General features: G+C 50.4%; 52 protein-coding genes and 1 pseudogene (1 of these 53 cut by a window edge). 26 read left to right on the top strand and 27 right to left on the bottom strand.

Features of this window, described 5'->3' with window-relative positions:
- The 6 genes from sucC to ACTHTK_RS03550 form a co-directional block, all read left to right on the top strand.
- On the top strand, positions 1–390 hold the 3' end of the coding sequence (gene sucC, locus ACTHTK_RS03575; protein ID WP_049330956.1) for an ADP-forming succinate--CoA ligase subunit beta. It extends 777 nt beyond the left edge of the window; the window shows 390 of its 1,167 coding nt (coding positions 778–1,167); the start codon falls outside the window, past its left edge; it ends in the stop codon at positions 388–390.
- 10 nt (positions 391–400) lie between these two features.
- Positions 401–1,291, top strand: a complete 891-nt coding sequence (gene sucD, locus ACTHTK_RS03570; RefSeq protein WP_070734676.1) for a succinate--CoA ligase subunit alpha — start codon at positions 401–403, stop codon at positions 1,289–1,291.
- Positions 1,292–1,484: 193 nt separating this feature from the next.
- A complete protein-coding gene (locus ACTHTK_RS03565) occupies positions 1,485–1,919 on the top strand; it encodes a DUF883 family protein (protein ID WP_440378368.1) in 435 nt (144 codons plus the stop codon).
- Positions 1,920–2,028: 109 nt separating this feature from the next.
- Positions 2,029–2,436 carry a phage holin family protein gene (locus tag ACTHTK_RS03560; protein ID WP_440378367.1) on the top strand — a complete coding sequence of 136 codons (408 nt, stop codon included), beginning with the start codon at positions 2,029–2,031 and terminating at the stop codon, positions 2,434–2,436.
- Positions 2,417–2,683: a hypothetical protein gene (locus ACTHTK_RS03555; protein WP_440378366.1), complete on the top strand. Its 267-nt coding sequence runs from the start codon at positions 2,417–2,419 to the stop codon at positions 2,681–2,683. Before ACTHTK_RS03560 ends, ACTHTK_RS03555 begins: the two co-directional genes overlap by 20 nt.
- A gap of 225 nt (positions 2,684–2,908) precedes the next feature.
- On the top strand, positions 2,909–3,721 hold the full coding sequence (locus ACTHTK_RS03550; RefSeq protein WP_440378365.1) for a phosphatidylserine decarboxylase: 813 nt from the start codon (positions 2,909–2,911) through the stop codon (positions 3,719–3,721).
- An 84-nt stretch (positions 3,722–3,805) separates the two neighbouring features.
- On the opposite strand, the gene znuD is transcribed toward ACTHTK_RS03550, so the two are convergent.
- The 3 genes from znuD to ACTHTK_RS03535 form a co-directional block, all read right to left on the bottom strand.
- A complete protein-coding gene (gene znuD / locus ACTHTK_RS03545; RefSeq protein ID WP_440378364.1) occupies positions 3,806–6,094 on the bottom strand; it encodes a TonB-dependent zinc receptor ZnuD in 2,289 nt (762 codons plus the stop codon).
- 218 nt (positions 6,095–6,312) lie between these two features.
- A complete protein-coding gene (locus tag ACTHTK_RS03540; RefSeq protein ID WP_107723621.1) occupies positions 6,313–6,795 on the bottom strand; it encodes a cupin domain-containing protein in 483 nt (160 codons plus the stop codon).
- Positions 6,796–6,895: 100 nt separating this feature from the next.
- Positions 6,896–8,305 carry a leucyl aminopeptidase gene (locus ACTHTK_RS03535; protein WP_440378363.1) on the bottom strand — a complete coding sequence of 470 codons (1,410 nt, stop codon included), beginning with the start codon at positions 8,303–8,305 and terminating at the stop codon, positions 6,896–6,898.
- A gap of 157 nt (positions 8,306–8,462) precedes the next feature.
- Between ACTHTK_RS03535 and lptF the strand changes: the two genes are divergently transcribed.
- The 4 genes from lptF (at position 8,463) to hflX (ending at position 13,190) form a co-directional block, all read left to right on the top strand.
- Complete coding sequence (lptF, locus tag ACTHTK_RS03530; RefSeq protein WP_003686055.1) at positions 8,463–9,578, top strand: LPS export ABC transporter permease LptF; 1,116 nt, start codon at positions 8,463–8,465, stop codon at positions 9,576–9,578.
- Positions 9,575–10,645 carry an LPS export ABC transporter permease LptG gene (gene lptG, locus ACTHTK_RS03525; protein ID WP_070645464.1) on the top strand — a complete coding sequence of 357 codons (1,071 nt, stop codon included), beginning with the start codon at positions 9,575–9,577 and terminating at the stop codon, positions 10,643–10,645. The genes lptF and lptG overlap by 4 nt, the downstream gene beginning before the upstream one ends.
- A gap of 119 nt (positions 10,646–10,764) precedes the next feature.
- Positions 10,765–11,985, top strand: coding sequence for a glycosyltransferase (locus ACTHTK_RS03520; RefSeq protein WP_308881545.1), 1,221 nt, complete (start codon positions 10,765–10,767; stop codon positions 11,983–11,985).
- A gap of 44 nt (positions 11,986–12,029) precedes the next feature.
- On the top strand, positions 12,030–13,190 hold the full coding sequence (hflX, locus tag ACTHTK_RS03515; protein ID WP_308881544.1) for a GTPase HflX: 1,161 nt from the start codon (positions 12,030–12,032) through the stop codon (positions 13,188–13,190).
- Positions 13,191–13,258: 68 nt separating this feature from the next.
- Here hflX and ACTHTK_RS03510 read toward each other — a convergent pair whose 3' ends face one another.
- A complete protein-coding gene (locus tag ACTHTK_RS03510; protein ID WP_003678791.1) occupies positions 13,259–13,384 on the bottom strand; it encodes a hypothetical protein in 126 nt (41 codons plus the stop codon).
- 361 nt (positions 13,385–13,745) lie between these two features.
- On the opposite strand from ACTHTK_RS03510, the gene ACTHTK_RS03505 reads away from it, so the two are divergent.
- Both ACTHTK_RS03505 and ACTHTK_RS03500 read left to right on the top strand, forming a co-directional pair.
- Positions 13,746–16,232 (top strand): heavy metal translocating P-type ATPase, encoded by a 2,487-nt coding sequence (locus ACTHTK_RS03505; RefSeq protein WP_440378384.1) that lies wholly within the window; start codon positions 13,746–13,748, stop codon positions 16,230–16,232.
- A gap of 37 nt (positions 16,233–16,269) precedes the next feature.
- Positions 16,270–16,710: a DNA polymerase III subunit chi gene (locus ACTHTK_RS03500; RefSeq protein WP_440378362.1), complete on the top strand. Its 441-nt coding sequence runs from the start codon at positions 16,270–16,272 to the stop codon at positions 16,708–16,710.
- A gap of 87 nt (positions 16,711–16,797) precedes the next feature.
- Here ACTHTK_RS03500 and ACTHTK_RS03495 read toward each other — a convergent pair whose 3' ends face one another.
- From ACTHTK_RS03495 to rph, 3 genes are all read right to left on the bottom strand, one after another.
- On the bottom strand, positions 16,798–17,448 hold the full coding sequence (locus ACTHTK_RS03495; protein ID WP_440378361.1) for a hypothetical protein: 651 nt from the start codon (positions 17,446–17,448) through the stop codon (positions 16,798–16,800).
- 335 nt (positions 17,449–17,783) lie between these two features.
- Positions 17,784–19,004 carry an aspartate kinase gene (locus ACTHTK_RS03490; RefSeq protein WP_440378360.1) on the bottom strand — a complete coding sequence of 407 codons (1,221 nt, stop codon included), beginning with the start codon at positions 19,002–19,004 and terminating at the stop codon, positions 17,784–17,786.
- Between the two features lie 171 nt (positions 19,005–19,175).
- Entirely contained in the window at positions 19,176–19,904 is a 729-nt protein-coding gene (rph, locus tag ACTHTK_RS03485) for a ribonuclease PH (protein ID WP_440378359.1), read from the bottom strand.
- A gap of 137 nt (positions 19,905–20,041) precedes the next feature.
- Between rph and ACTHTK_RS03480 the strand changes: the two genes are divergently transcribed.
- Together ACTHTK_RS03480 and ACTHTK_RS03475 are read left to right on the top strand one after the other, a co-directional pair.
- Positions 20,042–20,929 (top strand): YicC/YloC family endoribonuclease, encoded by an 888-nt coding sequence (locus tag ACTHTK_RS03480; protein ID WP_440378358.1) that lies wholly within the window; start codon positions 20,042–20,044, stop codon positions 20,927–20,929.
- Between the two features lie 204 nt (positions 20,930–21,133).
- Entirely contained in the window at positions 21,134–22,090 is a 957-nt protein-coding gene (locus ACTHTK_RS03475; protein WP_440378357.1) for a bile acid:sodium symporter family protein, read from the top strand.
- 68 nt (positions 22,091–22,158) lie between these two features.
- Here ACTHTK_RS03475 and ACTHTK_RS03470 read toward each other — a convergent pair whose 3' ends face one another.
- Complete coding sequence (locus ACTHTK_RS03470) at positions 22,159–22,704, bottom strand: TIGR00645 family protein (RefSeq protein WP_440378356.1); 546 nt, start codon at positions 22,702–22,704, stop codon at positions 22,159–22,161.
- Between the two features lie 195 nt (positions 22,705–22,899).
- On the opposite strand from ACTHTK_RS03470, the gene ACTHTK_RS03465 reads away from it, so the two are divergent.
- Positions 22,900–23,670 carry a sulfite exporter TauE/SafE family protein gene (locus tag ACTHTK_RS03465; RefSeq protein WP_107723677.1) on the top strand — a complete coding sequence of 257 codons (771 nt, stop codon included), beginning with the start codon at positions 22,900–22,902 and terminating at the stop codon, positions 23,668–23,670.
- Positions 23,671–23,719: 49 nt separating this feature from the next.
- On the opposite strand, the gene ACTHTK_RS03460 is transcribed toward ACTHTK_RS03465, so the two are convergent.
- The 4 genes from ACTHTK_RS03460 to ACTHTK_RS03445 form a co-directional block, all read right to left on the bottom strand.
- Complete coding sequence (locus ACTHTK_RS03460) at positions 23,720–25,315, bottom strand: peptide chain release factor 3 (RefSeq protein ID WP_440378355.1); 1,596 nt, start codon at positions 25,313–25,315, stop codon at positions 23,720–23,722.
- A 213-nt stretch (positions 25,316–25,528) separates the two neighbouring features.
- Positions 25,529–26,671 carry an NADH-dependent flavin oxidoreductase gene (locus ACTHTK_RS03455; protein WP_440378354.1) on the bottom strand — a complete coding sequence of 381 codons (1,143 nt, stop codon included), beginning with the start codon at positions 26,669–26,671 and terminating at the stop codon, positions 25,529–25,531.
- A gap of 118 nt (positions 26,672–26,789) precedes the next feature.
- On the bottom strand, positions 26,790–27,854 hold the full coding sequence (locus tag ACTHTK_RS03450; protein ID WP_440378353.1) for a 2,3-butanediol dehydrogenase: 1,065 nt from the start codon (positions 27,852–27,854) through the stop codon (positions 26,790–26,792).
- A gap of 232 nt (positions 27,855–28,086) precedes the next feature.
- The gene (locus tag ACTHTK_RS03445; protein ID WP_107723611.1) at positions 28,087–29,145 is read right to left on the bottom strand and encodes a histone deacetylase family protein; all 1,059 of its coding nucleotides are present in this window, start codon (positions 29,143–29,145) and stop codon (positions 28,087–28,089) included.
- Between the two features lie 177 nt (positions 29,146–29,322).
- Here ACTHTK_RS03445 and yajC point away from each other — a divergent pair, with 177 nt between their 5' ends.
- From yajC to ACTHTK_RS03425, 4 genes are all read left to right on the top strand, one after another.
- A complete protein-coding gene (gene yajC / locus ACTHTK_RS03440; protein ID WP_003675720.1) occupies positions 29,323–29,589 on the top strand; it encodes a preprotein translocase subunit YajC in 267 nt (88 codons plus the stop codon).
- Between the two features lie 75 nt (positions 29,590–29,664).
- Positions 29,665–31,518 carry a protein translocase subunit SecD gene (gene secD / locus ACTHTK_RS03435; protein ID WP_107723610.1) on the top strand — a complete coding sequence of 618 codons (1,854 nt, stop codon included), beginning with the start codon at positions 29,665–29,667 and terminating at the stop codon, positions 31,516–31,518.
- 3 nt (positions 31,519–31,521) lie between these two features.
- Positions 31,522–32,457 (top strand): protein translocase subunit SecF, encoded by a 936-nt coding sequence (secF, locus tag ACTHTK_RS03430; protein ID WP_003686183.1) that lies wholly within the window; start codon positions 31,522–31,524, stop codon positions 32,455–32,457.
- Between the two features lie 324 nt (positions 32,458–32,781).
- Positions 32,782–33,663, top strand: coding sequence for a carbohydrate kinase family protein (locus ACTHTK_RS03425; RefSeq protein ID WP_107723609.1), 882 nt, complete (start codon positions 32,782–32,784; stop codon positions 33,661–33,663).
- 78 nt (positions 33,664–33,741) lie between these two features.
- Here the strand turns inward: ACTHTK_RS03425 and ACTHTK_RS03420 are convergent, their stop codons facing one another.
- The 5 genes from ACTHTK_RS03420 to rimP all read right to left on the bottom strand — a co-directional run bounded on the left by ACTHTK_RS03420 (position 33,742) and on the right by rimP (position 42,370).
- Positions 33,742–34,299, bottom strand: coding sequence for a nitroreductase family protein (locus tag ACTHTK_RS03420; protein ID WP_107723608.1), 558 nt, complete (start codon positions 34,297–34,299; stop codon positions 33,742–33,744).
- A 110-nt stretch (positions 34,300–34,409) separates the two neighbouring features.
- Positions 34,410–37,148, bottom strand: a complete 2,739-nt coding sequence (locus tag ACTHTK_RS03415) for a calcium-binding protein (protein ID WP_107723607.1) — start codon at positions 37,146–37,148, stop codon at positions 34,410–34,412.
- Positions 37,149–37,499: 351 nt separating this feature from the next.
- A complete protein-coding gene (gene infB / locus ACTHTK_RS03410; RefSeq protein ID WP_107723606.1) occupies positions 37,500–40,394 on the bottom strand; it encodes a translation initiation factor IF-2 in 2,895 nt (964 codons plus the stop codon).
- Between the two features lie 11 nt (positions 40,395–40,405).
- A complete protein-coding gene (gene nusA / locus ACTHTK_RS03405; protein WP_107723605.1) occupies positions 40,406–41,911 on the bottom strand; it encodes a transcription termination factor NusA in 1,506 nt (501 codons plus the stop codon).
- 27 nt (positions 41,912–41,938) lie between these two features.
- Positions 41,939–42,370: a ribosome maturation factor RimP gene (rimP, locus tag ACTHTK_RS03400; RefSeq protein ID WP_199903854.1), complete on the bottom strand. Its 432-nt coding sequence runs from the start codon at positions 42,368–42,370 to the stop codon at positions 41,939–41,941.
- Between the two features lie 343 nt (positions 42,371–42,713).
- Here rimP and serC point away from each other — a divergent pair, with 343 nt between their 5' ends.
- Positions 42,714–43,820 (top strand): phosphoserine transaminase, encoded by a 1,107-nt coding sequence (serC, locus tag ACTHTK_RS03395; protein WP_440378352.1) that lies wholly within the window; start codon positions 42,714–42,716, stop codon positions 43,818–43,820.
- Between the two features lie 63 nt (positions 43,821–43,883).
- Here the strand turns inward: serC and ACTHTK_RS03390 are convergent, their stop codons facing one another.
- From ACTHTK_RS03390 to rnhA, 4 genes and pseudogenes are all read right to left on the bottom strand, one after another.
- Entirely contained in the window at positions 43,884–45,077 is a 1,194-nt protein-coding gene (locus tag ACTHTK_RS03390; RefSeq protein ID WP_440378351.1) for an LD-carboxypeptidase, read from the bottom strand.
- Between the two features lie 73 nt (positions 45,078–45,150).
- Positions 45,151–45,549, bottom strand: coding sequence for an HIT family protein (locus ACTHTK_RS03385; RefSeq protein ID WP_070843395.1), 399 nt, complete (start codon positions 45,547–45,549; stop codon positions 45,151–45,153).
- Between the two features lie 229 nt (positions 45,550–45,778).
- A pseudogene (locus ACTHTK_RS03380) lies at positions 45,779–45,889 on the bottom strand (IS5/IS1182 family transposase); the annotation flags it as partial.
- Between the two features lie 87 nt (positions 45,890–45,976).
- Complete coding sequence (gene rnhA, locus ACTHTK_RS03375) at positions 45,977–46,414, bottom strand: ribonuclease HI (RefSeq protein WP_036473212.1); 438 nt, start codon at positions 46,412–46,414, stop codon at positions 45,977–45,979.
- 120 nt (positions 46,415–46,534) lie between these two features.
- Here rnhA and ACTHTK_RS03370 point away from each other — a divergent pair, with 120 nt between their 5' ends.
- Both ACTHTK_RS03370 and tehB read left to right on the top strand, forming a co-directional pair.
- A complete protein-coding gene (locus ACTHTK_RS03370; RefSeq protein WP_440378350.1) occupies positions 46,535–46,924 on the top strand; it encodes a PH domain-containing protein in 390 nt (129 codons plus the stop codon).
- Between the two features lie 12 nt (positions 46,925–46,936).
- Complete coding sequence (tehB, locus tag ACTHTK_RS03365) at positions 46,937–47,806, top strand: SAM-dependent methyltransferase TehB (RefSeq protein WP_070504464.1); 870 nt, start codon at positions 46,937–46,939, stop codon at positions 47,804–47,806.
- A 56-nt stretch (positions 47,807–47,862) separates the two neighbouring features.
- Here tehB and ACTHTK_RS03360 read toward each other — a convergent pair whose 3' ends face one another.
- Together ACTHTK_RS03360 and ACTHTK_RS03355 are read right to left on the bottom strand one after the other, a co-directional pair.
- Entirely contained in the window at positions 47,863–48,363 is a 501-nt protein-coding gene (locus tag ACTHTK_RS03360; RefSeq protein ID WP_107723600.1) for a GNAT family N-acetyltransferase, read from the bottom strand.
- A 13-nt stretch (positions 48,364–48,376) separates the two neighbouring features.
- On the bottom strand, positions 48,377–48,913 hold the full coding sequence (locus ACTHTK_RS03355; RefSeq protein ID WP_440378349.1) for an isochorismatase family protein: 537 nt from the start codon (positions 48,911–48,913) through the stop codon (positions 48,377–48,379).
- 153 nt (positions 48,914–49,066) lie between these two features.
- On the opposite strand from ACTHTK_RS03355, the gene argS reads away from it, so the two are divergent.
- Positions 49,067–50,785, top strand: a complete 1,719-nt coding sequence (gene argS, locus ACTHTK_RS03350; RefSeq protein WP_107723598.1) for an arginine--tRNA ligase — start codon at positions 49,067–49,069, stop codon at positions 50,783–50,785.
- Between the two features lie 157 nt (positions 50,786–50,942).
- Here argS and ACTHTK_RS03345 read toward each other — a convergent pair whose 3' ends face one another.
- Together ACTHTK_RS03345 and ACTHTK_RS03340 are read right to left on the bottom strand one after the other, a co-directional pair.
- Entirely contained in the window at positions 50,943–51,299 is a 357-nt protein-coding gene (locus ACTHTK_RS03345; protein ID WP_003686136.1) for an STAS/SEC14 domain-containing protein, read from the bottom strand.
- 18 nt (positions 51,300–51,317) lie between these two features.
- The gene (locus tag ACTHTK_RS03340; RefSeq protein ID WP_440378348.1) at positions 51,318–52,208 is read right to left on the bottom strand and encodes a DMT family transporter; all 891 of its coding nucleotides are present in this window, start codon (positions 52,206–52,208) and stop codon (positions 51,318–51,320) included.
- 174 nt (positions 52,209–52,382) lie between these two features.
- Between ACTHTK_RS03340 and ACTHTK_RS03335 the strand changes: the two genes are divergently transcribed.
- A complete protein-coding gene (locus ACTHTK_RS03335) occupies positions 52,383–52,730 on the top strand; it encodes a hypothetical protein (protein WP_003686176.1) in 348 nt (115 codons plus the stop codon).
- A gap of 73 nt (positions 52,731–52,803) precedes the next feature.
- On the opposite strand, the gene ACTHTK_RS03330 is transcribed toward ACTHTK_RS03335, so the two are convergent.
- Positions 52,804–53,556, bottom strand: a complete 753-nt coding sequence (locus tag ACTHTK_RS03330; RefSeq protein ID WP_293203815.1) for a CPBP family glutamic-type intramembrane protease — start codon at positions 53,554–53,556, stop codon at positions 52,804–52,806.
- A gap of 204 nt (positions 53,557–53,760) precedes the next feature.
- Here ACTHTK_RS03330 and ACTHTK_RS03325 point away from each other — a divergent pair, with 204 nt between their 5' ends.
- Positions 53,761–54,159, top strand: coding sequence for a DUF350 domain-containing protein (locus ACTHTK_RS03325; RefSeq protein WP_440378347.1), 399 nt, complete (start codon positions 53,761–53,763; stop codon positions 54,157–54,159).
- A gap of 190 nt (positions 54,160–54,349) precedes the next feature.
- Here ACTHTK_RS03325 and ACTHTK_RS03320 read toward each other — a convergent pair whose 3' ends face one another.
- Entirely contained in the window at positions 54,350–55,180 is an 831-nt protein-coding gene (locus tag ACTHTK_RS03320) for an outer membrane beta-barrel protein (RefSeq protein ID WP_440378346.1), read from the bottom strand.
- Between the two features lie 432 nt (positions 55,181–55,612).
- Between ACTHTK_RS03320 and ACTHTK_RS03315 the strand changes: the two genes are divergently transcribed.
- Positions 55,613–56,626: an SPFH domain-containing protein gene (locus tag ACTHTK_RS03315; protein ID WP_440378345.1), complete on the top strand. Its 1,014-nt coding sequence runs from the start codon at positions 55,613–55,615 to the stop codon at positions 56,624–56,626.
- Positions 56,627–56,670 lie beyond the last annotated feature (44 nt).

The raw sequence follows: 56,670 nt of genomic DNA, 5'->3' as shown, positions 1-56,670 counted from the left end.
ATCGGCTGTATGGTTAACGGTGCCGGTTTGGCGATGGCCACTATGGACATCATCAAACTCAAAGGCGGTCAACCTGCCAACTTCTTGGACGTTGGTGGCGGCGCAACCAAAGACCGCGTGGTTGAAGCGTTCAAACTGATTTTGGAAGACAAATCCGTTAAAGGCGTATTGATCAACATCTTCGGCGGTATCGTACGTTGCGACATGATTGCGGAAGCCATCGTGGCAGCCGTTAAAGAAATCAACGTCAACGTTCCTGTCGTTGTTCGTTTGGAAGGTAACAACGCCGAACTCGGCGCGAAAATCCTGAACGAATCAGGTCTGAAACTGACTTCTGCAGACGGCCTGAATGACGCAGCCGAAAAAATTGTTGCAGCCGTAAACGCCTAAGGAGAAAAGAATGAGCGTATTGATTAATAAAGACACCAAAGTATTGGTTCAAGGTTTCACCGGTAAAAACGGTACTTTCCACTCCGAACAAGCTCTGGCTTACGGCACTAAAGTTGTCGGCGGCGTTACCCCAGGTAAAGGCGGCCAAACCCATCTGGACCTGCCTGTATTCAACACCATGAAAGAAGCCGTTAAAGAAACCGGCGCAGACGCATCTGTAATTTACGTTCCAGCTCCGTTTGTATTGGACTCTATCGTTGAAGCAGTTGATTCAGGCGTAGGCTTGGTCGTTGTGATTACCGAAGGCGTGCCTACTCTGGACATGCTCAAAGCCAAACGCTACTTGGAAACCAACGGCAACGGTACCCGCTTGGTCGGCCCTAACTGCCCTGGTGTGATTACTCCGGGTGAGTGCAAAATCGGCATTATGCCGGGCCATATCCACCAACCTGGCCGCATCGGTATTATTTCCCGTTCCGGTACATTGACTTACGAAGCCGTGGCACAAACCACCAAACTGGGCTTGGGTCAATCAACCTGTATCGGTATCGGCGGCGACCCGATTCCTGGTATGAACCAAATCGACGCACTGAAACTCTTCCAAGAAGACCCAGATACCGACGCCATCATCATGATCGGTGAAATCGGTGGTACTGCGGAAGAAGAAGCAGCCGAATACATCCAATCCAACGTAACCAAACCTGTTGTAGGTTACATTGCTGGTGTTACCGCTCCTAAAGGCAAACGTATGGGCCACGCCGGTGCGATTATTTCCGGCGGTAAAGGTACTGCCGAAGAAAAATTCGCCGCTTTCGAAAAAGCCGGTATCGCTTACACCCGCAGCCCTGCCGAGTTGGGCACTACCATGCTGGAAGTGTTGAAAGCAAAAGGTTTGGCATAAGACTTAAGTCTTTAAGCTGAATGGAAAAGGCCGTCTGAAGTTTTCAGACGGCCTTTTTTTAAATTTCATTGGCTTGTTTTCATAATAAGCACTTAATTTTATTTAAATTAACGTTTATTTTGGAATAAATGGTTATAATTTATTAACAGATAAACAGTCTGTAACCATATCAACCTATATCAAGGAGAGAAGCATGAAAAAACACGATTTTGAAGCACGTCGCGAGGCTTTGCTGAAAGACATCCGAGAAGTAATGGATGATGTGGAAGAGTTGTACCGCAATGGTATTGAAGCCGGTTCGGAAGAGGGCAGCAAAGCCCGAGCCAAATTGGAAGAAAAATTGGCCGTGGCCAAAGAGCGTTTGAGTCGTTTTGAAGAAGAGGCCGGCGAGCGTTTGCGCCATCATGCCGAACGTGCGCGTGAGAAATACGAGCAGTTTGAAGAAGCAGCTCAGGAGCGTTTGAAAGAAGGCAAAGAGCGTTTTGCCGAATTTGAAGCCGATGCGGGCGAGCGTTTGAAACGCGGTGCCAAACATGCTGATGAAGTGGTGCATGAAAAACCATACTATGCGATGGGTTTTGCCGCATTGGCCGGTTTGGTTGTCGGTGTGTTGTTGAACCGTCGTTAATGTGAATATGTTAAGGCCGTCTGAACAGGCGTGCACATGAAATCATGGATTTCATTGCGCCGTGCAGACGGCCTTAGCCTTATTTTTCCTGGGGGAAAGGATAGTTAAGATGGGAATTCGCCAGCGTTTTGAACATGGCAAGGCTTTGTTGAGTCAGGGCGCGGATTTGCTGCTGTTGCGTTTGCAGGTATTGAGCTTGGATTTGACGCGTCAGGCGGAGAATGTGTTTCGTTTGGCGATTTGGCTGGTGTTGTCCGGCGCGCTGTTGGTGGTGGGCTTGGTCGGTTTGCTGTTTGGCTTGAACCGTGTGTTGTCAGATGTGGCTGCTTTGTGGGTATTTTTCGGCATTTTCTTTGTAAGCCTGTTGATTATTGCCGTATTGTTCCGCAAAGTATCAGCGGACTATCGGGAGCAGGGCAGCCGTGTGGCTGAAACCTTGCAGGATATTCGATCGGATATTGCGTATTTGCGCGGTGAGATAGACAAGGATGCGGACGATGAAGCAACAGGAGTATGAAGAAGCGCGCGAGCTGCTGCTTTTGGAAGCCAAGCTGGTGCGGCTGCGGATTGAAGCGGAAAATTTGAAACTGCGTAAAGCGGAAGAAGGTAATGCTCGGCAGACTAATCGCTTGGTAATGTTGGCCGATGTGGCGTATCAGTTGAGCCAAACGCGTTTGCTGTCTCAACGCGCTATGTTTTCTACATCGCGCCGTCGGCATTGGATTTGGCTGGTATTGGCGGTCATACTGGGCTTGTCGAGATAATCGGGAGCGTAGGGGTAGTCTAAACATTGTCTGTGGCGAGGTGTTGGGTTGTGTGAGCCGCTTGTTTAGGACGCTGCGTCATTGTATTGCCGAGATTTAAACTTTATCTATGTTGAGTATTTTTTACAAAAGACACCGGCCGTCTGAACATTTCAGACGGCCTCAATGTTTGGAGTTTCAGATATAATGGCGGCAATTTTGAAATTATTAAATGAAGGATAAGTGATGAACCGTTTGTATCCCCACCCGATTATCGCCCGTGAGGGCTGGCCGATTATCGGCGGCGGTTTGGCTTTGAGCCTGCTGGTATCGATGTGCTGCGGCTGGTGGTCTTTGCCGTTTTGGGTGTTTACCGTATTTGCCCTGCAGTTTTTCCGCGACCCTGCGCGTGAGATTCCGCAAAACCCTGAAGCGGTGTTGAGCCCGGTTGACGGCCGTATCGTGGTGGTCGAGCGCGCACGCGATCCGTATCGTGATGTCGATGCTTTGAAAATCAGTATTTTTATGAACGTGTTCAACGTGCATTCGCAAAAATCGCCTGCCGATTGTACGGTAACGAAAGTGGTTTATAACAAAGGCAAATTCGTGAATGCGGATTTGGACAAAGCCAGCACGGAAAACGAACGTAACGCGGTGTTGGCGACTACGGCTTCAGGTCGTGAAATTACTTTTGTTCAAGTGGCCGGTTTGGTGGCGCGCCGTATTTTGTGCTACACCCAAGCCGGTGCAAAACTGTCCCGTGGCGAACGCTATGGCTTTATCCGCTTTGGTTCGCGCGTGGATATGTATCTGCCTGTCGATGCGCAGGCGCAAGTGGCGATTGGCGATAAAGTCACCGGCGTCAGCACTGTATTGGCGCGTTTGCCGCTGACTGCGCCGCAAACTGAATCTGAGCCTAAAGCCGCAGCTCCTCAAGTTGCGCCAGCTCTACAAGCAGCCCCGGCTGAAACAGTAGCAAGCCAATCTACCGAACAGCAGCAAATCGAAGCGGCGGCGGCTAAGATTCAAGCGGCTGCGCAAGATGTGTTGAAAGATTAATAGTCAGTTTTAAATGATTGGTTAAAACAAGAAAAAGGTTTTCAGACGGCCGTCTGAAAACCTTTTTTGTTTGCCTGTCCGATTTTAAAACTTCACGTTCACGCCGCCGGTAAAGCTGCGCCCCATTTGCGGCGTATCAGAGAGGAAGCTGCTGTGGGCGTAAACGGATTGGTTGAGCAGGTTGTCGGCTTTGACGTACCAATTCCACTCGCCATAGCGCGTATTGCGGCGGTAGTTTGCACCAAGGTTGAGCATATGGTGTCCGGGCGTACGCGTTTCGTAGCGGGCGAGTTTGTTTTGGGCGAACACGCGGTAGTAGTCCAAATTGGCATCGATACGGTCGGTCAACGAGGCTTTCAGGTGGAAGCCGAGGCGCGCAGCCGGAACACGGGGCGCGTTTTGGTCGTCCTGTGCGATGAAAGGACGGTTGCCGTAGGCATCTTCCCTGCCGGGTAGGGATGGCAGGTTTTTCAGACGGCCTCGTACATAGTCGCCGGAAAGTCCGATGCGGTAGCGCGGCGTGGGCTTGAAGTAAATTTCGCCTTCCGCGCCGTAGAAGTCGGCGCCGGATTGGTTATAGCGTACGAGCTTCATTTCGCTGTTGTCTTCGATGGATTTGGGGCCGCGCCCGTCGTTTAAGGTTTGGGCATAGATGTAGTTGCCGAAGCGGTTGCGGTAGAGTGCCAGATTGTACTGCCAGCGGTCGCCTTCGTAGCCCAGCGCGAGTTCGATGTTGTTGGAACGCTCTTTGTTGAGGTGTTTGTTGCCGACTTCAAAGGTATTGGTGGCAACGTGTTTGCCGTGTGCGTACAGCTCTTGCGTTGACGGCAGGCGTTCCTGATGGGAGGCGGTCAGGCTGAGTTTGTGGTGTGGCGTGAAATACCAGTTGCCCGAAAGTGCGAACGAGCGGGCGGTTTGGCGGTGCGCGCCGAGGTCGGGCAGGGGCTGGTTGTAGTAGTTTTCCCGATCAATCAGGGCTTTGTCGTACTGGATGGAGGCTTTTTGTTTTTCCACGCGTACGCCGCCTTCAAGCGAGAAGTTGTCCCAGTTTGCCTGTTCTACACCGAAAAAGCTGTAATGGCGGACATTGTTGTCAATCAACATCGGTTGTTGGACGGTTTCGGGAATGGCGGAGAGCGCGCTGGATTTTTGTCCCAAATATTGCACGCCCCAGCTGCCTTTCAGACGGCCTATGGGTTGGTGGCGCAACTCGATACGGGCGTTGTGTGTTTTGTTGTTGAAGAAGTTTTCTACTGCATCGCCTGCTTTTTCGTCGTGGTGGTAGTCGTTGCGGTTCAGGTGTACGCGCAGGGCTTCAAAACCGGGGAATGGCTGCTTCCATTCGGCGCGGATTTCGTAGCGTTTGTTGCGCAGGTCTATCCACGGTTTGCCGTTGTGGGCATGGGCGTGTGCATTATCGTCGTCGTGGAAGCCGCAGCTCAAACCCGGATTATCGTAATCGACGTCTTCTTCGGTCAGCAGGTGTGGATAAAGCTGCAAATAGCGTTTGTTAATCAAGCTTTTTTGCCAGATGATGTCGGCGTGGCAGTCGTCGTAGAGGTGGCTGTGGGCAGGCAGGCCGTAGCGGTCGCGACGGTCGCTGTACGCCACGCCGAGGAAACCTTTCTCACCCACCCAAGACAGGCCGATGCTGCCGGTTTTTGAATCGGCATGGCTGTCGGGCAGTCGTTTCAGACGGCCTTCTTCTTTTTGATAGCGCGGTACGGCGTAATCGCCCGATCTGCGGTACAAGCCTTCGGTATGCAGCACGAAGTGGTTGCCCAAACCGATATTGATGCCTGCGGACGTCAGTTTTTCCAAATTGCCGCTGCTCAAACGCAATCCGGCTTCGCCCGATACGCCGTTTTCAGGCATTTTTTCGGGGATTTTTCCGTCGGCAACATCGACCAACCCCGCCACATTGCCCGAGCTGTATAAGAGCGTAACCGGGCCGCGCAGGATTTCGACCTGTTGCGACAAGGCGCTGTCCACCATCAGGGCATGGTCTGGCGAGAAGTCCGCCATGTCGCCCGTTTCGCCGTGATGGTTCAACACTTTAATCCGTCTGCCTGTTTGACCGCGAATAACGGGAGCGGATGCGCCGCCGCCGTATTGCGAGGCATGAATGCCCGGTACGCCGTCCAAAGCATCGCCCAAGTTGACGGCTTTTTGGCGCAAGGTATCGCCGCTGATGATTTTGTCGGAGGCGGTTGAAGTGTGCAGCAGCCCCGAAGTCGCGCGCGGACGGCTTTTGCCGACGACGGTAACCTCGTCCAAGTCCACCGACTGATCGGTTTCATGCGCTTGGGAAAGGATGGGGGTGCTGATTAAAAGAATAGATAAAACAATGGGTTTGAGTGTGGTTTGTGTCATTTTAGTTTCTCATCATATTTCGAAAGGCTGTTATTATATAACATTTCATTGTTTATATGATAAGATTTTTGAGAAAAAAGGCCGTCTGAAAACGAAGCGTGGTTTTCAGACGGCCTTTAGCTTGTATGTAGGTTTAAATGAAAACGGAACAATCTCTCTGCTGCCTGGTTTGGGTAAGGCAGAAAGTCATGGCAGATGGTTTGCTTTCATTGAAAGTATTACTTGGTTTCGGCGGCTTTAGCGCCAGCGGTCTCGGCAATCAGATCAAGGAATACCAACGGCTTTTTGCCGATATTTTTCAAAGCATGGGACTGGCCGGGGCGGGCGATGGTAATGTCGCCGGCGCCGACTTCGGTTTGTTTGCCTTCGCTATCGGTAAACAGGCCTTTGCCGGATACGATGATGTAAACGTCTTCATTGCCGGTATGTTTGTGTTGCCCAATGGAGGCGCCCGGCGGTAATGTGAGCCAGCCGATTTCTTTGAATGCGTCTTGGTCGGCGGTTTGATGGCGCGTGAAGGCAAAGCTGCCGAGCAAGGGGCCTTGGCCTCCGGCTGCGTTTTCGCGGTTCCATTCAGCTAAGTCGGCTTTTTTGTACACTTGGATGCTGCGGTCGGTGGGAGTGGTTTGTTCGGCAGCTTGAGCGCTTATGGATGTGCCGAGCAGAAGGGCGACAGATAATGCGGCAAATAGTGGTTTCATGGTGGTTCTCCGTTTGTCAGGTTGAGTCAGATAATGCGGATTCCGTTTTCAGACGGCCTGCAGGGTTGAAACGATTAACCCCGCAGGCTTCCCCCAAGATTTATTTCACATTGCGCAGATAGTTCAGCAATAAAGGAACAGGACGGCCGGTCGCGCCTTTTTCACCGCCGGATTTCCATGCTGTACCTGCGATGTCGAGGTGTGCCCATGGATAGTCTTCGGTAAAGTAAGACAGGAATGTTGCGGCGGTAATCGTGCCTGCACCCGGCGTGCCGATGTTTGGAATGTCGGCAAAGTTGGATTTGAGTTGGTCTTTGTAGGTCTCAAAGAGCGGCAGTTGCCATGCTTTGTCGTCCACGTTGCGGGAAGCGGCCAGCAGGCTGTCGACCAAATCTTGATTGTTGCCCATCACGCCGCTGACGTCATGACCCAGGGCGATGATGCACGCACCGGTCAGGGTGGCGACGTCGATAACGGCTTTGGGTTTGAATTGTTCGGCGTAAGTGAGCGCGTCACACAAAATCAGACGGCCTTCGGCATCGGTGTTCAACACTTCGATGGTCAAGCCTTTCATGCTTTTTACGACGTCGCCCGGTTTGTTGGCTGCGCCGGAAGGCATGTTTTCACAAGTGGCGACGATGGCAATCAGGTTGATCGGCAGTTGCAGTTTGACGGCGGCGCAGAAGGTACTGATGACGGTTGCCGCGCCGCACATATCGAACTTCATTTCGTCCATGTTCAGACCGGGTTTGAGGGAGATGCCGCCGGTGTCGAAGGTAATGCCTTTGCCGACCAATACCACAGGTGCGGCTTCTTTGTCGGCTGCACCGAAATAGCTCAGTTCAACCAAATATGGGTCTTCGACGCTGCCTTTTGCGACAGACCAGAACGAACCCATGTTTTCTTTGATGTAGTCTTTTTCAATAATTTTGGCGTGTGCGCCCAGTTTTTCGGCTTCGGCTTTGGCGGTACGCGCGAGGAATTCAGGCGTGCATTCGTTCGGTGCGGCATTGCCCAAATCGCGGCAGAGGCTTTGTCCGTAAACTTGCGCTTCGGCAACGCGCAGGGCTTCTTTGACGGCGGCTTCGTGCGCGCTGTGGAACACGGCTTCTGCAAATTTAGCCGGTTTGGCTTCTTTTTTGTAGCGGTCGAAACGGTAGGCGGTATTGCCGAACGCAATCGCAAACGCTTCGGCAACGGCTGCCGCTTGCGCTTCTTCAAAGGCATAAACGTCCACATTGACCGTTTCTTGATTTTGCGCCCATTTGGCGGCTTCGGCTGCAGCTTTGTTCAATGCGGTGCGGTCGGTTTTTTCGAGGCGGGTGACGGCAATGGCTTGCAAACCGTTGTCCGTCGGGATTTTGGTGTTGGCGAAATTTTGACCTTCTTCAAGGGAGGCGAAGAGGGCGAGGGCAGTCGGGTTGCTCAGTTGCGATGCTTCGGCGCAGACAAATAATTGCGCACCTGTCTGTTGAGCCTGCAAAGTTTCGGCTTTTGTGCTAAATTTCACGTTTATTCTCCTGATTGGAACGGTTGTCGGTTGTTCAGACGGCTTGTGACCAACCGTCCGAACAGATGAAAATCATTGTACTCCATTTGTGTCATGCCGTCTGAAGCCTTATTAATAAATATAGGTTTCCCATAAACCGTATACCACGCTCAATCTTATGATTTACCAAAGAAACTTTATTAAAGAACTTTCCTTTACCGCCGTCGGCATCTTTGTCGTCCTCTTGGCGGTATTGGTGTCCACGCAGGCCATCAACCTGCTTGGCCGCGCAGCCGACGGGCGTGTCGCCATCGATGCCGTGTTGGCCTTAGTCGGCTTCTGGGTAATCGGCATGACACCGCTTTTGCTGGTGTTGACCGCATTTATCAGTACGTTGACCGTATTGACCCGCTACTGGCGCGACAGCGAGATGTCGGTTTGGCTTTCCTGCGGATTGGCATTGAAACAATGGATACGCCCGGTCATGCAGTTTGCCGTGCCGTTTGCCATCCTGATTGCCGTCATGCAGCTTTGGGTGATGCCGTGGGCAGAGTTGCGTAGCCGCGAATATGCCGAAATTTTGAAGCAGAAGCAGGAGTTGTCTTTGGTGGAAGCCGGCGAGTTCAATAACTTGGGCAAGCGCAACGGCAGGGTTTATTTTGTCGAGACCTTCGATACCGAATCCGGCATCATGAAAAACCTCTTCCTGCGCGAGCAGGATAAAAACGGCAACGACAACATCGTTTTTGCCAAAGAGGGCAATTTTTCGCTGACCGACAACAAACGCACGCTTGAATTGCGCGACGGCTACCGTTACAGCGGTACGCCCGGCAAAGCCGATTACAACCGCGTTTCTTTTCAACATCTCAGCCTGATTATCAGCACTACGCCCAAACTTATCGACCCTGTTTCACATCGCCGTACCATTCCGACCGCCCAACTGATTGGCAGCAGCAATCCCCAACATCAAGCGGAATTGATGTGGCGTATTTCCTTGACCGTCAGCGTTTTGTTGTTGTGTCTGCTTGCCGTGCCGCTTTCTTATTTCAATCCGCGCAGCGGCCATACCTACAATATCTTGATTGCCATCGGTTTGTTTTTGGTTTACCAAAACGGGCTGACCTTCCTGCGCAATGCTGTGGAAGACGGCAAAATCCATTTTTGGCTCGGACTGCTGCCTATGCACATCATCATGTTTGTGATTGCCGTCGTCCTGCTACGCGTGCGCAGTATGCCCAGCCAACCCTTCTGGCAGGCGGTTGCCAAAAGTCTGACATTGAAAGGCGGAAAATGAACCTGATTTCACGTTACATCATCCGTCAAATGGCGGTTATGGCGGTTTACGCCCTCCTTGCCTTCCTCGCTTTGTACAGCTTTTTTGAAATCATCAACGAAGTCGGCGATCTTGGAAAAGGCAGCTATAACGGCGCAAAATTGGGGCAGTATGTTTTAATGCAGATGCCTGCGCGCGCATATGAACTGATGCCGCTTGCCGTTTTGATCGGCGGCCTGATTTCCCTCAGCCAACTGGCTTCCGGCAGCGAGCTGACCGTTATCAAAGCCAGCGGCATGAGCACCAAAAAGCTGCTGTTGATTCTGTCGCAGTTTGGTTTGATTTTCGCCATTGCCACCGTTGCACTTGGCGAATGGGTTGCGCCCACGCTGAGCCAAAAAGCCGAAAACATCAAAGCCGCGGCCATCAACGGCAAAATCAGTACCGGCAATACCGGCCTTTGGCTGAAAGAAAAAAACAGCATCATCAACGTGCGCGAAATGTTGCCCGACCATACGCTTTTGGGCATCAAAATTTGGCAGCGCAACGATAAAAACGAACTGACCCAAGCGGCGGAAGCAGAATCAGCCGTTTTGAATCCAGACGGCAGCTGGCAGCTGAAAAATATCCGCCGCAGCATATTGGGCGAAGATAAAGTCGAAGTTTCTACTGCCACTGAAGAAAACTGGCCGATTTCCGTCAAACGCAACCTGATGGATGTATTGCTCGTCAAGCCCGACCAAATGTCTGTCGGCGAATTGACCACCTACATCGACCATCTGGAAAAAAACAACCAAAATACCCAAGTCTATGCCATCGCATGGTGGCGCAAGCTGGTATATCCCGTTGCCGCATGGGTGATGGCGCTTGTTGCCTTCGCCTTTACCCCGCAAACCACACGCCACGGCAATATGGGCTTGAAACTTTTCGGCGGTATCTGTCTCGGTTTGCTGTTCCACTTTGCCGGACGGCTCTTCGGCTTTACCAGCCAGTTGTACGGCGTGCCGCCGTTTTTGGCAGGCGCATTGCCGACGGTTTTGTTTGCACTGTTGGCGGTGTATCTGATACGCCGTCAGGAAAAAAGATAAGGCAAAATAAACTTCAGGCCGTCTGAAAGGCAATCTTCAGACGGCCTGAGTATTTTGTGTGCAAAAAACAAAATGCTAAAGTAAAATAATACCTTTCCAAACCAATGCGGCTATTGAAAATGTCCCAAACCATCTGCTTGAATATGATTGTCAAAAACGAAGCGGCAATCATCGAAGAAACACTGGCCAACATCACTGACCACATCAAACTTGACTACTACGTCATCAGCGACACCGGCTCGACCGATGATACCGTCGGCGTGATCCGCCGCTTTTTCGATGCAAAGGGCATCGCAGGCGAGATTCATCATGATGGTTGGCAAAATTTTGCATACAACCGCAATCAGGCGTTGAAACACGCAAAAGGCAAAACCGATTACGTGTTGATTTTTGATGCAGACGACCGCTTTGAAGGCAAATTGGAATTACCCGAACTGACCGTCGACCGTTACCGCCTCCGCATGAGAAATGCCATGGGCAGCGTGGTTTATTACCGTCCGCTGTTGTTGCGCAATGACGGTACATTCTACTGGCGCGGCGTGTTGCACGAATTTATCGAAACCGATAAACAAGATACCAGCGAAGCCACGCTTCATGGTGACTATACGGTTCTCAGTGGCCGTTTCGGCGCACGCAGCAATATGGCGAACAAATACCTGCTTGACGCGGTTTCTTTGGAAAAAGCGTTTTACAGCCCTGAAGATGAAGACCTGAAACCGCGTTACGCCTTTTATGCGGCGCGTTCTTATTGGGACTCTGATATGCCCGAGCGTGCGAGCGAATGGTTTAAAAAACGCATCGAGTTGGGCGGTTGGATCGAGGAAGTGTCGGTTTCTTACCAACAGCTGGGCGAGTGCTACAAATTAATGGGCAAACGCGATGAAGCCTTGGCGACTTGGTTGGCAGGCTACGATTACAACCCGCGCCGTGCCGAATGTCTCTACCTTGCGCAAACCATGTTGCGCCAGGAAGGGAAATACCGCATTTCCCATGCGATCGGTCTGATGGCGAAACGTATCCCGTTCCCAAAAGACGATATTCTTTTTGTCCAAAGCAATGTTTATCAGTTGGACATCGACTATGAATTGTCGGTTACCGCTTATGCGGCCGGCGATTTGCGTCAAGGCTATGAGTCTTGCCGACACTTGCTCTTGCTGAATGTACGCGAGGAATTGACCACGGTGACCATGCAAAATATGTGGCTCTACCGCGAACACGCGCAAACCGAAACGCGCGAAGTATTGGAGCAGCTGGTGGCCGTCATGCAGCCTTATGCCGTACAAGGCGGACGTTTGGCAGAAGTGACCGAATATTTTGCCGATATTTTGAAAAACCGTTAATCAGGACTTTGCCCCGGCCATAAGGCCGTCTGAAAGGAAATTTTTTGAGCAAGCGCAATCTGTTTTCCGTCGATAAATCTTTGGAAAAGCCCGAACGCGTCCTCTTGGTCGGCGTGATGTTGACGGCGGACTATTCCGGCGCAAACGAAACGCGCGAGCGCGGCTTTCAGACGGCTTTGACCGAAGCGGCAGAATTGGTGAGCGCGGCCGGCGGCGATTTGGTTTCTATCGAAACTTCACGCCGCGATAAACCGCATCCGGCTTTATTTGTTGGTACGGGTAAGGCGGAAGAATTGGCGGCAGTGGTCAAACAGTATGATGTCGGGCTGGTTGTGTTCAACCACGAACTCACGCCGACACAAGAGCGTAATCTGGAAAAAGAGCTTCAATGCCGCGTCCTCGACAGAGTGGGTTTGATTTTGGCGATTTTTGCCAAACGCGCCCAATCGCAGGAAGGTAAGTTGCAGGTGGAGCTGGCTCAGCTGAACCATTTGAGCGGACGGCTGGTGCGCGGTTATGGACATTTACAAAGCCAAAAGGGCGGTATCGGCTTGAAAGGGCCGGGCGAAACCCAGTTGGAAACCGACCGTCGTTTAATCGGACAAAAAATCACAGCATTGAAAAAACAGCTTGCCGATGTCCGCAAACAACGCGCCACACGCCGCAAATCGCGCATGAGCGGCCGTCTGAAAACCTTTGCCATTGTCGGCTATACCAATGCCGGAAAATCCAGCCTGTTCAACCGCTTGACCAAAGCGGACGTATTGGCGAAAGACCAGTTGTTCGCCACTTTGGATACCACTGCGCGTCGGCTTTTCCTGTCGCATGAGGCGAGCGTGATTTTGACCGATACCGTCGGCTTCGTCCGCGATTTGCCGCACAAGCTGGTGTCGGCGTTTTCCGCTACCTTGGAAGAGACAGCGATGGCGGATGTGCTGCTGCACGTTGTTGATGCGTCCAATCCCGATTTTGAACGGCAGATGGATGATGTCAACGAAGTCTTGGAAGAAATCGGCGCGCATGAAATTCCGCAATTGGTGGTGTACAACAAAATCGATTTGCTGCCGTCGGGTATGCGTGAAGCAGGCATTTTGCGCGACAACTCCGGGCAGGCCGTCGGCGTGAATGTTTCCGTTGCCGAAAGTTTGGGCTTGGACGGTTTGCGCGAAGCGATGATTGAATTGGCCGTACAGCCAAGTGCTTGATAGTATGGAATGAAACAAGGCCGTCTGAATATTCAGACGGCCTTACCGTAAAATTCTAAATCTGAGGATTATGCCGACAGAGGGCTTTTCTTTTTAAACACGCTTTCGTAAAGCATCCAAGCGGCGAGGCTCAGGTATACGGTGCTGGACAAAATGCCGATAACGGCGAAGATAGGCATAAGGCGATCAATCATGGTGAGGTTTCCCAATAAGTTAGTTTTATAAGTAAATGTGTGTTTTTTTATTTCCGTCTTCGCGGAATGCCTAAAGTATGCTGCTTAAGTGGGCTGAGGTCAACAAAGAATGTATCGGAATTTTTAAAAAAGTTCCATTTTTACATTAAAATAATTGGAAGTTTTTAAAGATAAACGGTATTTATATGTTACCGTTCATCGGTTGATGAACGGTCAATACTTTGTTTCCCATATTTTTTACAAAGTCCGACAGTCTGTTAATTCAAAATTGAATGAAAAGAGGCGGAAAAACGCTTTTTGCTAAAATGTAACACCCTGGGACGGTTGTTTCAGGCCGTCTGAAAAATAAATCGAACACATGATGACATCTTCCACACATCCCCAAAAAAACTGCTTCCATTGCGGACTTGAAGTCCCGGATCATCTGCATTTGACGGTTCGTTTTGAAGACGAAGAACACGAAACCTGTTGCGCCGGTTGCCAAGCGGTGGCGCAGAGTATTATTGATGCCGGTTTGGGCAATTATTACAAACAGCGTACTGCAGATGCGGAAAAATCTGAATTGCCGCCACTGGAAGTGTTGTCGCAATTAAAGCTGTACGATTTGCCCGAAGTGCAGGCTGATTTTGTCGAGGTCGGCGCAGGGGATGAGCGCGAGGCGGTGTTGATGCTGGGCGGCATTACCTGCGCCGCGTGTGTGTGGCTGATTGAGCAACAGTTGTTGCGCATGAAGGGCGTGGTGCGCGTGGATTTGAATTACAGTACCCACCGCTGCCGCGTGGTGTGGGACAGCGCCCATATCGAATTGTCGGATATTTTGCTGAAAATCCGCCAAACCGGTTATACCGCCGCGCCTTATGATGCGCAAAAAATCGAAGTGCAGGCGCAGAAAGAGCGCAAACAGTTTATCGTCAGATTGGCCGTAGCCGGCTTGGGTATGATGCAGACGATGATGTTTGCCCTGCCGACTTATTTTTACGGCGGCGACATCGAGCCGCTTTATTTGGAAATCCTGCATTGGGGCGGCTTTTTGATGGTGTTGCCCGTTGTGTTTTATAGCGCGTTGCCGTTTTACCGCGGCGCATGGCGTGACTGGAAAAACCGCCGTGTCGGCATGGATACGCCGATTGCCATTGCCATTGTGATGACCTTTATCGCCGGTATTTACAGCTTGGTCACCAACGCAGGGCAGGGCATGTATTTTGAATCCATTGCCATGCTGCTGTTTTTCCTGTTGGGCGGGCGTTTTATGGAGCAGATTGCCCGACGAAAAGCAGGCGATGCGGCGGAGCGGTTGGTCAAACTGGTTCCGGCATTCTGCCACCGTTTGCCGTCTTATCCTGAAAGCGATGCCATCGAGGAAGCTGCAGTCGTCCGCCTCAATATCGGCGATACGATTGTTGTGAAGCCTGGCGAAGTCATTCCGGTGGACGGTACGGTTTTATCCGGCGAGAGTGAAGTGAACGAAGCCATGTTGACCGGCGAAAGTCTGCCCATCGTGAAAAGGCCGTCTGAAAAAGTAACCGCCGGCACGCTCAACACCAGCAGCCCTTTAATCATCCGCACCGACCATACCGGCGGCAACACGCGCCTGTCCCATATCGTCAAACTGCTCGACCGTGCGCTGGCGCAAAAACCGCGTGCCGCCGAGTTGGCCGAAAAATACGCGTCCAGTTTCGTGTTTGGTGAACTCTTGCTTGCGGTTCCTGTTTTTATCGGCTGGGCTTGGTATGCCGATGCGCACACTGCCTTGTGGATTACCGTTGCCCTGCTGGTCATTACCTGCCCGTGCGCCTTGTCGCTCGCGACTCCGACTGCACTGGCCGCTTCGACCGGTGCGCTTGCCAAAGACGGCATTCTCATCAGCGGCAAACAAAGCCTGGAAACGCTTGCCCAAATTGACGATGTCGTGTTCGACAAAACCGGTACGCTGACCAAAGGGCAGCTTTCCGTCAGCCGTATGTTGTCCGCAGGCCGTCTGAACGAAGCTCAAGCCCTTGCTATCGCCCAAGCATTGGAGCAGCAATCCGAACACCCCATCGCCCGTGCCATTTTGAACCATACGCTTTCAGACGGCCCTGTATCCGCGCTTGATGTGAAAGTACAGCAACGGGTCAACCGTATCGGACACGGTGTCAGCGCACAAATCGAATTGGATGGCGAAACCCAAGTTTGGGCTTTGGGCAAAGCGGCGTTTGTTTCGGAAATCGCCGGTAATCTGCCTGAAACATTTGCCCATATCGACCACACAGGCAGCATTATTTTCTTGGGCAATCAAAGCGGTTTTCAGACGGCCTTTTTGCTGGAAGACCAAATCAAAGACAGCGCCGCTGAAATGTTGCAAAACCTGAAACAACACGGCATCCGTCTGCACCTTTTAAGCGGTGACCGTCAAGCTGCCGTAGTCCAAGTTGCGCAAGAGCTGGGTTTGGATGCCTATCGTGCCGAAGCCACGCCGGAAGACAAGCTGGCTTATGTAGAAAATCTGCAAAAACAAGGACGTAAAGTCATGATGATCGGCGACGGGATCAATGATGCCCCCGTCCTTGCCCAAGCCGATGTGTCGGCTGCCGTGGCCACGAGTGCTGATGTGGCGCGAGATGGTGCGGATGTGGTTTTACTCAATGATGATTTGAACGTTTTGCCCGTGATGATGGAACAGGCACACCGTACCCATCAAATCATCCGCCAAAACCTGACTTGGGCGAGCGCATACAATCTGGTTGCCGTTCCGCTGGCCGTGTTTGGTTACGTTACCCCGTGGATCGCCGCGCTCGGCATGAGTTTCAGCTCGCTGCTGGTGTTGGGCAATGCCTTGAGATTGTTGAAAACCAAAAAGGCCGTCTGAAAACAGTAAATCCATTGCCTAAACGAAAGAATACGCCATGCCTAAAGCCACTTTTTATACACACGTTGCCCAGCCGGCCGCCTTTGCCTGCCGCTTGATTGCACGCGCCATATGCGATGGCGGGCAGATTTTGGTGTGGTCGGATTCTGCTGCGGCAGTACAGCAACTCGACGTTGATTTGTGGCAGCAGATTCCCGAAAGCTTTATTCCGCATGAAGTCTGGTTGCCTATCGACCCCATGCCGTCTGAAACGCCGGTATTGCTTGCGTTTGGAAACGCATTGCCGAATATTCCGCAGGATCGCACGGTTTTAAACCTGTCTGCCGATTTTTGGAGCCAAGCCCCGGCCATTCCAAACCGTATCCTTGAAATTGTCGGCAACAGCTTAGAAGATTTGGCCGAAGCCCGAGACCGTTTCCGAGCGTATCGTCAGAGTGGATTCGAGATTGAGCATTTTTCGAGAGAAGGGAAGGATTGAGTGTTGGAGATATTCAAGGCCGTCTGAATATAAACAAAGGGACATTTTGATGATGTCCCTTTCTGCTATTTATTGGAAACAATATGCTTATTGGGAATATTTCTTGCCTAAGGCTGTGGCAGCCTTTTCTACTTCTTGATTGGCTGCACGCAGGGTTTCTTGCAATTTTTGAGATTTGTCTTGGAAATCTTTGGCAAATTTGAGCGAATCTTTATCTTTGCCATCGATAGTCAACTCAGAAGAATACTTACCTGCATAAATCATCAGGTTGTTGGCAGCACTGCTGACTTGCAGTGTACGATCCATAACTGCTTTGATTTCAGGATCTTTGATATCGAGAGCAGCTGCGCTCTGATGGAATTGTTCCAGTGCGGCCGTCAGTTTGTTCATCTGCTCCAAAGCTTCTTTTTCTTTACCTTGGCTGGCCAGTTGTTGCAATTCTTGTCCCATTTTGCCGATGTTTTGTGCTTCTTCACCAGTGGTGAAATGAATGAATTTTTGTAATTCGGCAAGACCGTCTGGAGATTTTTTATCGGAAATGACGATAGGTTCGGCCAGTTTAGGATCTGCTTCCGGGAATTCGCTCAGGGCTTTTTCGTATTTGTTGGCAGAGCTAGATTCGCTTTGGGCAACTTGTTCTGCCGGTTTGTCGCTGCTGCCTTTATTACCGGAGTCGCCGCAGGCTGCCAGCAGGGAAGCGGTCAAGATTAGCATACCGAATTTGTTTAATACGTTCATATTAGGATTCCTTCTTAAGTTAGGGGAAAATTGGGGGGAATTTGTTTTTATTGATGAGCGTAGATAATTGTTTGTACTTTTGTTCTATTTTATTACAGATTTGTTTATTTTTCTCAAATTAGGTTAAGTGGTATGTTTTTGGAATTAAACGGCGAAGATGGATGGTTGTAAAATATTGAACATATAATGAAATTAACAAGGGTAATAATAAGGAAAGCTATGCTGTTTTGAGTTAAAGCAGATTTTTTTATTAAGATGTTTTTAATTAATGCGAAAGGAATAAAAAAGGCCGTCTGAAACAATAAAGTTTCAGACGGCCTTTTAACAGGCTGGAATTAGTTGCCTAAGTCGAATGCTTTATGCAGAACGCGGGTAGCCAGTTCCATGTATTTTTCGTCAATCAGGACGGATACTTTAATTTCGGAAGTTGAAATCATTTGAATGTTGATGCCTTCTTCTGCGAGGGTGCGGAAAATTTTGGCAGCCACGCCGACGTGTGAACGCATGCCCAAGCCGACTGCGGAGACTTTGCATACGGTGTCATCGCCGTCGATGTAGGCTGCGCCGATGCTGTCTTGACGTTGTTGCAGGATTTCGATGGTTTGTTTGTAGTCGCTGCGCGGTACGGTGAAGGAGAAGTCGGTTGTGCCTTCGCTACCGACATTTTGGATGATCATGTCGACTTCGATGTTGGCATCGGCAACTGCGCCGAGGATTTGGTAGGCAACGCCGGGTTTGTCAGGTACGCCGCGTACGTTGATGCGTGCTTGGTTTTTGTCGAATGCGATACCGGTTACGGCTGCTCTTTCCATGTTGTCGTCCTCTTCAAAGGTAATCAGGGTGCCGTTGCCGCCATCTTGCAGGCTGCTGAGTACGCGCAGGCGCACTTTGTATTTTCCGGCGAATTCTACGGAGCGGATTTGTAAAACTTTTGAGCCGAGGCTGGCCAATTCGATCATTTCTTCGAATGTGATCGTGTCCATGCGGCGTGCTTCGGGTACGACGCGCGGGTCTGTGGTGTAAACTCCGTCTACGTCGGTGTAAATTTGGCATTCGTCGGCTTTGAGGGCGGCGGCAAGTGCAACGGCGGAGGTGTCGGAGCCGCCGCGGCCGAGGGTTGAGATATTGCCTTCGCTGCTGATGCCTTGGAAACCGGCTACGATAACGACTTTGCCCTCGGCGAGATCGGCACGCATTTTTTCGTCATCGATGCTTTCGATGCGGGCTTTGGTGTGGGAAGTGTCGGTTTTGAGGGCAACCTGCCAGCCGGTGTAGCTTTTGGCGTCAACGCCGATGTCTTTCAGGGCCATGGCCAGCAGGCCGATGGTTACTTGTTCGCCGGTGGCAAGGACGACGTCCAGCTCGCGCGGATCGGGATGTTCTTGCATTTCGTGCGCCAGGGCGACCAGTCGGTTGGTTTCGCCGCTCATGGCGGATACGACGACTACGATGTCGTGTCCTTCGGCGCGGGCTTTGGCGACACGTTTGGCTACGTTTTTGATGCGTTCGGGCGAGCCTACTGATGTGCCGCCGTATTTATGTACGATTAACGCCATGTTTCGTGCTTTCTTGTGGGGTTTGTCGGGCAGCTTGGTTTGCTGGAAAAAGGGTTATTATTACTATTTTTTACATGAAATTCAAGGATGGGACGCGCTTTTTTGAGTAAATGCGCATAAATGGACGGGGTTAAAAAAGGCCGTCTGAAATCTTTCAGACGGCCTTGCTGCTTATCGGGACAAAAGGGCGGCTTTTTGGTGTTGGACCAATTCGGCAATGCCTTTATGCGCGAGGGCAATGAGTTTGCCCAATTCTTCGATGCTGAACGGTGCGCCTTCGGCCGTACCTTGGATTTCGATGATTTTGCCGGATGCGGTCATGATAATGTTGACGTCGCTGTCGCAGCCTGAGTCTTCGGGATAGTCTAAGTCCAAAAGCGGTACACCACCCACCACGCCGGCGGAAACGGCAGCAACGGCTTCACGGATCGGGCTTTCGCTGATAAGGCCGTCTGAAAGCAGTTTGTCCACGGCGATTTGCAGGGCAACGTAGGCACCGGTAATGGAGGCGGTACGCGTGCCTCCGTCGGCTTGGATGACGTCGCAGTCAATCAGGATTTGGCGTTCGCCGAGTTTTTCCATATCGACGACGGCACGCAGCGAGCGGCCGATCAGACGTTGGATTTCTTGTGTGCGGCCGGACTGTTTGCCCGCGGCGGCCTCACGGCGCATACGGGAAGCAGTGGAAGCCGGCAACATGCCGTATTCGGCCGTCACCCAGCCTTGCTCTTTGCCGCGCAGGAACGGTGGGACATTTTCGTCGATGGAGGCAGTGCAAATCACTTTTGTGTTGCCGCACTCGATGAGGCAGGAACCGTCGGCGTGGGGAAGAAAGTTTGGGGTAATTTTGATGTTGCGCAGGCTGTCGGCGGCGCGGCCGGTGCGTGTGTAGTCGCTCATGATGGTCCTTTGGGGGAATAAAAAACAGGTTACCTTGAATTATAGAGGAATTTGGCACCAAAGGCCGTCTGAAAATCGGCGGTCGGGTGTGTTATAGTATCCGTACTTTCACTCGTATTTGGAAACGGAGTAAAACCATGGCTACAAGACGAACTATTCAAATCCACAGCATGACCGGCTTTGCCAATGCCGCAGGCGAATGCGGCGGCAAACGGATTAATTTGGAAATCCGCGCGGTCAACCATCGTTATTTGGATGTCCAATTCCGTATGCCGGAAGAGTTGCGCTATTTGGAAGGCGCATTGCGCGAACAGATTGCCGCGGCTGTGACGCGCGGTAAATTGGAGTGTCGTGTTCAGCTGCAAGATGCGTCTTCTGGCGGGCAGACTTTGGAAGTTAATCAGGATTTGGTTGCCCAACTGGCGCATTTGAACAAAACTTGGCGCAAGGAACACAATTTCGGCAAGCTGAGCGTGGCCGACGTTTTGCGTTTCCCCGGCGTTTTGGCAGGTCAGAGCGAAGACTCCGAGGCCTTGGCGAAAGGTGTCAAAGATTTATTGACCAGCGCTTTGAAAGAGTTCACAGCTGCCCGCAAACGTGAAGGCAAAAAACTGGGCGAGCACCTGCTGCAACGTCTGGACGGCATGGAAGAGATTGTGGACGCTTTGAACGAATTGTTCCCAAGCCTTTTGCAGGCGCATATGGACAAAGTCAAAACCCGTTTGGCAGAAGCCGTTGGCAATATCGATAATGACCGCTTGCAACAGGAATTTGCTTTGTTCATCCAAAAATCCGATGTGGATGAGGAATTCAGCCGTTTGCGCACCCATATCGCCGAAGTGCGCCGCATCGTTACCGAAGGCAAGGGCAGCGTAGGCAAACGTTTGGATTTCCTGATGCAGGAGCTCAACCGCGAAGCCAACACTTTGGGCAGCAAGGCCATCGCCGCCGAATGCACGCAAGCGTCGGTTGAACTGAAAGTCTTAATCGAACAAATGCGCGAACAGGTTCAAAATATCGAATAAATCGATAACGAACGGATAAAACAAGGCCGTCTGAAAGTTTTCAGACGGCCTTTGTGTCGATACGGGGCGGAATAGGTTTAGTTTGTTTTTAAACATTATTGGAGGCAGGTTTCCTGTTTCGTGACCGTCATTGCGCACAAGAGTTAACATGTGTTAAATTATGGCAATTATTGTCATGATAAGAACATACAAAGGAGTAAAAACATGAACTTTCTGACCGCAGTCAGTCGGCAAATGACCCGCTTCACCGCCCTGATTATCGTCCTTGCCTCCATCATCGCCTTTATTGAACCTGCTACGTTTTCATGGGTAAAAGGTGATACGCAAGTCGTCGTACTCGGCATCATTATGCTCGGTATGGGCATGACTTTAGGCAAAGAAGATTATCAAATTCTGGCGCAACGTCCGCTCGATATTTTTATCGGCGCCATCGCCCAATACACGATTATGCCCCTGCTCGCCATCGGCATTGCCAGAGCCTTTGACCTTTCGCCCGGATTGACACTGGGTTTGGTTTTGGTCGGTACTTGTCCGGGCGGTGTTTCTTCCAATATCATGAGTTTTTTGGCTAAAGGCGATGTTGCCTTTTCGGTCGGCATGACCACGGTCTCCACCGTCCTCGCGCCTGTGATGACGCCGTTGTGGATGACTTATTTGGTCGGACAAACCGTCGAAATGGACGGCTGGGGTATGTTCAAATTTATGCTGCTCGTTACCCTGTTGCCTGTCGTTATCGGTTCTGTCGCCAATATCTTGCTGCATAAAAAACATTGGTTTGAAGACGTGCGCGCGATTATGCCTGCCGTTGCCGTTGTCGCGTTTGCCTGCATCGTTGGCGGCGTTGCTGCCGTTCACGGCCACCGTTTCGCCGAATCCGCCTTCGTGATGGTACTTGCCATCGCTGCCCACAACATCGGTGGCTACATCCTCGGCTATTACAGCGGCGCACTGACCGGCATGAACACCGCCAAAAAACGCACCCTTGCCATCGAAGTCGGCGTACAAAATGCCGGACTTGCCACCGGTTTGAGTGCTAAATTTTTCCCTGGTAATGCCGAGTCTGCCGTTGCCGTTGCCGCTGCCGTTGCCTGCGTTTGGCACTCTGTGTCAGGAACGGTTTTGGGTAACTTGTTTGCCTGGTGGGACAAGCGTAAGCAATAAGCTGTAAACATTGCCAGATAATAAAAGGCCGTCTGAAACACTTCAGACAGCCTTTTGATTGTCTTTTATCAATGCGCTTTATGCGTCGTGCTATACACGATTTTGTCCGTTAAAGCCATGGCAAGCGCGGAAATCAGGAAACAGATGTGGGTAATACATTGCCACATGATTTGTTTTTCCGACAGGTTGGCGGCGTTGAGGAAGGTTTGCAGCAGATGGATGGAGGAAATGCTGATGATGGACATCGACAGCTTAACCTTTAAAACCGAAGCATTGACATGACTGAGCCATTCGGGCTGGTCGGGATGTTCGTCAACATGGAGGCGGGAAACGAAGGTCTCGTAGCCGCCGACAATGACCATGGTCAACAGGTTGGCAATCATCACGACATCAATCAGGTTCAATACAGCGATCATGATGGTGTTTTCATCCATGATGCTGAAATTGGATACCAAGTGCCACAAGGATTTGAGGAACTTACAGGCATAAATGACTTGGGCGATAATCAAGCCTATATAAATCGGCAGTTGCAGCCAGCGGCTGGCGAAAATGAAATGCGCGAAGATGCCCATTCTGTCGTGGGCTGTGCGTTTGGTCAGGGTGGAATGTTCCATAGAATGTGTTGTGTGCAGGAAAGATAAGGGGCGGCATTTTAATGGAAAAATTTTTAAGCTGCAATTTGAGCGGCTGAATTGAAAAAGAAAGGCCGTCTGAAAACAGAATATGGTTTCTTGTTTTCAGACGGCCTTGTAGGTTGTCGGAATAGGCAAATACGCGCAAAATCGCTTTGCTTTTTAGAGATGGACATTATGCTTGCAGATTCGTTTTTTTATTATCTGGTATTGGTTGGCTTTGCCGCCGGGCTGATGGATGCGGCGGTTGGCGGAGGCGGACTGTTGCAGATTCCCGGATTGTTCAACCTATTGCCAAATGCTACGCCTGTGGCCTCGGTGATGGGTGTCAATAAATTTGCTTCCTGCTGCGGCACGTTGACCGCGACGGGGCAATATCTGCGCCGAATCCCCGTACCGTGGAAAATGCTGCTGCCTGCCGCGGCGTTGGCATTTGCCGCTTCATATTTGGGCGCGAAAACGGTGGTGTATTTCCCTGTGCAATACATGAAACCGGCAATGTTGGTCATCATGATTGCCATGTGTCTGTACACTTTTTTGAAAAAAGACTTGGGGCAGACGGTGCGCACTGAAAAGCTGACACGCCGCGAAACTTTATGGGGCTTATTTTTCGGCGCGTTAATCGGGTTTTACGACGGCGTGTTCGGGCCGGGAACGGGCAGCCTGCTGGCTTTTGTGTTCGTCCGCTTTTACGGCTACGATTTTCTGGCGGCGAACGCCTCGGCAAAGGTCATCAATTCGACCACCAATCTTGCCGCGTTGAAGTTTTTTATTCCGCAAGGCCATGTTGTGTGGGCATGGGCGATACCGTTGGCAGCGGCGAACTTGTGCGGCGGCGTGGTCGGCGCGCGCTTGGCAATGCGCGGCGGAACCAAACTGCTGCGTTACGGATTTATGTTGCTGCTGTGTCTAACCATTGGAAAGTTTGCTTGGGATTTATTGGGTTGATATCGAATGAAAAAAAGGCCGTCTGGAAGTTTCAGACGGCCTTTTTGTTTTACAGTTTAACCGAATGCTCGCGCGTTTCGTGGAACATGATGTCCGGCCAGCGTTCTTGCGTCAGATTCAGGTTGACGCGGTTAGGCGCGAGGTAGGCGAGGTTGCCGCCAGCGTCTATCGACAGATTGCCTGCATTGGCTTTTTCAAATTCTGCCAGCTTTTTCTTGTCTTCGCACGATACCCAGCGCGCCGACCAGATGGATGCGCTGTCGAACACGGCTTCCACGCCGTATTCGTTAGCGAGCCGCGAGGTAACGACTTCAAACTGCAACACGCCGACCGCGCCCAAAATCAAATCTGCGCCGCTCATCGGTTTGAACACCTGTACCGCGCCTTCTTCGCCAAGCTGTTGCAAACCTTTTTGCAGTTGCTTGATTTTCAGAGGGTTTTTGATGCGGACGCTGCGGAACAGTTCGGGCGCGAAGAATGGGATGCCGGTAAACGCCAGTTGTTCGCCTTCGGAGAAGCTGTCGCCGATTTGGATGTTGCCGTGGTTCGGGATACCGATGATGTCTCCGGCGTAGGCTTCCTCCACCAGCTCGCGGTCGTGCGACATGAAGGTTACCACGCTGGAGGCGGCGATTTCGCGGTTGATGCGCAGGTGTTTCATCTTCATACCGCGCTCGAATTTGCCGGAGCAGACGCGCAAAAAGGCGATGCGGTCGCGGTGTTTCGGGTCCATATTGGCTTGGATTTTAAAGATAAATCCGGAGAACTTCGGCTCGTCCGGCTCGACCATGCGTACGGTCGCATCGCGCGGTTTCGGCGCGGGCGCCCAGTCGATCAATGAATTGAGGATTTCCTGAATACCGAAGTTGTTAATCGCCGAGCCGAAGAACACGGGTGTGAGTTCGCCGGCGAGAAATTCGTCGAGATTGAACTCGTTGGAAGCCGCCTGCACCAATTCGATTTCGTCGCGCAGCTGCTGGATTTCCAACGGAAAGCGTTGTTCCAATTCAGGATTGTCGATGCCTTTGATGATGTCGAACTCGTGCGGCAGGCGTTCGCCGCCGGCTTCAAAGAGATAGATTTCATCGTTCAGGATGTGGTACACACCTTTGAAATTTTTACCCATGCCGATCGGCCAGGTTACGGGCGCGCAGCGGATTTGCAGGATGTTTTCCACTTCGTCCAGCAATTCCAAAGAATCGCGTACTTCGCGGTCGTATTTGTTCATGAACGTGACAATCGGCGTGTTGCGCAGGCGGCAGACGTTCAAGAGTTTGATGGTTTGCGCTTCCACGCCTTTTGCCGCGTCGATGACCATCAAGGCGCTGTCCACGGCGGTCAAAACGCGGTAGGTATCTTCGGAAAAGTCTTGGTGTCCCGGCGTATCCAAGAGGTTGACAGTGTGGTCTTTGTAGTCGAACTGCATTACGCTGGATGCCACGGAAATGCCGCGCTGCTTCTCGATTTCCATCCAGTCGGAAGTAGCAAATTTGCCGGTTTTCTTGCCTTTTACCGTACCCGCGCTCTGAATCGCACCTGAAAACAGCAACAGTTTTTCGGTCAGCGTGGTTTTACCCGCGTCAGGGTGGGAGATGATGGCAAACGTGCGGCGGCGGCGCACTTGGTCGAGGATTTCTTGGGACATGGTTTTCTTTGCAAAAAGTTTCAGGCCGCTTTTTCAGACGGCCTGAAGGGTATGGGTGTTGGAAAACAGGCTAAAATAAGGGCGTGTGCGACACGCCCTGCAATAGATTGAAAGATGCGGAATTGTACAAAAAAATGCTTGATAATTCAATGTTTGCACCAAACCAAAGGCCGTCTGAAAAGTTTCAGACGGCCTTGTGCTATGAATCGATGATTAAATATCCATCGGTTTCCATTCCGCGCCTTTTACCGGTGGCAGCCATGATTGCGTACCGCTGGAGGCGAATCCCCACAAGGTATCGGGGAGGCCGTAATGGTCGGCGCGTGTCGGGTCGAGTTGCGTTTCGATTTCAACTTCGCGGCCTTCGCGGATTTGCGTGGCGATGTGCGGATTAATCATCACGGTTTTGCCCAAGGCGATAAATTCTGCCCAGCCGGTTTCATAGGCGGCCAAAATTTGATCGGCGGTAAACAGGTTGCCCACGCCGATAAGCGGCAGTTTGCCGTTGATGCGTTCGTGGATAAACTGCATACGGGTTTGGGCGGTATCGCCGCCGCGACGGATTTTTTTATCAAATTCCCACAGGGAAACGTGCAGATATTGCAGCGGTTTTTGTACCAATGCGTCAATCAGTGCGCCGGTTTCGGTCATGGTTAAGCCGTCGTCGCCCGGTTCTTCGGGAGAGAAGCGGTAGCCGATAATGAAATCGTCGCGCTGGTGTTTTTCGCGGACGTCAACCACGGCATCGACAACGGCCAGCGGGAAGCGCATTCTGTTTTCCAAGCTGCCGCCCCATTGGTCGTTGCGGCGGTTGCTTTGGGCAGAGTAAAACTGTTGGATTAAATAGCCGTTCGCGCCGTGGATTTCCACGCCGTCAAAACCGGCACGAAGCGCCAAATCGGCGGCTTGCACATAAGAGGCGATGAGTGCTTCGACTTCTTCCTCCGTTGCTTCGCGTGCGTGTTCGGCTTCGTTGGCGGAAGCGCTGATTTTGTCGAGACCGTCCAAAAGGTCATCAATGGCTTTGGAACCGCCGTGATGGATTTGCAAAATCGCTTTTGCGCCTTGTTGTTGCAGGATTTGTGCGGTTTCTTTCAGGCTGCCGAGGCAGTGTTCGCCTGTGGCTTCAGGTTGGCCGTGAAAGGCTTTGCCGTCTTTTTGAACCAAAGTGGCGGCCGTGATAAACATGCCCATATTGCCTGCGCGGTTGCTGAGGAAGGTGCGCTCTTGGTCGCTGATCAAACCGTCGGCTTGTGAGCCGAAATGGGTCATGGGGGCGACGGCAAGGCGGTTTTTGATGGTTACGCCGTTATTGAGGGTGTATGTTTGAAAGAGTGGGGCGTATTTTGGATTCATGAGATTTTGCTCTTGATAAGTGAATGGTTGGCAGAGGATTGGGCCATTCGGGAATTTATCAAGTAAACAGGCCGTCTGAAAAGTTTCAGACGGCCTGTTTATTCTTTAAGCCTTAGGATTAAAGATTAGGATTGACAATGATTTTTACTGCGGATTCGTTGTTGTGGATCAAGCGCTCGAAGCCTTCGGAAATCAATTCGTCCAGTTTGATGCGTTGGGTAATGAAAGGCTCAAGGTTGATTTTGCCTTCTTCAACCAATTTGATGGTTTCGGCATGGTCGTTGCAGTAGGCGATGGTGCCGCGCACGTCCAGCTCTTTCATCACGACGCTGTGGACGTTGATGGTGGCAGGGTGGCTCCAAATGGATACGATGACGACTTTTGCAGTCGGACGGCAGGCTTCGATCATGGTGTCCAGCACTTTGTTCACGCTGGTGCATTCGAATGCGACATCTACGCCTTCGCCGTTGGTCAGTTTTTTCACTTCTTCGACGACGTCGACTTCGGACGGGTCGAGGATGTAGTCAGCCACGCCGGCTTCGCGTGCTTTGTCTTTACGTGCTTTGCTCAATTCGGTGATGATGACTTTGATACCTTTGGCTTTTAATACGGCAGCCAACAGCAAACCGATTGGGCCTGCGCCGCCAACCAATGCCACATCGCCTTCTTTCGCGCCACTGCGTACATAAGCATGGTGGCCGACAGACAGAGGCTCAATCAAAGCAGCTTGGTCCAATGGGATTTTGTCGGAAATAGGGTGTACCCAACGGCGTTTGACGGCAATTTTTTCAGACAAGCCGCCACCGCAGCCGCCCAAACCGATGAAGTTCATGTCTTTGGAGAGATGGTAGTTGCTGCCTTCGCCGGTCGGTACGTCGTCGCGGATGATGTAGGGTTCGACAACAACGTGTTGGCCGACTTTGATATCGTCCACGCCTTCGCCTACGGCATAAACCACGCCGGAGAACTCGTGCCCCATAGTTACTGGCGCTGACTCGCCGGAGATTGGGTGCGGATGGCCGCAAGGCGGAATGAAAATCGGACCTTCCATGAATTCGTGCAGGTCGGTACCGCAGATACCGCACCACGCAACATTAATGCCGACAGTACCCGGAGCTACGGTTGGCTCGGGAATGTCTTCGATGCGGATGTCGCCTTTGTTGTAAAAACGTGCTGCTTTCATTGTAACGCTCCTTTTTTAAAGTGGAGGCCGTCTGAAAAAGACGGTCAATTGGGGAAAGGGAAGCAGTGTGGCGTGTGAAATGTTTTTATTGATATGTTTTATGTTTGTTATTTTACTACTGATAATATGGAAATGGTTTGTCTTTGCTCAAATTAAAGTTTGTAAATGAAAAAAAAGGCCGTCTGAAATGGATAATCTGTTTTCAGACGGCCTGGGCAATAGTTTGAATGCATTATGGTGTAGGATTATTACTTTTGCCGCGCTTCAGATGCTTTTGGTAGGCGATGACGTAGTCGGCCTTGCTTAAGCCCGCCAATACGCGGATGTGGGCGGCGGCGGATTTTGACATGGATTCCAAGGTATAGCCGCCTTCCAGTACGGAAACGACACGTCCCTGACAGCTTGCCGTTGCTTGGACGATTTTGTGTGTCAGCCAGGCAAAATCGGCTTCATGCAGGTTCAGACGGCCTGTTTCGTCTTGTTTATGCCCGTCAAAACCTGCCGAAAGCAATACCAACTCGGGGTGGAAAGCCGTGAGCTTGGGCAGCCATTGTTCGCGGATGGTCGTGCGGAAGATACGGCTGCCTGTGCCCGGTTTGAGGGGCGTATGCAGCATATTCTTATTGCCGGCGTATTGTTCCGCCTGAGGGAAGGGAAAGATGTCGGTTTCAAACAGGTTGAAAAACATCACGCGCGGATCGTCTTGGAGAATCTCCGCCGTACCATCGCCGAAGTGGACGTCGAAATCGATGATGGCGATGCGTTGCAAGCGGTATTGGGCAATGGCGTGCATCACGCCGGCGGCAACGTTGTTGATCAGGCAAAATCCGCCGGCGCTGTTGCTGTGGGCATGGTGGCCTGGCGGGCGGATGGCGCAAAAAGCATGCCAGGCCTTTTTGTTCATCACCATATCGACTGCCTTGACGACGGCGCCGGCCGCAAAACGGGCGGCTTGGAGGGAGTCGTGGCAGATGACGGTATCGTCGTCGATACGGTGGATTTTACCGGGGAGCGGCTGGGCGGCTTCCAACTCGTGCAGATAGTTGCGCGAGTGGACCAATGCCAGCTGCGCATCTTTGATTTCCGGTGCTTCGGTGGTTTGCAGGCGACGCCAAATGCCTTCTTGTTTTAAGGCGGTTTGAATGGCGCTGATGCGTTCGGGCCTGTCGGGATGGTTGGGCCCCGGCTGGTGCTGTAGGAATATCGGATGCGAAATCCATACGGTGCGGGCGTTTTTGCCAAACAAACGGCGTAGGCGGGTGCTGATGCGCCAAAGGATTTTTTTGAACATGGAACAGTATGTGTCGGACAAGTCGTAAAGACTGCTAAATATGGTTAATAAATACGGAAATGCTTGGAAATTTTTCAGACGGCCTTTAGAATAGCTCAATTTTGCAGTCCAACCAATGTGTTTGATTGCAGTGTGCAGTTTTTTACTTAATCTAAAACTCAAAAGAACGGATATATTATGAATCAAGCAGTGGCTCAATTTGCCCCTTTAGTGCTGATCATGGTGGTGTTCTACTTCCTGATTATGCGTCCTCAACAAAAGAAATTCAAAGCGCACCAAGCGATGTTGGCCGCTTTGAAAGTCGGCGATAAAGTCGTTTTGGCGGCAGGTTTCAAAGGCCGCGTGACCAAAGTCGGCGAGCAATTCTACACTGTCGACATCGGTCAAGGTGCGAAAATCGAAGTGGAAGTTGAGCGCAACGCGATTGCCGCGAAAGCCGAATAATCCGTTTTTTTGCGAAAAGCCGCCTCATTTTCCGAGTGCGGCTGTTTGCCTTTATAAATAAAGCAAAGGTTTACCATGAACCGTTATCCTTTATGGAAATACCTGCTGATTGCGTTCACGATTGTGGTTGCGGCTGTTTACTCGCTGCCCAACATTTTCGGTGAAACGCCTGCCGTACAGGTATCGACCAACCGACAAGCTATTGTGATCAACGATCAAACCCAGTCTAAAGTGGATGCCGCGCTGAAACAGGCAGGTATTCAGACTGATGGTATGTTCATCGTCGACAACTCGCTGAAAGTGCGTTTCAAAGATACCGAAACGCAATTGAAAGCGCGCGACGTCATCGAAAATACTTTGGGCGAGGGCTATATCACCGCGCTCAACCTGTTGGCAGACAGCCCTGAGTGGATGGCGAAAATCAAAGCCAATCCGATGTTCCTGGGTCTGGACTTGCGCGGCGGCGTGCATTTCACCATGCAGGTGGATATGAAAGCCGCGATGCAGAAAACGTTTGAACGTTATTCCGGCGATATCCGCCGAGAATTGCGCCGCGAAAAAATCCGTACCGGCACGGTGCATCAGACTGAAAACGGTCTGACCGTGCCTTTGCAAGATGCTGCCGATGTACAAAAAGCCTTACCTCAGTTGCAAAAATTGTTCCCTGAAGCCACGCTGCTGCCGGACGGCAACAATATCGTGCTGACTTTGTCTGAAGAGGCAATCAATAAAGTACGTTCTGATGCAGTTAAACAAAACATCAATACGTTGCACAACCGTGTGAACGAATTGGGCGTAGCCGAACCGGTTATCCAACAATCCGGCCTTGACCGTATTGTCGTACAGCTGCCGGGCGTGCAAGATACTGCCAAAGCCAAAGACATTATCGGCCGTACCGCGACTTTGGAAGTGCGTATGGTGGAAGACGATCCGATCAAATTGCAAGAAGCTTTGAACGGCAATGTGCCGACCGGTTACGAATTGCTGTCAAGCGGTGGCGATCATCCGGAAACTATCTTGGTCAACAAACAAGTTGAACTGACCGGTGACAACATCAACGATGCGCAACCTAGCTTTGACCAAATGGGCGCGCCTGCCGTGAGCCTGAGCCTGGATAGTGCGGGCGGCAGCATTTTTGGCGAATTGACTTCGGCCAATGTGGGTAAACGTATGGCTATGGTGTTGATCGACCAAGGTAAATCCGAAGTCGTTACCGCACCTGTCATCCGTGCCGCCATTACCGGCGGCCGCGTGGAGATTTCCGGCAGCATGACGACAGCCGAAGCCAACGATACTTCATTGTTGCTGCGTGCCGGTTCGCTGGCCGCACCGATGCAGATTGTCGAAGAACGTACCATCGGCCCGTCTTTGGGTAAAGAAAACATTGAAAAAGGTTTCCACTCTACCTTGTGGGGCTTTGCCGCTGTTGCTGCATTCATGGTGATTTACTATCGCTTGATGGGTTTCTTCTCTACCATTGCCTTGAGTACCAATATCTTGTTTTTGGTGGGTATTTTGTCTGCCATGCAGGCAACGCTGACCTTGCCGGGTATTGCCGCCTTGGCTTTGACCTTGGGTATGGCGATTGACTCCAACGTGTTGATTAATGAACGTATCCGTGAGGAACTGCGTGCCGGTGTCGTACCGCAGCAGGCCATCAACCTCGGTTTCCAACATGCTTGGGCAACTATTGTCGACTCCAACTTGACCTCCCTGATTGCCGGTATCGCTTTGTTGGTATTCGGTTCCGGTCCTGTACGCGGTTTTGCGGTCGTACACTGTATCGGTATTCTGACTTCGATGTATTCATCCGTGGTCGTGTTCCGTGCTTTGGTCAACTTGTGGTACGGCCGTCGCCGCAAATTGCAAAATATTTCCATTGGTGCGGTGTGGAAGCCGAAAGCTAAAATGGCAGAAGGCAAGGAGTAAAACATGGAATTATTTAAAATCAAACGCGATATTCCGTTTATGAGCTACGGCAAACTGACGACCTTTATTTCGTTGGTTACGTTTATCGCCGCCGTGTTCTTTTTGGTAACCAAGGGCTTGAATTTCTCTGTCGAATTTACCGGCGGTACAGTGATGGAAGTCCAATATCAGCAGGGCGTGGATGTGAATAAAACGCGCGAACGCCTCGATACGCTGAAAATGGGTGATGTACAGGTTCAGGCATTGGGTACGAACAAACACATCATGATTCGCCTGCCGAACAAAGAAGGCGTAACCTCCGCCCAATTGTCCAACCAAGTGATGGATTTGCTGAAAAAAGACAATCCTGACGTTACCTTGCGCCAAGTCGAATTCATCGGCCCTCAAGTCGGCGAAGAATTGGTCACCAATGGTTTGATGGCATTGGGCTTCGTGGTGGCAGGTATTATTATTTACTTGTCCATGCGTTTTGAGTGGCGTTTTGCAGTATCCGCGATTATTGCGAATATGCACGATATCGTGATTATTCTCGGCTGTTTCGCCTTCTTCCAATGGGAATTCTCATTGACTGTCTTGGCAGGTATCTTGGCTGTTTTGGGTTATTCCGTAAACGAATCTGTGGTGGTATTTGACCGTATTCGCGAAAACTTCCGCAAGCCGCATATGCGCGGCCACACTGTGCCGGAAGTCATCGACAACGCGATTACTGCAACCATGAGCCGTACCATCATTACCCACGGTTCGACCGAGGCAATGGTTGTTTCTATGCTGGTGTTTGGCGGTGCAGCCTTGCACGGTTTCTCTATGGCGCTGACTATCGGTATCGTGTTCGGTATTTACTCTTCCGTATTGGTTGCCAGCCCGCTCTTGCTGATGTTTGGCTTGAGTCGTGAGAACATTGCCAAAGAAGTGAAGAAAAAAGAAGAAGTTGTAGTTTAATCGCTGCAATGCTGCGATAAAGGCCGTCTGAAAATTGATTGAATCAGTTTTCAGACGGCCTTTTGTATTTAAATTTCAGAATATTTTGTTTTAATGAAACAGGAGGGGATAAATGTGAAAGAAAAAGAAAAAAATAGGAACAATATAATTTTGTGATGAATCAAGTTTATTGTCTGATATTCCCTTAATTGCTTGTCAGTCCCAATATTTTAAAACATAATACTTTTGCCCCCGATGCTGGAGTTTTACTACAAGTACATGATTTGCAAAAATCTGTCGGGTGTGCAGACCCTGCCAATCAACCTCAAAAAAGGAAGGCCAAGAATGAAAGTAACCAGTTTCGGCGAAGTGCTGTGGGACGATTTTCCAAACGGAAAGGTATTGGGTGGTGCACCCCTAAATGTTGCTGTCCGTTTGCAGTCTTTGGGTATCGATGCTGTCATCATCAGTCGTCGCGGCGATGATGCCGATGGCGAGGAATTGCTACGTCAAATTCAAAGTAAAAACGTCAATACTGATTATTTGCAGGTTTGTCACGAATGTGCGACCAGCTTGGTGAAAGTACACTTGGACAAGTATGGCAGTGCGTCTTATGAGATTGTTTACCCTTGCGCGTGGGACAGGATTGCGGTTGATGATGCGGCAATCAAACGTGTGGCAGAATCCGATGCTTTCATTTTTGGCAGCTTGGCAACCCGTGATGAAGTTTCGCGTAAAAGCTTGGCAGTTTTGCTGAAAGAAGCCAAATTCAAAATTTTTGACGTTAATCTGCGCAAGCCCCATTACGATATTGACCGCTTGTTGGAGACCATGAAACAGTCCGATATGGTCAAACTCAACGATGATGAGTTGTATGAATTGGCTGCAGCTTACGGTTCTCCTTATCACAGTATCGAGCAAAATATCAGCTACTTCGTTGAGCTGACCGGCGTCAAAATTCTTTGCGTGACTTTGGGCAGCCATGGCGCGGTTTTGTATAAGGACGGCGAGTTATACCGTCATTGCGGTTTCCGCGTCAAAGTGGTGGATACTGTCGGCTCCGGCGACAGCTTTCTTGGTGGTTTGACTTACAAGCTGCTCAATAATGCGCCTCCTCAAGAAGCCATTGCTTTTGCTTGTGCGTTAGGTGCATTGGTGGCTTCACGCCATGGTGCAACGGCAGATATTTCTTTGGAAGAAATTGAAGCGTTTATGAATCCGGCTTGATGCTTTGATAATAGATATAGAAAGGCCGTCTGAAAACCTTCAGATTAGGTTTTCAGACGGCCTGAGTGTTTTCAAGCGTTACCAATAAGTTGTAAAACATTCCAAGTTAGTATTTTTTGGGCCACCACCTTCTTCGGTTGGCGAACCAATCATCATCAGGCCGATGATTTTGTCTTTGTCGGCACACTCAAATGCTTCGCGCAATAATGGGCTGTTGACCCACATGCCCGTAATCCAAACATTGTCGAAGCCTTGAGCAGAAGCAGCCAGTTGTAAAGCATAGGCGGCGCAGCCGGCAGTCAGCATTTGTTCCCATTCAGGTTTGGGTTTTGCCACTTCACGGTTCGGCGCGAATGTAACGCCGATAATCATAGGCGCCATGTTACCGACACGTTCGGCCTTTTTCATGGCATCATCGCCGAAGTTGAGTTCGGTAACGGTCTTGCTCAAAAGCTCGCGGAAACGTTGCAAGCCGGCTTCGCTTTGAATAACGGTAAAGCGGAAAGGGCGCATATTGCCGTGATCAGGAACTTGCGTTGCCGCTTGCAGCATTTGTTCCAGTTGCTCGGCATTGGGTGCCGGAGCAGTCAGTTTTTTGGAAGAGCGACGCGTGGTGAGGAGATTTAAGGCATCCATTTTTAGTCTTTCTTGTGAACTAGAATGAGAATAATTATATAGCGGAAAGATAAATAAATCAGCAAAGGATTAAGGCCGTCTGAATTAAGGTTTCAGACGGCCTTTGGATTTTACAGGATACCGTTGTTTTGTGTATTTTCAGTAATCAGTGCTTTGCTGATTTCGTCGGCGGTGTAGCTCTTACCGTTTCCGAATACAAAGCTGTCGACATTATTGTTGGCAATGTCATGGATGGTCAGGGTGTCGCCTGTATCTTTGATGGTTAAGACCCAATCATCGCCGGTTTTCAACTGTAAATCTTTCAGCGTAAGCCCTTCTTTGAAAAGGATTTGGGTATCGCTTCCACCATACGGATTGAAGGTGTCGTTGCCGCTGTTTCTGCCAAACGTGATAACGGTGTTGTCGGCACCCGGGTCGGTAATGGTATCGTTGCCGCCGGCCGTATCAACGATGTTGATGCCTCGGCCCAAAGTAATGGTTTCATCGCTGCGATTGCCTCTGTATTCGACAACAGAAGTGTAACGCGACAAATCTAAATCACTGTTGTCGCTATCGGCGTGGATGGTATGATTGAAGTTGTTGTACACATCACGGTTGAGTTCTTCAACGGGTTGGCCGGTGTATTGGACGATGTTTGTATTGCCGATCATGTGCGGGATAGACAGTTTGAAGTGGTTGATTAGCTCGCCGGTGCTGTATGAGGTATTGCCGTCAAACTGAAACTCGGAAATCGCACCATAAATACCGCTTTGGTTTTTGATGGTTAAAACATCGTCTGTGCCTTTAATGCGGATATGCCAAGTATCGCCATCCAACAGGGGATTGGATACAAATTGGTTGCTGTCGGGCATGTCGGCAATCCCGGTTTTGTCGTAACCTTTTTCAACAGTAATTTCAAGGTCGTCAAGGGTAATGCCGCTGGTAAATTTAACGACATTAGCGTTGAGCGTGTGCAGGCCGGCCTCGCTGTCGAAACCGAAGTTGTAGTCGAAAATGGTGTCGTGACCGTAACCTTTTCCGAAAACATAGGTGTCGTTGTGTTCACCGCCTTCCAGATAATCATTGCCTGCGCCACCGTCGAGTAAGTCTGCACCTACATGGGCATAAAGTTTGTCGTTACCGTTGCCGCCGTAGAGTTTATCGTCGGAAGCAGGTTCGTTGCCGTAATAGGTTTCGCTGTGTTCGCGCAAAATGTCATCGCCGTCGTGGCCATAAAGGGTGTCATGGCCGTCGTTGCCACCGTCGATTTCATTGTTGCCTGCATTGCCATGCAAGGTATCGTCACCGTTTATGCCGACAAATTTAATGGTTTCGGCCTTCAGCGCTTGGAAGGCTTGTTGGAATTGTGCGGCAGTGTAAGTTTGGTCGCTGAACTGGAAACGGTCGATGGAAATGCTGCCATCTGCGCCGATTTGGTTTTGAATCAGGGCTGAACCTTGCCCCGAAGTAATTTCCCAACTTTGGCTGCCATCATCGTTATGAATGGTCTTCAGGTTGAGCTTGGCATTGTTCAGGCCGTCTGAAAACTTGAGGGTATTGATGCCTTGGTTGTCGATAATGGTATCGTTGTTGCCGTAAATATAGGTATCGTTTCCGGCTCCGCCTTTCAGAATGTCTTTACCGTTGCCGCCCACTAAAATATCGTCGCCTGCATCACCGTTGATGACATCGTTGCCGTCGCCGCCATCCAGATAATCGTTGCCGTCGCCGCCATTAAGGTTGTCGTTGCCGCCCATGCCGTAAACGGTATCATCACCGCGTCCGCTATTGAGGCGGTTGCGGCCTTCGTTACCGGTCAGAATGTTATTGCTGTTGTTGCCGGCGGCAAAAATATTGGCTGAGCCGGTCAAGGTAACATTTTCGACGTGGGTAGCGGCAGTATGGGAAATGCTGCTGAATACGGTATCTTCGCCGCCGCCGGCTTTTTCAATCACCACATCTTTTACATCATCAATGTAGTAAGTATCATTGCCGTCCCCACCTTCCATAATGTCGGAACCGGCCTTGCCGTCGATAATATCATCACCGGATGTGCCGATCAGGTGGTCATTGCCGTCGCTACCATCGATGGTTTGACCGCTTTCGGTATGCTCAGTCAGGGAAATATCGAAATATTTGGCAAAGCTGTTTACATCCAGTTTTTGTGTGCCGATGATGAATTGGGAGACTGCCGGTGTTGTACCGTTTTGAGTGTATTGGTTTTTGATGGTTAAAACGGCGTTGCTGTTTTTCACGGCAATCAGCCAGTCATGACCGCCGGTTTCATTGTTTCGGACTTCAACGGTTAAATCGTTAAGGCTCAGGTCGGTATGAAAGCGGATGCTGTTGTGGCCTTGATTGTCGATGATGGTGTCTTGCTCGCTTTTTGCAGAGAAAAGGTAGGTATCGTCGCCTTCGCCACCTTCAAGCACATCATTGCCTGCTTCGCCGTTGAGGGTGTCATTGCCTGTTTCACCAAAAAGATGGTCGTTGCCTTCTCCGCCGTTGATGAAATCGTTGCCGCCGCCGCTGTAAACGATGTCGTCACCGCGGCCGCTGTTGAGGCGGTTGCGGCCTTCATTGCCGATGAGGATGTTGTTGCTGTTGTTGCCTGCGCCGAAGATGTTGGCTGTACCGGTCAAAACAAGGTTTTCAACGTGGTTTGGAAGGGTATAGCTGACGTTGCTGTAAACCGTATCATCGCCTCCATTTGGGTTTTCAATGATTTTATCGTCGTTGCGGGTTACATAATAAACGTCATCTCTCGAAGTACCTGTTGTTGCTTGTGCAAGGGGAGATGGCTGCAATTGCTCTAAATGTCGTAATTCAAATTGCGCATTGCGGATGCGCATTGCTTTTTCGATTATCATGATATTTTCTTTAGATATTGATGAGAGTAACAAGGAAGTAAACGTATCCGGCATATGGCCGGTATTGCTTAATTTGTATTGTGTTTAGGCTGTATATACTAGTGCCGAAATTTGATAAAAACAACAGAAACGTTAAGATATGACAATATATAGAGAGCCTTATCAGGCTTAGTTTGCCGTCTATTCTTTTGCCAAATGGCTTTGCCTTGTGCGGCTGTTTTGTTTCTTATATACCACACATCAATTTCCATAGTTTCAAACTATGAATGGTTGTAAAAAGGCCGTCTGAAAAAAAAGAAGCAGGTTTCGCATTGCAAAACCTGCTTCTTTTTTTTCAGACGGCCTGTCTGATTACAGAGTACGGGCAACTTCGACGATGTCGAAACATTCGAGTTGGTCGCCTTCCATAATCTCGTTGTAGCCTTTGAGCATCAGACCACACTCGAAGCCCATGCGGACTTCTTTGACGTCATCTTTGTAGCGTTTCAAAGAAGACAGCTCGCCGGTATGGATAACCACGTTGTTGCGGATGAGGCGGACATGGGAATCGCGTTTGACCACACCGTCGGTAACCATACAGCCTGCAATATTGCCGACTTTGGAAACGGAGATGACCTGACGGATTTCGACCGTACCGGTTACTTGCTCTTTCTCTTCCGGAGAGAGCATACCGCTCATGGCGGCTTTCACGTCGTCGATGGCATCGTAAATGATGTTGTAGTAACGGATTTCCACGTTTTCATTCTCAGCCAGTTTGCGTGCGGAAGCATCTGCGCGGACGTTAAAGCCGATGATGAATGCGCCGGAAGCAATGGCCAAGTTGACATCAGATTCGGTAATGCCGCCAACGCCGCTGTGCAACACGTTCACTTTCACTTCGTCGGTGGACAGTTTTTTCAGGCTGCCCGCCAAAGCTTCGTAAGAACCTTGTACGTCTGCCTTGATGATGACAGACAAGGATTGGGCTTGGTTTTCGCCCATGTTGTTGAACATGTTTTCCAGTTTCGCAGCCTGTTGTTTAGCCAAGCGCACGTCGCGGTATTTGCCTTGACGGAAGAGGGCGATTTCGCGCGCTTTTTTCTCGTCGGCCAATACCATTGCGTCTTCGCCTGCGTTCGGTACGTCGGACAAGCCGAGGATTTCGACAGGGATAGAAGGGCCGGCTTCATTGATGGCTTTGCCGTTTTCGTCAACCATCGCACGGATTTTACCGAATGCAGTACCGGCCAGCAGCATATCGCCTTTTTTCAGCGTACCGCTTTGAACCAGTAATGTGGCAACTGCGCCGCGGCCTTTGTCCAAACGTGCCTCAACGATGATGCCTTTTGCAGGTGCATCGACTGGGGCAGTCAGTTCCAAAACTTCGGCTTCGAGCAAGACTGCCTCGAGCAATGCATCGATGTTCAGGCCTTTTTTAGCGGAAACGTCGATAAACTGTACATCGCCGCCCCATTCGTCAGGCACGACTTCGTGTGCAGTCAGCTCTTGGCGGATACGCTCTGGGTTGGCGGCTTCTTTATCGATTTTGTTAACGGCAACCACCATCGGTACGCCCGCGGCTTTGGCGTGGGCAATCGCCTCGATGGTTTGCGGCATCACGCCGTCGTCGGCTGCTACAACAAGAATCACGATATCGGTTGCTTTCGCACCGCGCGCACGCATGGCGGTAAACGCTTCGTGACCCGGAGTATCCAAGAAGGTAATCACGCCGCGAGGGGTTTCAACGTGGTATGCACCGATGTGTTGGGTAATGCCGCCCGCTTCGCCTTGTACCACTTTGGCGCGGCGGATGTAGTCCAGCAGGGAAGTTTTACCGTGGTCAACGTGACCCATCACGGTAACAACCGGTGGACGCGGCAATGCTTCGGCTTCTACTGCTTCAACGCCTTCATCCAAGAATGCTTCAGGGTCGTCGGCTGCGGCAGGTTTGCCGATATGGCCGAGTTCTTCCACCACAATCAGGGCAGTGTCTTGGTCGATAGATTGGTTGATGGTTACCATCATGCCCATTTTCATCAGGGCTTTCACCACTTCGACGCCTTTAACGGCCATTTTGTGTGCCAAGTCGGCAACGGTAATGGTTTCAGGTACCAAAACTTCGTGTACGACAGGTTCGGTCGGCGCTTGGAAGGCGTGTTGGTTTGGCTCAAGTTTGAGTTTTTTGCCTTTTTTGCCGCCGCGTACGCGTTCGTCCTCGCCATTGCGTGCATTGTTGCGGTCACGGCCACCTTTGCCGCCTTTGCCTTTGGCGTTACGGCCTTGGTTTTCTTCGTCACGGTCACGACGGTCTTCTTTTTTACCGCGCGCGTTGTGTTCGGATTTGCCTTCGCCGGATGCCGCTTTTGCTTTCTCGGCAGGTTTGTTGCGTTCGCCTGATTTGGCTTCTTTAGTAGGTTTTGAGTCTTGATCGGCCTGTTGTTTCATGGCTTCGCGGCGTGCTTGACGCTCTTGTTTTTCTTTCAACAAGGCTTCTTGGTGCGCACGCAGGGCGGCGGCACGACGGGCCTCTTCATCGCGTTGAGCCTGTTCTTCCACGCTGACGACAGGTTGCGGTACGGCAGGAGCGGCAGGTTTGGCTGCTTTTTTCGCTTCTTTGCCTTTGCCGCCTTTGTCTTGTTTGGCTTTGGCAGGTTTTTTGGCTTCGGCTGGTTTTTCAGCTTCAACGGATTTTTCAGACGGCTTGTTGTCTGCTTTAGCTTCAACTTTTGCTTCGGCCTTGGCTTCTACGGCTTCAACCGGTTTGGCTTCTTCTTTTTTGGCTTCGGCAGGTTTGCCTTCCGCTTTTGGTGCGGCTTTGGCTGCTTTCAGTCTGGCTGCTTCGGCCTCTGCTTTGGCACGGGCTTCGGCCTTTGCGGCAGCTTCTGCTTCAGCTTTGGCTTTTTCTTCGGCAGCTTGAGCGGCTGCTTTTTCTGCTTCGGCTTTTTGGTTTTCCGCTGCTACTTTGGCTTTGGCTTCCGCTGCCAATTCTTCGGAAGAAGGAATGGTAACGGCACGGCTGCGGCGGCGTGTTTCCACTTTTACGCCGTCAACGGTGCTGACTTCGGTTTTTTTGCGGCGGATGCTGATGGTGCCGCTGTTGCTGCCGTTTTTCTTTTGCAGGTAAGCAGTCAACAGTTGTTTGTCGTCAGTGGTTATGCTGTCATTACCGCTGTTTTTATTGACCCCGGCTTCTTTCAATTGTTTAAGCAAATCATCGACGGGGCGGTTTAGTTCGGCGGCAAATTGCGCTACGGTTGTATTACTCATTCAGTACCCCCTTAGTTGTTTTCTTCAGTAAACCAGTGTTCGCGTGCAGCCAAAATCACTTTTTTGGCTTCTTCTTCGTCAACACCGGTAATTTCGACCAATTCGTCAACAGACAATTCGGCCAGATCATCGCGTTGGGTAACTCCGGCTTCGGCCAGTTTGCGCAACATATCGGAATCTACGCCGTCCAAATTGCGCATGTCTTCAGACACTTCACCCAGTTTTTCTTCTGCGGCGATGGTAATGGTCAGGATCGCGTCGCGTGCGCGGTTACGCAGGGTTTCAACGATTTCTTCGTCAAAGCCGTCAATCGAGAGCAATTCTGCCGCTGGAACGTAAGCAACTTCTTCCAATGTGGCAAAGCCTTCTTCCACCAAAATATCGGCGGTTTCGTCGTCGATGTTCAAGTGGGTGGTGAAGAGGTTGCGGATAACGGCGTCTTCAGCGGCATTGCGTTCGTCTGCTTCTTCAACGGTCATGATGTTCAGCTGCCAGCCGGTCAGGATGGAAGCCAGGCGGACGTTTTGACCGCCGCGGCCGATGGCCAGCGCCAGTTGGTTTTCATCAACGATCACGTCAACGGCGTGTTTGTCTTCATCAATCACGATGCGGCTCACTTCGGCAGGAGACAGCGCATTCATCACGAATTGGGCAGGCTCAGGAGACCACAATACGATGTCGATGCGTTCGCCGGACAATTCGTTACTCACAGCGTTAACACGGGAACCGCGCACGCCGATACAAGTACCTTGCGGGTCGATGCGTTGGTCGTTGGCTTTAACGGCAACTTTGGCGCGTTGGCCGGGATCGCGTGCTACTTCGCGGATTTCCAACAGGCCGTCTGCAATTTCAGGCACTTCGTTGGCGTAGAGTTTGGCCAAGAAGTCGCCGCTGGTACGGCTCAAAATGACTTGTTTGCGGCCGGTATTGCCGATTTCGTCCACACGCAGGAAGAGGGCGCGGATGCGGTCGCCGCTGCGGAAGTTTTCGCGCGGAATCATTTCTTCGCGCGGAATCAGGGCGTCAAGTTTGCCCGTGACGACTTCAACGATGATGCCGTGGCGCTCGACGCGTTTTACCGTACCGGAAACGATGTCTTCTTTAGAAGCGAGGAATTCGTTCAGGTTTTGCTCGCGCTCTGCATCGCGGATGCGTTGCAGAATGATTTGTTTGGCAGTTTGAGCTGCTTGGCGGCCGAAGCCTTCGTTTGGCAGCTGCTCTTCGTAGTATTCGCCGATTTGGATGGTTGTGCCGGGAATTTCTTCTTGGATTTCTTCGATGGTTTTTTCTACGTCAGGGTAGGTGTAGTCTTCATCGGCAACAATCAGCCAGCGGCGGAAGGTTTGGTATTCGCCGGTATCGCGGTCGATTTCGACGCGTACGTCCATGTGCTCGCGGTCGGCTTTTTTCTTGGCAGCAGTAGAGAGGGCGAATTCAAGGGCTTTGAATACGACTTCCGTTTCAACGTTTTTTTCACTTGCCAGCGCTTCGGCCAGCTGTAACATTTCGCGACTCATTTTTTAGAATCTCCAAGTAATCGGTTTTTAAAATTTAAATTCGGGGCGCAAACGGGCTTTGTCGATGTTGCTCAATTCGATTTGGGCAGTTTTGCCGTCGAAAGAGACGGTAACGATGTCGTTTTCGCAAGATTCGATGCGGCCGATGAAGTTTTTCTGACCATCAATCGGCAGGCGTGTTTTGATTTTGGCGTTCTGGCCGGCAAAGCGCATGAAATCGGCGGCTTTTTTCAGCGGGCGGTCAAGGCCCGGGCTGGAGATTTCCAAACGTTTGTAGTCGATGTCTTCAACCATAAACACGCGGCTCAGATGGTTGCTGACGGTGGCGCAGTCTTCGACGGTGATGCCGCCTTCTTTATCGATGAAAACGCGCAAATCGCCTTGTGCGGTCAGTTCGAAATCGACCAGCTCGTAGCCCAAGCCGGGCAGGGTTTTATCAAGAATGCTTTGAATATCCATGCTTCTCCAGAAGTACATAAACAAAAAAATGGCCGCGCGGCCATTTTTCGTGTGATTTGAAAAATTGCCCTATTATAACTGTTTTCAAGATAAAAGAAAAGTGTTGATTTGGCGTGGATTTTTTGAAGTGATTGCTTAAATGTAAAGGGGAGGGTTGAGGCCGCCTGAAAAGGAAATTGTTGACAAGTTTTGATATGGTGTTTCTAAAATTATTTTGGAAAACAAATAATTGGTATTGCTTTGTTTTCAGACGGCCTTGTATTTCCGGATTTTTCGTGCTTGCACAATGTGCAAGGCGGTTCTACAATTTCTTCATACCCACCGAATAAGAAAGAAGGCCGCCATGTCCGCACACCCGATTTACAATTTTTCCGCAGGTCCTGCCGTATTGCCGGAAGCGGTATTGCGTACCGCGCAACAGGAAATGCTCGACTACAACGGCACGGGTTTCCCCGTGATGGCGATGAGCCACCGTTCGGATATGTTTTTGAGTATTCTGCATCATGCCGAACAAGACTTGCACCAGCTTTTGAATATTCCGTCCAACTATAAAATCCTGTTTTTACAGGGTGGTGCGACCACGCAATTTAATATGGTGGTCATGAATTTGGCACACGGTTTTGCGACTGCCGATGCGGTGGTAACGGGCAACTGGAGCCGTATTGCCTATGAACAGATGAGCCGTTTGAGCAATGCCGAAATCCGTTTGGCCGCGCATGGCGGCGAGCAATATGCCTATAAAAACCTGCCTGCGGTTGAGGATTGGGATATCAACCCGAATTCTGCGTTTGTTCATTTTGCGATTAATGAAACCGTAAACGGCTTGCAGTATCAAAATGTCCCCAAACTTTCAGACGGCCTGCCGCCGCTGGTGTGCGATATGTCGAGCGAGATTTTGTCTCGTGAGTTTGATGTATCCGATTACGGCTTGATTTATGCTGGCGCGCAAAAAAATATCGGTCCTGCGGGTGCAACCGTGGTCATTATCCGCGAGGATTTGCTTGAGCGTTGTCCGAACGATATCCCCGATGTGTTCAACTACCGTTCGCACATCAACCGCGACGGTATGTACAACACGCCTTCCACTTATGCGATTTATATGTCGGGCTTGGTATTCCGCTGGCTGCAAACGCAGGGCGGTGTGAAAAAAATTGAAGCGGTCAATCGAATTAAGGCGCAAACCTTGTATGAGACGATAGACGGCAGCGGCGGTTTTTACATCAACGATATCCATCCTGATGCACGCTCCAAAATGAACGTGGTCTTCAAAACCGCAAGCGAAGACTTGGATCGCCACTTTGTGTTGGAAGCCGAGTTGCAGGGCTTGTGCCTGCTTAAGGGCTATAAAACCGTCGGCGGTATGCGTGCCAGCATTTACAATGCGATGCCGCTTGAAGGTGTGAACGCGTTGGCCGACTTTATGAAAGATTTCCAACGACGTTACGGTTAAGATGAAGATATAAAAAGGCCGTCTGAAACTGGATTTCAGACGGCCTTTTGATTTGAACAAGCCTTATTCGGTGACTTCTTCAGTGATGCTGTCGCGGTAGATAGTGCTGTCGTAAGTCGGAACAGGAGGCGGCAGCAGGCTGTCGAGCGTTAGCGCGGACGGGTTCAGCGTAGGATAGCCGCTGAAGGTGACGGAATAACCGCCGTTGCCGGTATTGCGGACTTTGGCATGCGCGCCCAACGGGAAAGTGGTTTTGTTGGTGATGTGGCCGAATGGGAAGCCGGTCAACACAGGAATCTTGGCGGTGCGCGAAATGTGGTTGACGACGGCGGAGAAATCGTAGCTGGAATCGTACGTGTCACGGATGGTGCCCATGCGGAAATCGCCGAAGATGATGGCGCGTTGTTTTTGCAAAACACCTGACAGATAAAGCGTATTGAGCATGCGCTCGATGCGGTAGGGTTGCTCGCTGACGTCTTCGATAAAGAGGATGCCGCCTTGAATATCGGGCATGTAGGGCGTACCGGCGAGGGAAGCGAGTACGCTTAGGTTGCCGCCCCATAATGTACCTTCGACGTTGACATCAGCGCGTTGGATGGTTGGAACATCAACGATGTTGACGTTGTTGGTCGTGCCGCGGATGAAAGAATCCATGGTAAAGACGCTGGGGTCTGCTTTGCCGAATTCGCTGTACACCATCGGGCCTGCAAAGCTCATCATATTGCCTTTGGCCAACAGGGCGAGTTGGACGGCGCACACGTCGCTGAAACCGAAGAATAATGTGCCGCGTTCGCGCATTCTGGCGCCGAGTGAGGCAAAGTCAATTTGCGGCAGGATGCGTGCCGCGCCGTAGCCGCCGCGCAGGCCCATCAAGACTTTAGGCGTTTCGACACGACCGCTGGCAACGTCTTGGAAGTCGGCGGCGCGTTGGGCATCGCTGCCGGCAAAGCGTTGGTAACGGCGGCTGCCTGCCTGTTGGTTGGTCACGGTAAAGCCTGCGTTGTAGAGGCGGGTCAGGCCGGTGGTCACGCGGTTGGGGTCTTCGGCGAAGCCTGACGGCGCAACAACGCGCAGGAGGTTGTCGCTGGAACGTGGCGGATGGGGTTGCTTAGGTTGCACGGTTTGGGCTTTCGCGGTGGTAGATGTGGTTTTTGTTTGCGGCGTGGTGGTCGTGCCTGTGCCGCAGGCTTGCAACAACCCTGCGCCTGCCGCGGCAGAGCAGGTACGCAGGAAATGGCGACGCGTGGTAGAGTTCATTGAGGTTTTCCTTTCGTTATATGTTCAGACGGCCTGAACTTGGCGTGTCGGACCTTACAGGCCGTCTGAAAGTTTAAGCGATTAAGTTTTTGATTTGTTCCGGCCAGTTTTCGGGCAAGGCCATACCGTGTTCGCGGACGGGCGCAGCCCAAATCGGCGCGGGGAAATTGGCGTCGTTTTCAAAACGGGCGATGACGTGCCAATGCAGGTGTGGCACAACATTGCCGAGGCTGGCCAGATTGATTTTGGCCGGGCGGAAGACTTGGCGCATTGCGGCTTCAACCTGATACACCATTTCCATGATTTCGTTGCGTTCGGCAGGGGAAAGGTCGGTCATCTCGGAGACATGGTTATTCCAAATAACGCGGCAGAATGCCGGTGCGCCGGCTTCATTGTGGACGGCGATCACGCGCAGGTTTGGCGTTTGCAGCAAAATATCTTCGTTGTCGGCAGTGCAGATGGGGCAGGTCATGGTTTTCTCTTTTTTAGTCTGAATAGGAATCGGATGATTGCCATCAGGATTTTTAGAATGAGGTAAATAGCAGTCAGCGTGATGAATGTGAACAGCCACGGTTCAGGTATAAACCACCAAAATAAATAGGTGGGCGTGATTCAGTCGGCACATTCTTCGGCACTCTTAACGTGATCACACAATCCAAATTTAAAAAAAATCATTGGCATCATGAAAGGGCGAATAGGCGAACATATAGTGGATTAACTTTAAACCAGTACGGCGTTGCCTCGCCTTGCCGTACTATCTGTACTGTCTGCGGCTTCGTCGCCTTGTCCTGATTTAAATTTAATCCACTATAAATGCTATGGGCGTCACACAAATCAATGCAATGATGGCAATCCAAAAGAATGGTTTGAGATGTCCGAGTGCAGTCATGGACGAAGTGTTATGCAAATTTTGCCGCCCCCTGATTAGCAAGCTCGTCGGCTTTTTCGTTTTCAGGGTGTCCGGCGTGGCCTTTTACCCACGTCCAGCGGACATCGTGTTGTTGAACCAAACTATCCAGCTCTTTCCATAAATCGTCGTTTTTAACCGGTTTTTTGGCGGCGGTTTTCCAGCCGTTTTTTTTCCAGCCGTGTATCCAGCTTTCCATGCCGTTTTTGACGTATTGCGAGTCGGTGCAGATGACGACTTGGCAGCGGCGTTTTAAGGATTTCAGTCCTTCGATAACGGCGGTTAGCTCCATGCGGTTGTTAGTGGTTTCGGCTTCGCCGCCGAACAGTTCTTTTTCGTGTGTGCCGTAGCGCATAAATACTCCCCAGCCGCCTGCGCCGGGGTTGCCTTTGCATGCGCCGTCTGTGTAGAGGTAAACGGGTTTATCCATGGGCATGTCTTTGTCGAATAAGGCAGTATCATAACATAAGGCCGTCTGAAATATCGGCAAATACGGTTTGCGCGTGTAAAATACCCTGCACTTTATCACTCGTATAGAAAGCAGGCAGATATGGGATTGTTCAGCGGCCTTTTGGGCAATGCTTCACACAAAGACGCCGATGCGGTGGAACGCGATTTGGCGAATATCCTGATTGATGGCGAACAGGTAAAAATGGCATTCAGCCTGGTGCGCGATTTGATTGTGTTTACCGAATATCGGCTGGTGTTGGTGGACAAGCAAGGGTTGACCGGCAAGAAAGTGTCTTACCGTTCGATTCCGTACCGTTCCGTATCGCGCTTTTCGGTGGAAACCTCGGGTCATTTCGATTTGGATGCTGAGCTGAAGATTTGGGTTTCTTCCGGCGAAGCGCCGACCGAAACCTTGCAATTTAAAAGCGACAAGAGCGTGATTGCCATTCAGAAAGCCTTGGCAGAAGCTGTGTTGAAACCGTCAAAATAGAAAGGAAACATGATGAGCGAACAGCAAGAATTGTTTTGTTACAAACAGATGCCGGTGTGGACGGCGGACGAGATTCCCGAAGCTTTGTTGTCCAAACACAATACTGCTGCCGGTACTTGGGGCTGCCTCAATGTCCTCCAAGGCCGTCTGAACTTCAATGAAGTGGACGAGGCGGGCAATGTTACGGCCACGCACGAGCTGACGCCTGAAAGCGGCGATTGGATTATCCATCCGCAAGCATGGCACTTTATCGCGCCGCAAACGCAAGATACGGAAATCCAACTGTCGTTTTACTGCGAGGCGGCGGACTATTTCAATAAGAAATACGGCATGAGCGCGACACATTCGGCTGTCCGTGCCGCCGAAGGCATCGTGCCCGTCGGCAAGGTTTTGGATATGGGCTGTGGTCAGGGCCGCAATGCGCTGTATTTGGGTTTGAAAGGTTTTGACGTTACCGCTGTCGATAATAATCCGAACGCGGTTCAAAACGTGGAAGAGCTGGCGCGTATTGAAGAATTGAATGTCCGCGCGTTTGAATACGACCTCAACGCCGCCAATATTCAGGAAAACTTCGATTATATGGTGGCGACCGTGGTGTTTATGTTCCTGATGCCGCGTTACGTTCCTGACGTGATTGCCAATATGAAGGAACACACCAACCCCGGCGGTTACAACCTGATCGTGTCTGCGATGGATACGGAAGATTTCCCTTGCCCGATGCCGTTCCCGTTCAAGTTCGGCGAGGGCGAGTTGCGCGAATACTATAAGGATTGGGAATTGGTAGAATACAAGGAAGAGTTGGGTTCGATGCACGCGAAAGACGAATTTGGCAATCCGATTCAGTTTAAATTCGTCACTATGCTGGCGAAGAAACCGGAATAAAGGTTTTGCCGTCAAAAGGCCGTCTGAATTCAGTTTTCAGACGGCCTTTGTCGTAATCAATCCACAATCCTTTTGCCCAAAATCACCACGTCTGCCAACATGGTTTCCAAATCGCAGACTTGCGGCAGCCGCCCCCATTCTTCAAAACCGAAACGGTGAAACAGGTTCAGGCTCGGATAGTTGTGGCCAAACACAAGCGCGATGACGTTGTGGATGCCTAAGGAAGGTGCGCGTTCGAGCATGTGCCGCAACAGGATTTTGCCCACGCCTGCGCCGCGCATATCGTGGCGGACATAAATGCTGACTTCCGCGCTAATGTGATAGGCGTAGCGCGGATGGTAGTCGCTGAAACTGCCCCAGGCCAATATGGTGCCGTCGGCATCGTAAAGGGCGTAGATCGGGCGTTTGTCCGTGTGCGCGGCAAACCATATTTCGCGTTCGGCAACCGTGGTCGGCGACAAATCGGCCGTAGATTGGTGCGTGGCCACGGTGCTGTTGTAAATATCGACGATGGCGGGCAAGTCTTGGCGCAGGGCAGGGCGGATGGTGTATTGCATTTCAGACGGCCTGTTATTGAATCAGTTTGGAGATAGTCTTAAAGGCCGGATGTTTGGCATCGCCGAGCAGTTGGAACAAAATACTTTCGACATTGGAAACGATAATGCCTTGACGGCTCATTTGCGCCAAACCATTGTCGCGGTTGGCCGTTGTACGCGAGGCGGTGCATTCAAAAGGCAGGGATACGGCGTAACCTTGCGCCTTCAAATCCAAGGCCGTCTGAAGCATACAGATATGCGCTTCTGCGCCCACCAAAATAATGTTTTTGATGTCGTTTTTGCGTAATATTTCCTGAATTTCAGGTAAAAACGCCGAGAATTGGGTTTTTTCGACAACAGGCGTGCCTTCGGGCAACAGCAGCGATACAGCGGATACGGTGTTGCCTAAACCTTTCGGATATTGTTCGGTTACGGCAAAGGGTACATTCAAAGCCGTCAAACCTTGAATCAGCAGGCGGCAGCGTTCCAACATTTCATCCGTGCCGGAAAGGGCGGGCAGCAGGCGTTCTTGAATATCGACAATCAGACAAAGCGTATTTTTGGGGTTCATGGCTTTTCCTTTCAGACGGCCTTTACAGCAAAATCGTTGAATCAGAATGCAATCATATAACAAGCCGCTGGAAAAGTATTGCAGCTTGCCCTGTTTTAAAGCCCGAAATTCTTTTAAAATACCGCCTGATTTGAATTGATAGAGACCGAAAACATGAATTTATACCAAACCGTCGAACGTGAAGCCCAAGCAGCCTTTGCCGCTGCCGGTTTGTCCGACAGCCCCGTTGTATTGCAGGCGGCGAAAAATCCCGACTTCGGCGATTTCCAAATCAACGGCGTGATGGGTGCGGCGAAAAAAGCCAAACAAAATCCGCGCGAGTTGGCGCAAAAAGTGGCCGAAGCATTGGCCGACAACGCTGTGATTGAAAGCGCGGAAGTCGCTGGCCCGGGCTTTATCAACCTGCGCCTGCGTCCTGAATTTCTCGCTCAAAACATTCAGACGGCCTTGAACAACGCGCGTTTCGGCGTAGCGAAAACCGACCAACCGAAAACCGTCGTTATCGACTATTCCTCGCCTAATTTGGCCAAAGAAATGCACGTCGGCCACCTGCGCTCCAGCATCATCGGCGACAGCATTTCGCGCGTGTTGGAGTTTATGGGCAACACCGTTATCCGTCAAAACCACGTCGGCGACTGGGGTACGCAGTTTGGCATGTTGGTCGCTTATTTGGTTGAGCAGCAAAAAGATAATGCCGCGTTCGAGCTGGCGGATTTGGAACAGTTTTACCGTGCTGCCAAAGTACGCTTTGACGAAGATCCTGCCTTCGCCGACACCGCACGCGAATATGTTGTGAAACTGCAAGGCGGTGATGAAACCGTGTTGGCGTTGTGGAAACAGTTTGTCGATATTTCGCTCTCACATGCCCAAGCCGTTTACGACACGCTGGGCTTGAAACTGCGCCCTGAAGATGTGGCGGGCGAATCGAAATATAACGACGATTTGCAGCCCGTAGTCGATGATTTGGTTCAAAAAGGTTTAGCAGTCGAAGACGACGGCGCGAAAGTCGTGTTCTTGGACGAGTTTAAAAACAAAGAGGGCGAACCTGCCGCAATTATCGTGCAAAAACAAGGCGGCGGCTTCCTTTATGCGTCCACCGACTTGGCGTGTTTGCGCTACCGTGTCAGCACGCTTCATGCAGACCGCTTGCTGTACGTCGTCGACCACCGCCAAGCCCTGCACTTCGAACAACTCTTTACCACTTCCCGCAAAGCAGGCTATCTGCCGGAAGATGTAAAAGCCGAGTTTATCGGCTTCGGCACGATGATGGGCAAAGACGGCAAACCGTTCAAAACGCGCAGCGGCGACACCGTAAAACTGGTTGACCTGCTGACCGAAGCAGTCGAGCGCGCCACTGCTTTGGTAAAAGAGAAAAATCCTGAATTGGGCACAGACGAAGCAGGTAAAATCGGCAAAACCGTCGGCATCGGCGCAGTCAAATACGCCGATTTGAGCAAAAACCGCACCAGCGATTATGTGTTCGACTGGGACGCCATGCTTTCGTTTGAAGGCAATACCGCCCCCTACCTGCAATACGCCTACACACGCGTACAAAGCGTGTTCCGCAAAGCCGGTGAATGGGACGCAACTGCGCCAACCGTTTTGATCGAACCTTTGGAAAAGCAACTGGCCGCCGAGCTGCTGAAATTTGAAGACGTGCTGCAAAGCGTGGCAGATACTGCGTATCCGCACTACCTAGCTGCCTACCTCTATCAAATCGCTACCTTGTTCAGCCGTTTCTACGAAGCCTGCCCGATTTTGAAATCAGAAGGCGCAACCCGCAACAGCCGTCTGCAACTGGCGAAGTTGACCGGCGACACGCTGAAACAAGGCTTGGAGTTGTTGGGTATTGATGTGTTGGATGTGATGTAAGTTTTTGAATAAAAACGATGAAAGGCCGTCTGAAACTTTGCAGGTTGCAAGGTTTCAGACGGCCTTTCTTATGCTTTGAAAAATATTGTGATACCGTTGATTTTGGGCCTAAGCGGTTTTGAATTTGCTCAGGTAATGCGTTCAGACGGCCTTGTTTTTATTTCAAATTGCTTGCCAACAACCAAGCCTGTGCTTCGGTGGCATCGCTGAAATATTTGGGATGTTGGTTGGTCAAGAGGCTGGACAGGCGCGCGCCGAGTTTGATCCAAATATCGTCGGTAATGACGGCAACGCGGCCAAAGTCGGTTTCATGTTGGTTGAGGAATTTGATTTGTTCGACCGCCATATCGATGGTGAAGTCTTTCAGCATGGACAAGTCCAACAGGATGTCGGGCAGATGGACTTTTTGTTTTGCGGCCAACAAGGCTTCTTCCAATTGGCGGAAATCGTCCAAAGTGAACTCGTTGTACAGCGCTACGTTTAAGCCGTAAGATTGTTCGCGGATGGAAATCATGGTGTTCTCCTTGTTAAATTATTGCTTCATCAGAAATTTTTTGATTGAGGCCGGAGTAAAGCTGCTGAACACGCCGCCTGCAACAATGATAACCATGCCGGCGGCTTCCTGCCAAGTGATTTTATCGCCGAAAAGCAGTACGCCGGATAGGGCGGAGAAAACGACGGTTAGGTAGGAAAGCGAGGCAACGGTAAATTTCTTGCCGACCTTATAGGCGCGGGTCATGGCCAATTGTGCAATCATGGCGGAGATGCCGATGCCGGCCAGATAGGGCAGGGAAGAGATGGTCAGCGGATGCCAGCCTGTGATGGTGCTCCAGACTGCGCCCATAATCAGGCCGGTAAGCGACAAATAAAACACCACGCGCCAGCCCGGTTCGCCCAAAAGCGAGAGTTCGCGCACCTGCAAATATGCCCAGCCCGACATGGCGCCGCCTGCCAAACTGACCAGCGCGGCAAATTCCTGTCCGCCTTGAAAAGATGGGTTGAGCAACAGGATAACGCCGATAAAGCCCATAACCAAAATGGCTTGGGTATAAAGTGTAATTCGTTCTTTTAAAATGAAAAATGAAAAAATGGCAAGCCAGATGGAGGACGTGTAGTTGAGCGTGACGCCTGTTGCCAGCGGCAGATGCATGACGGAATAAAACGTGCACATCATGGCAAGCGTGCCGATGACGCTGCGGTTGAGATGGGTTTTCCAATACGGCGTGGAAAACGTGTTGCCTTGCGCTTTGGCCATGATGCCTAAGAACAGGGTGGAGACCAGCATGCGCCAAAAGACCAGCTCGCCGCTGGAAAAGCCGAAATGTGTAGAGGCGGCTTTGACGGAGAGGTTCATGACGGTAAAGCCGAGCGCGGCAATAACCATCCATGCCGAGCCGAGCGGATCTTTTCTGACGGTTTCCATTTGATGGGTGTGTAAAGCGGTTTTATTAATAAGAAAATATTATACAGGTCAATCAGGCTGTCTGAACAATATCGTTGGGTTTCAGACGGTCTTTTTATTAGAAAATGAGAATTATTATTGAAGAATAAAGTGGATTTTTATAGAATGGAAGCCCTGTTTTAAGAAAGGCTTGTCATGAAAGTTTCCAATATTTCCGCTGTATTGCTGTCTGCTTTGTTTTCCGTTGCCGTTTCTGCCGCGCCTTTGGGGGAGGTTTCTTCCGAAAACGGTAAGATTTTCAGCGGCGAAAATTACATGGTCGTTAAGAAAGACATGAAGAAAGGGGAGCAAATTAAGCCGCACGATCATCCGGGTTTTAAAACGTTGATTTTTGCCGTTGGAAAAGGAAGCTTTGACGTGACGTTGAATCAGACTGAAAAACATACTGTCGGCGCAGGCTCGGTGTTGCGGTTTGGCGGCGATGCAGTGATTGAGGCAGTTGCAACCGAAGATGCCGATGTAGCAATTACTTTGATTAAGTAAACCGATAGATGATAAAAGGCCGTCTGAAAAATGATGTTTCAGACGGCCTTGTTTATTCAGTCAACCGTTGCCATTAAGCGCAAATCAAATAGATGAAGCCGGAGCCGAAGATATCTGCCAAGGCGTGAATCAGGAAAAACGGCAGCAGGTTTTTAACTTTGTATTTGTAGAAGAAGTAGTACATCAAGCCGAAAATAACGCCGATAACGGTCGCCCAAAGCATGCCTTGATAAGTATGGAAGGAGATGCGCACCAAGGTCGAATAGGCCAATGCCTGCCATTTGTATTTGTCTTCCACGCAGGTCAAGAGGCCGAGGAAACAGAATTCCTCATAAAAGCCGTTTAAAAGGCCGTAGAGGATGGCCATCGGCGCAAGGGCGGCGAATTTGTCAAAAATGGATAATGGTTTGATGTATTGGAAGATTTCAGTGGTGAAGTAATTGTAGCCGCCGCTTAACGAAGTCACCGCATCGGCAGTCAGACCCATCAGGATAAAAATCACAGGCGTCCAAAACAATACGCCTAAGTTAAAACGAATCGGCAATTGTTTGAAGTCGAAACGGCGAATAATGAGGTAAATCAGAGCAATAGCAAGCAGCGTCAATTGCAGGCTCATGTTTTCAGAATAAGCCACTCCGGTTACCGCAGTATCTCGTACTTCTTCGGCAACCGCGGCTGTTTCCACTTGCGGCATCAGGCTGGCGATATAAAGTTGGGTAGAACGGTAGGCAAATTGACCGAACAGGATAGCGGTCACAATCAGCATGTCAAACCAGCGCAGATGACGCAAAGGCTCTTTAGGGCGGATGGCTGCGAGTATGCTCATATTCTCCTCTTTGCTCTAATAAATAGCGGTGCGCAATAGTTACATAAACATACAAAAATCGTCAACAATTATCACAATAAAACATGAATTAAAAATCGAGCTGTTTCAGACGGCCTGAAGTGCTTCCAAAATGCCGTATTTTCTAAAGGGTTTATCTTCAAAAGTATGGCATAATCACTTTATTGCAAACCAAGGAATCTTATCGTGAGTATTTCTCTGTCCCAATATCTGCTCTACCTGCAATACATGTTGGCAGGTATCGCCATGACTGTCGTTTTCGGTGCCGTATATCTGCGGATTACCCCCGCCGAAGAATTGCGCCTGATTAAAAACGGCAACCTTGCCTGCGCCTTGTCGTTTGGCGGCGCGTTGATCGGTTTCTGTCTGACGCTTGCCTCAAGCATTGCACACAGCGTCAGCTTCATCGATTTTATCCTGTGGGGACTTGCCGCAGCAGTGATTCAGATTTTTGTCTATTTTGCTGCAACAATGATGATTAAAGACGCTACCCCAGAACTTATCGGCAACAATGTCGCCGTCGGCGTGCTGTTTGGTGCAGTGTCCATCTCGATCGGCATTTTGAATGCGGCTTGCTTGACTTGATGTTGATGGTCGGTTGGATAGCAAAAGACTAGCTCTTACCCGGAGAAATCATCGGTAGATTTTTTGACTGATAATGTCTTATATCTGATGGTATTAGCGTAATGGTGAGATTTGGGAAGTATCAAAAAATTCAGACGGCCTGTTATATACAAGGCCGTCTGAAACGTTTTAACTACTTAAATTCATCAAATTAGAAAGAGTATTGCAATCTTACACCCGTTTCTTGAGTGCGGTTTTTGGGTTCAATTGAACCAAATTGAACGAAGCCATAGTCTTCTGTAACGGTGAAGTTTGAATCTTTAACTTTCCAGCCTCGATAGAACGGGGTCAGGGTGATTTTAGAACCGTTAGCGAATTTTTTAGATACAGGTACTTCAACCTCAATACCTTGTCCACCACCTTGTTTCATTCTGGTTTCTTCTCGATTTGGCTCGTAAGAATACTGACGGCCTTTAACGGCACGATTGTAAGCAATACGAGGAGCAATTTCAAAGTTTGCAGGAAGGGCAACATTTACACCGGCATTGATTTGCGCGTATGTAGTTCGGTTTTTGCGGTCATAATCATTTGGGTCAATTCGTCTGTTTAAGTCTCTTAGAACACGGTGACCCAAGCCTGTACCGGCAGTCAGGCTAAAGCGATCGTTAACTGGATATGTATACTCGTATAAGGCGCGGATATCATATACGCGACGTGGCGAACCTTTGACGGTGGCAGAACCATAACCTGTAGATTCACCAAATCCATTTTGGAAGCTTCCTGTGTAATCAGATTTACCGCGGGAATAACGGCCTTCTAATTTTGCCGCATGGCGATCGTTAAAACGGTATTTGACGCCGGCATTAATAGACCACAGATTGCCTTTTTGTTGCATTAAGCGGCTACCATCTTTTTCGTATTCACGATAGGTCTCTTTGTAATATTCGCTACCAACGGTAAATTCAACAGGACGAGCAGCCTGTACGCCTACTGCAGCAGACAGTGCCAAAACAGCAAGACAGAAATGAGCAGAATTTTTCATGTAAATTCCTTTTACTTTGTGAAAATCAGTGTGATAATTTAGTGATATAGCATGATGGATTTTATAGTATTTAATGAATATTAACAATGCCGTTGAGGTAATATATTGACCGCTTGGTGTGTTATTTAATGATTTACCGCAAGTATTTGTCTTTTTTATGAGACAGTATGGATAAAAAACCTAGAAATAGTGTAAAACTGAGTCGGTAAGAGGTTTAATTCCGAAGTTTTCAAAAAGTTAATATCTATATAGTTATTATTTAGTTTGCAATAAAAGTATATGCAGCCACCCACTCTATTCTCATACATAAAGACATTTTGAATGTTAATATCGCATGACATTCTATTTATATAAAATAAGCGATATTACCGACCAGGCAAATTGACCTGACTGCCTATAAGTTATCCCTTCTTCTTCAAATAAGGAACTGAAATGTTCAACTTTATCAAGAAACAGTTTATCGACGTCATTCAATGGCCGAATCCCGATGACAGCCTGCTGATGTGGCGTTTTCCAATTGCCGATGAGGAGATCCAAAACGGTGCGAGCCTGACTGTGCGTGAGGCGCAGATGGCGATGTTTGTCGATGAAGGCGTGACCGCCGATGTGTTCGGGCCGGGACGTTACACGCTCAATACGCAAACGCTGCCGGTGCTGACCAACTTGAAAAACTGGGACAAGCTTTTTGAGTCTCCGTTTAAATCGGATGTTTACTTTTTCAATACCAAACAGCAGCTCGCACGAAAATGGGGTACGTCCCAACCTGTTACCGTGCGCGATGCCGAGTTTGGCGCTGTGCAACTGCGTTCGTTCGGTATGTATTCTTACCGCATCAGCGATCCGGCAAAATTTTTCAAAGAAGTCAGCGGCGTGGCGGCGCAATACAGCGGCGTAGACTTGGAAAACCAGCTACGTAATATTGCAGTTACCCAATTGGCGGCTGCGTTTGGCAGCTCCGGTATCCCATTCTTGGATATGGCGGCGAACCAAGTTTTGTTGTCGCAAAAAATCGGTGAATTGCTCGGTGCGGAATTTGCCAAGCTGGGTTTGGTGCTGGAAAACTTCACTGTTGAAAGCATTACCTTGCCTGCGACTATTCAGGCTGCGTTGGATAAGAAAATTTCGATGGGCGTTATCGGCGATTTGGGACGCTACACCCAATATCAAACCGCCGAATCTATCCCGCTTGCGGCACAAAATGAAGGTGGACTTGCCGGAATCGGTGCAGGTTTGGGCGTGGGTGCCGGTATTGGTCAGGCGATGGCGGGTGCTATGTCAGGCATGATGCAGCCGAATGCGCAACAGGCTCAGCAAAATGTTCAGCCGGCTGCCGAAGATCCGCAGGCAAAATTGGTGAAACTCAAGTCTTTGCTGGATGGCGGTTTGATTTCGCAAGAAGATTTTGATAAAGCCAAGGCTGAAGTGTTGAAACAGTTGATTGGTTAATCAATTGAAGGCCGTCTGAAAAATATCATTCAAAGAAGCGTTGA

It is taken from the genome of Neisseria sp. P0006.S009 (assembly GCF_051962915.1).
In the GTDB taxonomy this organism is placed as follows: domain Bacteria; phylum Pseudomonadota; class Gammaproteobacteria; order Burkholderiales; family Neisseriaceae; genus Neisseria; species Neisseria subflava_E.
This window is presented reverse-complemented; position numbering and strand designations above follow the sequence as displayed.

What these genes read in the sequence shown, in the direction of transcription:
- ACTHTK_RS03370 (WP_440378350.1), top strand. Translation starts at nt 46,535, where the DNA reads ATGGGATTGTTCAGCGGCCTTTTGGGCAATGCTTCACACAAAGACGCC.
- secF (WP_003686183.1), top strand. Translation starts at nt 31,522, where the DNA reads ATGGAATTATTTAAAATCAAACGCGATATTCCGTTTATGAGCTACGGC.
- ACTHTK_RS03340 (WP_440378348.1), bottom strand. Translation starts at nt 52,208, where the DNA reads ATGGAAACCGTCAGAAAAGATCCGCTCGGCTCGGCATGGATGGTTATT.
- ACTHTK_RS03360 (WP_107723600.1), bottom strand. Translation starts at nt 48,363, where the DNA reads ATGCAATACACCATCCGCCCTGCCCTGCGCCAAGACTTGCCCGCCATC.
- serC (WP_440378352.1), top strand. Translation starts at nt 42,714, where the DNA reads ATGTCCGCACACCCGATTTACAATTTTTCCGCAGGTCCTGCCGTATTG.
- ACTHTK_RS03315 (WP_440378345.1), top strand. Translation starts at nt 55,613, where the DNA reads ATGTTCAACTTTATCAAGAAACAGTTTATCGACGTCATTCAATGGCCG.
- ACTHTK_RS03565 (WP_440378368.1), top strand. Translation starts at nt 1,485, where the DNA reads ATGAAAAAACACGATTTTGAAGCACGTCGCGAGGCTTTGCTGAAAGAC.
- ACTHTK_RS03460 (WP_440378355.1), bottom strand. Translation starts at nt 25,315, where the DNA reads ATGTCCCAAGAAATCCTCGACCAAGTGCGCCGCCGCCGCACGTTTGCC.
- ACTHTK_RS03550 (WP_440378365.1), top strand. Translation starts at nt 2,909, where the DNA reads ATGAACCGTTTGTATCCCCACCCGATTATCGCCCGTGAGGGCTGGCCG.
- argS (WP_107723598.1), top strand. Translation starts at nt 49,067, where the DNA reads ATGAATTTATACCAAACCGTCGAACGTGAAGCCCAAGCAGCCTTTGCC.
- secD (WP_107723610.1), top strand. Translation starts at nt 29,665, where the DNA reads ATGAACCGTTATCCTTTATGGAAATACCTGCTGATTGCGTTCACGATT.
- ACTHTK_RS03335 (WP_003686176.1), top strand. Translation starts at nt 52,383, where the DNA reads ATGAAAGTTTCCAATATTTCCGCTGTATTGCTGTCTGCTTTGTTTTCC.
- ACTHTK_RS03385 (WP_070843395.1), bottom strand. Translation starts at nt 45,549, where the DNA reads ATGACCTGCCCCATCTGCACTGCCGACAACGAAGATATTTTGCTGCAA.
- ACTHTK_RS03455 (WP_440378354.1), bottom strand. Translation starts at nt 26,671, where the DNA reads ATGAATCCAAAATACGCCCCACTCTTTCAAACATACACCCTCAATAAC.
- ACTHTK_RS03320 (WP_440378346.1), bottom strand. Translation starts at nt 55,180, where the DNA reads ATGAAAAATTCTGCTCATTTCTGTCTTGCTGTTTTGGCACTGTCTGCT.
- ACTHTK_RS03420 (WP_107723608.1), bottom strand. Translation starts at nt 34,299, where the DNA reads ATGGATGCCTTAAATCTCCTCACCACGCGTCGCTCTTCCAAAAAACTG.
- ACTHTK_RS03345 (WP_003686136.1), bottom strand. Translation starts at nt 51,299, where the DNA reads ATGATTTCCATCCGCGAACAATCTTACGGCTTAAACGTAGCGCTGTAC.
- ACTHTK_RS03495 (WP_440378361.1), bottom strand. Translation starts at nt 17,448, where the DNA reads ATGAACGTATTAAACAAATTCGGTATGCTAATCTTGACCGCTTCCCTG.
- ACTHTK_RS03555 (WP_440378366.1), top strand. Translation starts at nt 2,417, where the DNA reads ATGAAGCAACAGGAGTATGAAGAAGCGCGCGAGCTGCTGCTTTTGGAA.
- ACTHTK_RS03490 (WP_440378360.1), bottom strand. Translation starts at nt 19,004, where the DNA reads ATGGCGTTAATCGTACATAAATACGGCGGCACATCAGTAGGCTCGCCC.
- ACTHTK_RS03510 (WP_003678791.1), bottom strand. Translation starts at nt 13,384, where the DNA reads ATGATTGATCGCCTTATGCCTATCTTCGCCGTTATCGGCATTTTGTCC.
- tehB (WP_070504464.1), top strand. Translation starts at nt 46,937, where the DNA reads ATGAGCGAACAGCAAGAATTGTTTTGTTACAAACAGATGCCGGTGTGG.
- ACTHTK_RS03500 (WP_440378362.1), top strand. Translation starts at nt 16,270, where the DNA reads ATGCCTAAAGCCACTTTTTATACACACGTTGCCCAGCCGGCCGCCTTT.
- rimP (WP_199903854.1), bottom strand. Translation starts at nt 42,370, where the DNA reads ATGGATATTCAAAGCATTCTTGATAAAACCCTGCCCGGCTTGGGCTAC.
- ACTHTK_RS03355 (WP_440378349.1), bottom strand. Translation starts at nt 48,913, where the DNA reads ATGAACCCCAAAAATACGCTTTGTCTGATTGTCGATATTCAAGAACGC.
- ACTHTK_RS03470 (WP_440378356.1), bottom strand. Translation starts at nt 22,704, where the DNA reads ATGGAACATTCCACCCTGACCAAACGCACAGCCCACGACAGAATGGGC.
- ACTHTK_RS03475 (WP_440378357.1), top strand. Translation starts at nt 21,134, where the DNA reads ATGAACTTTCTGACCGCAGTCAGTCGGCAAATGACCCGCTTCACCGCC.
- ACTHTK_RS03445 (WP_107723611.1), bottom strand. Translation starts at nt 29,145, where the DNA reads ATGTTCAAAAAAATCCTTTGGCGCATCAGCACCCGCCTACGCCGTTTG.
- sucD (WP_070734676.1), top strand. Translation starts at nt 401, where the DNA reads ATGAGCGTATTGATTAATAAAGACACCAAAGTATTGGTTCAAGGTTTC.
- lptF (WP_003686055.1), top strand. Translation starts at nt 8,463, where the DNA reads ATGATTTACCAAAGAAACTTTATTAAAGAACTTTCCTTTACCGCCGTC.
- ACTHTK_RS03425 (WP_107723609.1), top strand. Translation starts at nt 32,782, where the DNA reads ATGAAAGTAACCAGTTTCGGCGAAGTGCTGTGGGACGATTTTCCAAAC.
- ACTHTK_RS03450 (WP_440378353.1), bottom strand. Translation starts at nt 27,854, where the DNA reads ATGAAAGCAGCACGTTTTTACAACAAAGGCGACATCCGCATCGAAGAC.
- ACTHTK_RS03505 (WP_440378384.1), top strand. Translation starts at nt 13,746, where the DNA reads ATGACATCTTCCACACATCCCCAAAAAAACTGCTTCCATTGCGGACTT.
- rnhA (WP_036473212.1), bottom strand. Translation starts at nt 46,414, where the DNA reads ATGGATAAACCCGTTTACCTCTACACAGACGGCGCATGCAAAGGCAAC.
- ACTHTK_RS03480 (WP_440378358.1), top strand. Translation starts at nt 20,042, where the DNA reads ATGGCTACAAGACGAACTATTCAAATCCACAGCATGACCGGCTTTGCC.
- ACTHTK_RS03415 (WP_107723607.1), bottom strand. Translation starts at nt 37,148, where the DNA reads ATGATAATCGAAAAAGCAATGCGCATCCGCAATGCGCAATTTGAATTA.
- ACTHTK_RS03520 (WP_308881545.1), top strand. Translation starts at nt 10,765, where the DNA reads ATGTCCCAAACCATCTGCTTGAATATGATTGTCAAAAACGAAGCGGCA.
- ACTHTK_RS03540 (WP_107723621.1), bottom strand. Translation starts at nt 6,795, where the DNA reads ATGAAACCACTATTTGCCGCATTATCTGTCGCCCTTCTGCTCGGCACA.
- ACTHTK_RS03465 (WP_107723677.1), top strand. Translation starts at nt 22,900, where the DNA reads ATGCTTGCAGATTCGTTTTTTTATTATCTGGTATTGGTTGGCTTTGCC.
- znuD (WP_440378364.1), bottom strand. Translation starts at nt 6,094, where the DNA reads ATGACACAAACCACACTCAAACCCATTGTTTTATCTATTCTTTTAATC.
- rph (WP_440378359.1), bottom strand. Translation starts at nt 19,904, where the DNA reads ATGAGCGACTACACACGCACCGGCCGCGCCGCCGACAGCCTGCGCAAC.
- ACTHTK_RS03390 (WP_440378351.1), bottom strand. Translation starts at nt 45,077, where the DNA reads ATGAACTCTACCACGCGTCGCCATTTCCTGCGTACCTGCTCTGCCGCG.
- lptG (WP_070645464.1), top strand. Translation starts at nt 9,575, where the DNA reads ATGAACCTGATTTCACGTTACATCATCCGTCAAATGGCGGTTATGGCG.
- ACTHTK_RS03330 (WP_293203815.1), bottom strand. Translation starts at nt 53,556, where the DNA reads ATGAGCATACTCGCAGCCATCCGCCCTAAAGAGCCTTTGCGTCATCTG.
- nusA (WP_107723605.1), bottom strand. Translation starts at nt 41,911, where the DNA reads ATGAGTCGCGAAATGTTACAGCTGGCCGAAGCGCTGGCAAGTGAAAAA.
- infB (WP_107723606.1), bottom strand. Translation starts at nt 40,394, where the DNA reads ATGAGTAATACAACCGTAGCGCAATTTGCCGCCGAACTAAACCGCCCC.
- ACTHTK_RS03560 (WP_440378367.1), top strand. Translation starts at nt 2,029, where the DNA reads ATGGGAATTCGCCAGCGTTTTGAACATGGCAAGGCTTTGTTGAGTCAG.
- yajC (WP_003675720.1), top strand. Translation starts at nt 29,323, where the DNA reads ATGAATCAAGCAGTGGCTCAATTTGCCCCTTTAGTGCTGATCATGGTG.